57 protein-coding genes and 1 pseudogene (1 of these 58 running past the window's edge) are annotated in these 57,671 nt (G+C 41.4%); 45 read left to right on the top strand and 13 right to left on the bottom strand.

Features of this window, described 5'->3' with window-relative positions:
- Positions 1–907, top strand: partial view of a substrate-binding domain-containing protein gene (locus LI162_RS01850; protein ID WP_227155586.1) — the 3' portion only. The gene continues 425 nt to the left of window position 1, outside the view; 907 of the gene's 1,332 nt are visible here — the last part of the coding sequence; its start codon lies off the left edge, out of view; the stop codon is at positions 905–907.
- Between the two features lie 269 nt (positions 908–1,176).
- On the opposite strand, the gene LI162_RS01845 is transcribed toward LI162_RS01850, so the two are convergent.
- From LI162_RS01845 to LI162_RS01835, 3 genes are all read right to left on the bottom strand, one after another.
- Positions 1,177–2,580 carry a sensor histidine kinase gene (locus LI162_RS01845; RefSeq protein ID WP_020437008.1) on the bottom strand — a complete coding sequence of 468 codons (1,404 nt, stop codon included), beginning with the start codon at positions 2,578–2,580 and terminating at the stop codon, positions 1,177–1,179.
- A gap of 67 nt (positions 2,581–2,647) precedes the next feature.
- Positions 2,648–3,349, bottom strand: a complete 702-nt coding sequence (locus LI162_RS01840; RefSeq protein WP_015527527.1) for a response regulator transcription factor — start codon at positions 3,347–3,349, stop codon at positions 2,648–2,650.
- Positions 3,350–3,400: 51 nt separating this feature from the next.
- Positions 3,401–5,776, bottom strand: coding sequence for an endonuclease MutS2 (locus tag LI162_RS01835; protein ID WP_055163241.1), 2,376 nt, complete (start codon positions 5,774–5,776; stop codon positions 3,401–3,403).
- A gap of 238 nt (positions 5,777–6,014) precedes the next feature.
- Here LI162_RS01835 and LI162_RS01830 point away from each other — a divergent pair, with 238 nt between their 5' ends.
- From LI162_RS01830 to LI162_RS01795, 8 genes are all read left to right on the top strand, one after another.
- Positions 6,015–7,325, top strand: a complete 1,311-nt coding sequence (locus LI162_RS01830; protein ID WP_020437006.1) for a S1C family serine protease — start codon at positions 6,015–6,017, stop codon at positions 7,323–7,325.
- A 19-nt stretch (positions 7,326–7,344) separates the two neighbouring features.
- Positions 7,345–8,289: a 3'-5' exoribonuclease YhaM family protein gene (locus LI162_RS01825; RefSeq protein WP_015527530.1), complete on the top strand. Its 945-nt coding sequence runs from the start codon at positions 7,345–7,347 to the stop codon at positions 8,287–8,289.
- 295 nt (positions 8,290–8,584) lie between these two features.
- Positions 8,585–10,249, top strand: coding sequence for a 23S rRNA (uracil(1939)-C(5))-methyltransferase RlmD (rlmD, locus tag LI162_RS01820; protein ID WP_226875747.1), 1,665 nt, complete (start codon positions 8,585–8,587; stop codon positions 10,247–10,249).
- Positions 10,250–10,280: 31 nt separating this feature from the next.
- The gene (locus LI162_RS01815; protein WP_055180168.1) at positions 10,281–10,652 is read left to right on the top strand and encodes a TnpV protein; all 372 of its coding nucleotides are present in this window, start codon (positions 10,281–10,283) and stop codon (positions 10,650–10,652) included.
- Positions 10,653–10,863: 211 nt separating this feature from the next.
- Complete coding sequence (locus tag LI162_RS01810) at positions 10,864–11,016, top strand: hypothetical protein (protein WP_015560106.1); 153 nt, start codon at positions 10,864–10,866, stop codon at positions 11,014–11,016.
- Between the two features lie 24 nt (positions 11,017–11,040).
- Positions 11,041–11,895 (top strand): hypothetical protein, encoded by an 855-nt coding sequence (locus LI162_RS01805; RefSeq protein ID WP_015560107.1) that lies wholly within the window; start codon positions 11,041–11,043, stop codon positions 11,893–11,895.
- Between the two features lie 273 nt (positions 11,896–12,168).
- Entirely contained in the window at positions 12,169–12,585 is a 417-nt protein-coding gene (locus LI162_RS01800) for a YjdF family protein (protein WP_015560108.1), read from the top strand.
- A 60-nt stretch (positions 12,586–12,645) separates the two neighbouring features.
- Positions 12,646–13,026, top strand: coding sequence for a DUF4825 domain-containing protein (locus LI162_RS01795; RefSeq protein ID WP_015560109.1), 381 nt, complete (start codon positions 12,646–12,648; stop codon positions 13,024–13,026).
- Between the two features lie 142 nt (positions 13,027–13,168).
- Here the strand turns inward: LI162_RS01795 and mobQ (LI162_RS01790) are convergent, their stop codons facing one another.
- The 6 genes from mobQ (LI162_RS01790) to LI162_RS01765 all read right to left on the bottom strand — a co-directional run bounded on the left by mobQ (LI162_RS01790) (position 13,169) and on the right by LI162_RS01765 (position 18,301).
- A complete protein-coding gene (gene mobQ / locus LI162_RS01790; RefSeq protein ID WP_055157114.1) occupies positions 13,169–14,878 on the bottom strand; it encodes a MobQ family relaxase in 1,710 nt (569 codons plus the stop codon).
- A 137-nt stretch (positions 14,879–15,015) separates the two neighbouring features.
- The gene (locus tag LI162_RS01785) at positions 15,016–15,237 is read right to left on the bottom strand and encodes a DUF3847 domain-containing protein (RefSeq protein ID WP_005362330.1); all 222 of its coding nucleotides are present in this window, start codon (positions 15,235–15,237) and stop codon (positions 15,016–15,018) included.
- A 170-nt stretch (positions 15,238–15,407) separates the two neighbouring features.
- On the bottom strand, positions 15,408–16,265 hold the full coding sequence (locus tag LI162_RS01780) for an ATP-binding protein (RefSeq protein ID WP_015560110.1): 858 nt from the start codon (positions 16,263–16,265) through the stop codon (positions 15,408–15,410).
- Positions 16,262–16,978 carry a replication initiator protein A gene (locus tag LI162_RS01775; protein WP_227155584.1) on the bottom strand — a complete coding sequence of 239 codons (717 nt, stop codon included), beginning with the start codon at positions 16,976–16,978 and terminating at the stop codon, positions 16,262–16,264. The genes LI162_RS01780 and LI162_RS01775 overlap by 4 nt, the downstream gene beginning before the upstream one ends.
- A gap of 18 nt (positions 16,979–16,996) precedes the next feature.
- Positions 16,997–17,380, bottom strand: coding sequence for a hypothetical protein (locus LI162_RS01770; protein WP_015560111.1), 384 nt, complete (start codon positions 17,378–17,380; stop codon positions 16,997–16,999).
- 3 nt (positions 17,381–17,383) lie between these two features.
- On the bottom strand, positions 17,384–18,301 hold the full coding sequence (locus LI162_RS01765) for a ParM/StbA family protein (RefSeq protein ID WP_015560112.1): 918 nt from the start codon (positions 18,299–18,301) through the stop codon (positions 17,384–17,386).
- Positions 18,302–18,521: 220 nt separating this feature from the next.
- Between LI162_RS01765 and LI162_RS01760 the strand changes: the two genes are divergently transcribed.
- From LI162_RS01760 to LI162_RS01740, 5 genes are all read left to right on the top strand, one after another.
- Entirely contained in the window at positions 18,522–19,196 is a 675-nt protein-coding gene (locus LI162_RS01760; RefSeq protein ID WP_014080778.1) for a response regulator transcription factor, read from the top strand.
- Complete coding sequence (locus tag LI162_RS01755) at positions 19,184–20,362, top strand: HAMP domain-containing sensor histidine kinase (RefSeq protein WP_055157108.1); 1,179 nt, start codon at positions 19,184–19,186, stop codon at positions 20,360–20,362. Before LI162_RS01760 ends, LI162_RS01755 begins: the two co-directional genes overlap by 13 nt.
- Before the next feature lie 116 nt (positions 20,363–20,478).
- Positions 20,479–21,549 (top strand): ABC transporter permease subunit, encoded by a 1,071-nt coding sequence (locus tag LI162_RS01750; protein WP_015560115.1) that lies wholly within the window; start codon positions 20,479–20,481, stop codon positions 21,547–21,549.
- Positions 21,546–22,202 (top strand): hypothetical protein, encoded by a 657-nt coding sequence (locus tag LI162_RS01745; protein WP_008705633.1) that lies wholly within the window; start codon positions 21,546–21,548, stop codon positions 22,200–22,202. The genes LI162_RS01750 and LI162_RS01745 overlap by 4 nt, the downstream gene beginning before the upstream one ends.
- A gap of 3 nt (positions 22,203–22,205) precedes the next feature.
- Positions 22,206–23,078, top strand: coding sequence for an ATP-binding cassette domain-containing protein (locus LI162_RS01740; RefSeq protein ID WP_005348496.1), 873 nt, complete (start codon positions 22,206–22,208; stop codon positions 23,076–23,078).
- Between the two features lie 37 nt (positions 23,079–23,115).
- On the opposite strand, the gene LI162_RS01735 is transcribed toward LI162_RS01740, so the two are convergent.
- Entirely contained in the window at positions 23,116–25,362 is a 2,247-nt protein-coding gene (locus LI162_RS01735) for a tetratricopeptide repeat protein (RefSeq protein WP_055180172.1), read from the bottom strand.
- Between the two features lie 250 nt (positions 25,363–25,612).
- Here LI162_RS01735 and LI162_RS15530 point away from each other — a divergent pair, with 250 nt between their 5' ends.
- Positions 25,613–25,747, top strand: coding sequence for a hypothetical protein (locus LI162_RS15530; protein ID WP_005348500.1), 135 nt, complete (start codon positions 25,613–25,615; stop codon positions 25,745–25,747).
- A gap of 47 nt (positions 25,748–25,794) precedes the next feature.
- Here LI162_RS15530 and LI162_RS01730 read toward each other — a convergent pair whose 3' ends face one another.
- Together LI162_RS01730 and LI162_RS01725 are read right to left on the bottom strand one after the other, a co-directional pair.
- Entirely contained in the window at positions 25,795–26,403 is a 609-nt protein-coding gene (locus LI162_RS01730) for a hypothetical protein (RefSeq protein WP_005348504.1), read from the bottom strand.
- Complete coding sequence (locus LI162_RS01725) at positions 26,396–26,581, bottom strand: hypothetical protein (RefSeq protein WP_014080774.1); 186 nt, start codon at positions 26,579–26,581, stop codon at positions 26,396–26,398. Before LI162_RS01725 ends, LI162_RS01730 begins: the two co-directional genes overlap by 8 nt.
- Before the next feature lie 337 nt (positions 26,582–26,918).
- Between LI162_RS01725 and LI162_RS01720 the strand changes: the two genes are divergently transcribed.
- The 17 genes and pseudogenes from LI162_RS01720 (at position 26,919) to LI162_RS01635 (ending at position 45,072) form a co-directional block, all read left to right on the top strand.
- Positions 26,919–28,607, top strand: coding sequence for a recombinase family protein (locus LI162_RS01720; protein WP_227155582.1), 1,689 nt, complete (start codon positions 26,919–26,921; stop codon positions 28,605–28,607).
- Positions 28,567–28,962, top strand: a complete 396-nt coding sequence (locus LI162_RS01715; protein ID WP_194205068.1) for a hypothetical protein — start codon at positions 28,567–28,569, stop codon at positions 28,960–28,962. Before LI162_RS01720 ends, LI162_RS01715 begins: the two co-directional genes overlap by 41 nt.
- 20 nt (positions 28,963–28,982) lie before the next feature.
- Entirely contained in the window at positions 28,983–29,672 is a 690-nt protein-coding gene (locus LI162_RS01710) for a response regulator transcription factor (protein ID WP_055157103.1), read from the top strand.
- On the top strand, positions 29,648–30,913 hold the full coding sequence (locus LI162_RS15525) for a sensor histidine kinase (protein WP_055157100.1): 1,266 nt from the start codon (positions 29,648–29,650) through the stop codon (positions 30,911–30,913). Before LI162_RS01710 ends, LI162_RS15525 begins: the two co-directional genes overlap by 25 nt.
- A gap of 177 nt (positions 30,914–31,090) precedes the next feature.
- Entirely contained in the window at positions 31,091–31,765 is a 675-nt protein-coding gene (locus LI162_RS01690; RefSeq protein ID WP_055157098.1) for an ABC transporter ATP-binding protein, read from the top strand.
- Positions 31,762–34,206 carry an ABC transporter permease gene (locus LI162_RS01685; protein WP_055157096.1) on the top strand — a complete coding sequence of 815 codons (2,445 nt, stop codon included), beginning with the start codon at positions 31,762–31,764 and terminating at the stop codon, positions 34,204–34,206. The genes LI162_RS01690 and LI162_RS01685 overlap by 4 nt, the downstream gene beginning before the upstream one ends.
- Positions 34,207–34,410: 204 nt before the next feature.
- Positions 34,411–35,094: a response regulator transcription factor gene (locus tag LI162_RS01680; protein ID WP_055157629.1), complete on the top strand. Its 684-nt coding sequence runs from the start codon at positions 34,411–34,413 to the stop codon at positions 35,092–35,094.
- Positions 35,091–35,999: a sensor histidine kinase gene (locus tag LI162_RS01675; RefSeq protein ID WP_155203578.1), complete on the top strand. Its 909-nt coding sequence runs from the start codon at positions 35,091–35,093 to the stop codon at positions 35,997–35,999. Before LI162_RS01680 ends, LI162_RS01675 begins: the two co-directional genes overlap by 4 nt.
- Before the next feature lie 98 nt (positions 36,000–36,097).
- Positions 36,098–36,778, top strand: coding sequence for an ABC transporter ATP-binding protein (locus LI162_RS01670; RefSeq protein ID WP_155203580.1), 681 nt, complete (start codon positions 36,098–36,100; stop codon positions 36,776–36,778).
- A gap of 13 nt (positions 36,779–36,791) precedes the next feature.
- Positions 36,792–39,341 (top strand): ABC transporter permease, encoded by a 2,550-nt coding sequence (locus LI162_RS01665; RefSeq protein ID WP_155203582.1) that lies wholly within the window; start codon positions 36,792–36,794, stop codon positions 39,339–39,341.
- Between the two features lie 90 nt (positions 39,342–39,431).
- Complete coding sequence (locus LI162_RS16035; RefSeq protein WP_416389057.1) at positions 39,432–39,572, top strand: hypothetical protein; 141 nt, start codon at positions 39,432–39,434, stop codon at positions 39,570–39,572.
- A pseudogene (locus LI162_RS15860) lies at positions 39,515–39,661 on the top strand (ORF6N domain-containing protein); the annotation flags it as partial. The gene LI162_RS16035 and the pseudogene LI162_RS15860, both read left to right, overlap by 58 nt.
- Positions 39,662–39,681: 20 nt before the next feature.
- A complete protein-coding gene (locus LI162_RS16020) occupies positions 39,682–39,783 on the top strand; it encodes a helix-turn-helix domain-containing protein (protein WP_173021094.1) in 102 nt (33 codons plus the stop codon).
- 211 nt (positions 39,784–39,994) lie between these two features.
- Entirely contained in the window at positions 39,995–40,687 is a 693-nt protein-coding gene (locus LI162_RS01650; RefSeq protein ID WP_007890426.1) for a response regulator transcription factor, read from the top strand.
- Entirely contained in the window at positions 40,684–41,715 is a 1,032-nt protein-coding gene (locus tag LI162_RS01645) for a sensor histidine kinase (RefSeq protein ID WP_055192238.1), read from the top strand. Before LI162_RS01650 ends, LI162_RS01645 begins: the two co-directional genes overlap by 4 nt.
- Before the next feature lie 182 nt (positions 41,716–41,897).
- Positions 41,898–42,563: an ABC transporter ATP-binding protein gene (locus LI162_RS01640; protein ID WP_015536575.1), complete on the top strand. Its 666-nt coding sequence runs from the start codon at positions 41,898–41,900 to the stop codon at positions 42,561–42,563.
- A gap of 16 nt (positions 42,564–42,579) precedes the next feature.
- Entirely contained in the window at positions 42,580–45,072 is a 2,493-nt protein-coding gene (locus LI162_RS01635; protein WP_138373914.1) for an ABC transporter permease, read from the top strand.
- A 256-nt stretch (positions 45,073–45,328) separates the two neighbouring features.
- On the opposite strand, the gene LI162_RS01630 is transcribed toward LI162_RS01635, so the two are convergent.
- Positions 45,329–46,369, bottom strand: coding sequence for a DUF6076 domain-containing protein (locus tag LI162_RS01630; protein WP_110104246.1), 1,041 nt, complete (start codon positions 46,367–46,369; stop codon positions 45,329–45,331).
- A gap of 302 nt (positions 46,370–46,671) precedes the next feature.
- Between LI162_RS01630 and LI162_RS01625 the strand changes: the two genes are divergently transcribed.
- The 13 genes from LI162_RS01625 to LI162_RS01570 all read left to right on the top strand — a co-directional run bounded on the left by LI162_RS01625 (position 46,672) and on the right by LI162_RS01570 (position 57,540).
- Positions 46,672–46,896, top strand: a complete 225-nt coding sequence (locus LI162_RS01625; protein ID WP_110104245.1) for a helix-turn-helix domain-containing protein — start codon at positions 46,672–46,674, stop codon at positions 46,894–46,896.
- 145 nt (positions 46,897–47,041) lie between these two features.
- The gene (locus LI162_RS01620; protein WP_004614949.1) at positions 47,042–47,245 is read left to right on the top strand and encodes a hypothetical protein; all 204 of its coding nucleotides are present in this window, start codon (positions 47,042–47,044) and stop codon (positions 47,243–47,245) included.
- 286 nt (positions 47,246–47,531) lie between these two features.
- Positions 47,532–47,849 carry a DUF3847 domain-containing protein gene (locus tag LI162_RS01615; RefSeq protein WP_008816380.1) on the top strand — a complete coding sequence of 106 codons (318 nt, stop codon included), beginning with the start codon at positions 47,532–47,534 and terminating at the stop codon, positions 47,847–47,849.
- 2 nt (positions 47,850–47,851) lie between these two features.
- Positions 47,852–49,324, top strand: a complete 1,473-nt coding sequence (gene mobQ, locus LI162_RS01610; protein ID WP_074104019.1) for a MobQ family relaxase — start codon at positions 47,852–47,854, stop codon at positions 49,322–49,324.
- Positions 49,325–49,371: 47 nt separating this feature from the next.
- The gene (locus LI162_RS01605; RefSeq protein ID WP_115714956.1) at positions 49,372–50,112 is read left to right on the top strand and encodes a CHC2 zinc finger domain-containing protein; all 741 of its coding nucleotides are present in this window, start codon (positions 49,372–49,374) and stop codon (positions 50,110–50,112) included.
- Positions 49,997–51,337, top strand: a complete 1,341-nt coding sequence (locus LI162_RS01600) for a virulence-associated E family protein (RefSeq protein ID WP_115714955.1) — start codon at positions 49,997–49,999, stop codon at positions 51,335–51,337. The genes LI162_RS01605 and LI162_RS01600 overlap by 116 nt, the downstream gene beginning before the upstream one ends.
- A 270-nt stretch (positions 51,338–51,607) precedes the next feature.
- On the top strand, positions 51,608–51,793 hold the full coding sequence (locus LI162_RS01595) for a hypothetical protein (protein WP_004849804.1): 186 nt from the start codon (positions 51,608–51,610) through the stop codon (positions 51,791–51,793).
- Between the two features lie 107 nt (positions 51,794–51,900).
- Positions 51,901–53,523: a recombinase family protein gene (locus LI162_RS01590; RefSeq protein WP_008791695.1), complete on the top strand. Its 1,623-nt coding sequence runs from the start codon at positions 51,901–51,903 to the stop codon at positions 53,521–53,523.
- A 223-nt stretch (positions 53,524–53,746) separates the two neighbouring features.
- Positions 53,747–55,069: an MATE family efflux transporter gene (locus LI162_RS01585; protein ID WP_155204809.1), complete on the top strand. Its 1,323-nt coding sequence runs from the start codon at positions 53,747–53,749 to the stop codon at positions 55,067–55,069.
- A gap of 8 nt (positions 55,070–55,077) precedes the next feature.
- A complete protein-coding gene (locus tag LI162_RS01580; protein WP_055147048.1) occupies positions 55,078–55,929 on the top strand; it encodes an AraC family transcriptional regulator in 852 nt (283 codons plus the stop codon).
- A gap of 350 nt (positions 55,930–56,279) precedes the next feature.
- Entirely contained in the window at positions 56,280–56,402 is a 123-nt protein-coding gene (locus LI162_RS15520) for a hypothetical protein (protein WP_255615881.1), read from the top strand.
- On the top strand, positions 56,402–56,668 hold the full coding sequence (locus tag LI162_RS01575; RefSeq protein WP_172675352.1) for a hypothetical protein: 267 nt from the start codon (positions 56,402–56,404) through the stop codon (positions 56,666–56,668). The genes LI162_RS15520 and LI162_RS01575 overlap by 1 nt, the downstream gene beginning before the upstream one ends.
- Positions 56,669–56,682: 14 nt before the next feature.
- On the top strand, positions 56,683–57,540 hold the full coding sequence (locus LI162_RS01570) for a TrmH family RNA methyltransferase (protein ID WP_155204811.1): 858 nt from the start codon (positions 56,683–56,685) through the stop codon (positions 57,538–57,540).
- The last annotated feature ends 131 nt before the right edge of the window (positions 57,541–57,671 follow it).

Genomic DNA, 57,671 nt, shown 5'->3' with positions numbered 1-57,671 from the left:
AGATGCAAGCGCATGCTCCGTCCAGTTTGATCTTGCGATTGAGAATGGAATTCCGATCGTAGCATTTGATTCAGGAAACAGCTATCAGAATATCCAAAGTACTTGCAAAACGAATAATATAGAAGCGGCAACAACAGGAACAAAGAATTTCTGTGAGAAGATCGGTGACAGTGGGGAGATTCTGTTGCTTGTGCATGATACAGTATCAGATACGGCGAAAGAGCGTGAGGCAGGAATCAAAAATGAACTTGCAGCAAATCATCCGAATGTGACTGTTACAGAGACAATTTATCTGGATCAGCTGGAAATGTTGAAGAAACAGATTGTAGCTGAACAGGTCGGGGTAACACCAGAAGAACTGGCAGCCGCAGAAGCAGGAGAAAAGAAGGAAGAGACAACAGGAACAGGTGATGCTTCCGAGACAATTGCAGATGCAGCATCGAATGCGGATTCTTCATCAGCAGACGAAAGTGCGAATGAGACAGCACAGGAAGTGGACAATGAATTGTCTGAGAAGATGCAGCAGGTCAACGATGGCGCGGCAAAGATGAGTGATGAAGATGCAATTCAATATTACATGGAGAAACATCCTGATTTAAAAGGATGTATTGCTACGAACGAGACAGTAACCCAGCTTGCAATTAAGACGATGGATCAGCTTGATGCAGAAAAACATATTACATTAGTGGGGTTTGATGCTGGAAAAGAGCAGGTCAAGGCATTGAAAGATGGAAAGGTGGATGGACTTATTGTGCAGAATCCTTTTGGAATGGGATATGCGACAGTAGTTGCAGCGGCACGTACAGTTCTTGAGATTGGAAATGAAGCTGAGGTCAACACAGGATATGTGTGGGTGACAGCAGACAATATGAATGACGATACGATAACACCGTTCCTTTACGAATAAGTTGAAAATAAGTCGAACAATTTCATAAAAGAAAAGAGCTTGTCAGGTAAAATAAAAACATCAGGTTTTATACTTCATTCTGAAATTCAGAAATATAGAAGTAATAAAATCCTGATGTTTTTTATTTTATATTAGGAAAGTCCTTTCCTAATAAAAAAAAACGCTCCGCTCAGGATGCGCACTGCGGCGTACAAGGTAGGTGTCGCAAGCGACCGCCGCAGGCGCAGGAATGTGCCAAGGCACATTCTTTGTTCTGTTCACGTTGTCCTTTAAGCTTTGCTTAAAGAAAAAATAAATTCGGTGCCAACCCCTTCTGTACTGATCACATTGATATGTTCATCGTGAGCCTGTATGATTTCTTTTACGATCGAAAGTCCAAGTCCGGTTCCTTTCTTATCCTTTCCACGGGAAAGATCTGATTTGTAGAAACGCTCCCAAATCTTATTGATTTCCTTTCTTGAGATTCCGATTCCATGATCTTTTACGGAAACAAAGATTTTATCATTTTTCGTTGTTACTTCTACTGTAATAGAAGAGTCATTCTCACTGAATTTAATCGCATTATCCAGAAGATTATAAAGAACCTGTTGGATTTTGCGTCGGTCCGCCATTACATTGATCTGTTCAGACAGTAGAAAGAGCTTAATGGATATATGCTTCTGAGTACAGACACCCTCGAAAGACTGGGCAGTATGTTTGATCATCTCCTGAATATCAAAGGAAGTCTTATTGAGCAGGAGCTCTTTTGTATCAAATTCGTTCAAAGTAAGAAGATCCGTTGTCAGGTCAGTCAGTCGTTCCGTTTCGAAGAGAATGATATTTAGGTATTTCTCATGAAGCTCTGGTGGGATTGTTCCGTCTGCCATTGCTTCTACATACCCCCTAATTGAAGTCAACGGGGAACGGAAATCGTGGGATACATTTGCTACGATCTTTTTCTGATAATCATCAGAGTCCTTCAGTTGTGTAGCCATATAATTCAGTGATGCGGATAAATATCCGATCTCATCATGCCTGTTTACCGGAATCTCGTAATCCAGATTGCCCATGGCATATTGCTTCGCAGCTTCTGTGATCAGCAACAATGGTCGATGGACGAAGAAATGGAACCCAAGCAGGAAGATGAAGGACAACAGGAAAATAACTCCAAGAGAAATATAAACCGGAACCATCAGCGTGCGGCATCTTTCGTTGATCAGAGAGACCGGGCTGTGAATGATCAGATATCCCTTTGTATAAAATCCCTGTGTGACAGGAGCCATTACAGTAATCATATCTTCCTGAAAATAATTATGGTAGGTTCCGATCATGTACTGGTTGCTCCCGATTTCGGCCGGATCAAAATTATTGACGGATTGTGGCGCAGTAGTATCCTTCAGGTTGGCAGAGGTGATCATTGTACCATCTTTTTCAACAAACCACAGAGAAGAATTAAGATACGTCTTCATAGCAGATAACTGAGAATGAACAGCCCAGCTGGAAGATTCGTTTGAAAAATAGGAAGGCAGATAATTATCCGCAATCATGGTTGCTTCTCTGTATAATGTCTGCGAAGTATCTTTTTCCAGACGTTCGGTGATCAGTTCTGTGGTTAATGTTGCTGTTGTGAAAACACATAAAAACCCGAAAATAATATAAAGTACAATAAATTTTAAATGCAGAACTGCTTTCATAATTTCTCCCTAAGTACTCATCGGCCACCAGATGCTGTTTACAGTATCCAGGACCGATGATTTAAATCTATTTTGTCTCAAATTTGTAACCAATTCCCCATACAGTACTGATATTCCAGTGAGGGTGGTCTTTAATCTTTTCGCGCAGACGTTTAATATGAACATCAACGGTACGAGTGTCTCCGATATATTCATAGCCCCAGATACGGTCTAAGAGCTGCTCTCTTGTGAATACCTGATTCGGTGATGCAGCAAGACAATAAAGGAGTTCTAATTCTTTTGGCGGCATATCAACAGGATGTCCGTCACACACAACAGAGTAGTTTGTAAGATTGATCGTCAATCCGTCAAACTCTGCACATTTTGTTTTTTCAACAGAAGTATCATTCTGTTGTCCAACCTGATATCTTCTCAGGACAGCTCTTACGCGGGCAACCATTTCCTTAGGGTCAAATGGCTTCATGATATAATCATCCGCTCCGAGTTCCAGTCCGAGAACTTTGTCAAATACTTCACTTTTTGCAGAAAGCATGATGATCGGTGTGGCAGCTTTGGAACGAATCTCACGACAAACCTGATACCCGTCAATTCCCGGAAGCATCAGATCAAGAAGAATCAGATTTGGTTGATAGCTGTCAAAAGCTGCAAGCGCATCTTCTCCATCATATACTAATTTTGTATCAAAACATTCTTTTGTGAGATAAAGAGAAATCAGTTCAGCGATATTCTCATCATCATCTACGATTAGGATTTTCTGTTTTCCAAACATTCTTTTTCCCCCATTAACCATGATAAGGTAGTTGGTAACTGTTTAAAATAATTAGCCAAGTTCTACAATTGTTACACCTGCGTCACCTTCACCAAATTCGGCAAGGTGATAGGATTTTACATGTTTCTGACGACGCAGATATTCATGAATTCCCTTTCTGAGTGCTCCGGTTCCCTTTCCGTGAACTACACGGACAGTATTCAGGTGAGCGAGGATTGCGTCATCCAGGTATTTATCCAGCTCAGCAACGGCTTCATCAACAGTACGTCCGAGCAGATTGATCTCAGGCCGGACAGAAAGAGATTTTCCCATTTTGATTTTGCCTTTTGAAGTACGGTTCATTTTCTTCGGTGCATATGGAGAGACTTCCTCGATAATTTCCAGATCGGAAATGTTGACCTGGGAACTGAGGATTCCCATACGTACGGTAAGATTCCCTTTGGCATCAGGTAGAGAGCTTACGATTCCTGTCAGGTTCATGCTGAGAACTTTGACAGATTCTCCGAGCTTGAAGTCAGATGCTTTATGCTCTTTCTTTGGTTTCTGTGCTTTCATTGCAGACGCAGATGCTGTATCTTTGATCTTCTTGCGCAGCTTCTCGCGTTCCTTTTCCATCTCGGCAGCAGAAATGTTTTCCTTGCCGAATTTACGGAAATCCTTGATCGTCTTGTCTGCAATTTCTTTTGCTTCACGCAGAATGGCGTTTGCTTTTTCATTTGCCTCGCGTAAAATGCGGTCGCGCTGATCATCTAATTTCTCCTGGCGCTGTTTCGCCTGGGCTTTCAGGTCTTCCGCTTCTTTCTTCAATCGTGCGATTTCTTCCTGTTCCTTTTCAATCGTCCGTTTGCTTGTCTCAAGATCAGTAAGAAGATCTTCAAAGGAAACGTCCTGTTCACTGAGCCGTTTCTTTGCATCTTCAATAATATAATCCGGCAGACCTAATTTCCCGGAGATTGCAAATGCATTACTTTTACCAGGAATACCGATCAGCAGACGGTAAGTCGGACGAAGACTTTCTACATCGAATTCACAACAGGCATTCTCCACACCCGGAGTGGAAAGTGCATAGACTTTTAACTCGCTGTAGTGTGTGGTAGCCATTGTACGGATTCCTCTCTGGTGAAGATAGGACAGAATAGAAATTGCAAGTGCGGCACCTTCCGTCGGATCTGTACCGGCTCCAAGTTCATCAAAGAGAACCAGCGAACGTTCATCTACTTTCTTAAGGAAAGAGACAATATTGGTCATATGAGAAGAGAATGTACTAAGGCTCTGCTCAATACTCTGTTCATCTCCGATATCTGCATAAATCTGATGAAATACAGCCAGTTCACTGCGGTCTCCGGCAGGAATGTGAAGTCCGGACTGTCCCATCAGACAGAACAAGCCGACCGTTTTCAAAGAAACAGTTTTACCGCCGGTATTTGGTCCGGTGATGATCAGCAGTGTGAAGTCCTCCCCAAGTGTCACGGTGATCGGAACAACTTTTTTCGGATCGAGCAGTGGGTGACGTCCCTCACGGATACGGATGCGTCCCTCTTCATTCAGAAGCGGCCGGCTGGCGCGCATGGACATTGCCAGAGCACCTCGTGCAAAAATGAAGTCAAGATCCGTCAGAGAACGGTAATCCACACGGATTTCCTCGATATATTGTGCGGCTTCTTCACTTAGATTCGCAAGAATTACCTGAATCTCTTCCTGTTCCTTTGCATAAAGTTCTTTTAAGTCATTGTTCAGTTTTACGATTGCCATAGGTTCAATAAAAAGAGTAGAACCTGTTGAAGACTGATCATGAATGAGTCCCTGTACCTGTCCACGATATTCCGCTTTAACAGGTACACAATAGCGGTCTCCACGCATGGTAATGATTGCATCCTGCAGATAAGTGCGAAGGGAACCGTTGACCAGTGTAGTTAAAGTGGCGTGTACTTTGTCATTGATGTTATTAATGCTTCGACGAATTTGCTTCAGTGTGGAACTGGCATCATCACTGTATTCATCTTCGCCGATAATACAGCGGTCGATTTCATTTGAAAGTGGTGTCAGTGGTTCAAGCAGGTTAAAATATTCATCCAGGCAGTCGCAAGCGTCCTCTTGTGTATCATGTCTTCCGTAGGCCTTTACCCTGGCTGCATTTACAAGCAGGCGGGAAATACGGAGAAGTTCTGTGCTGCTGAGTGAGCCACCAATCTCCAGACGCTTCATGGACTCTTCAACCGGTGCAGCGTCACCAAACGAGATACGTCCTTTTTGCACGATTCGTGTATAAGCGGCAGCAGTCTGTTCCTGATAAGTGTTGATCTTATGAAGGTCGGTCATTGGCTTCAAACGACGGCAGAGCTGTCCTCCACGGAAAGATGTCGCTTCTTTTTCAAGAAGAGCAATGATCTTATCATATTCCAGTTTAAATAATGTTTTTTGATTCATTTATTTTCCTCTGTCATTTCAACTTAATACTAATTTTTTAATCATGTAGCTGTTCACAATACATGTGAACAATAACTATTTCCGAGTCTTATTGTACCTTATTATTTCATTAAATAAAAGGCTTTTATAGATATTGAACAATCTATATGAATCAGTTATACTAAGTAATGGAAATGTCCGTGTCGGTTGATTTTGTAGTTGACACGGAAGTGAACAGTCACGAATGAGGTTCATGCCAATGTCAGAAAAGAAAAGTAATGGTCAGGTTCCGGAAGAGGGTCCTGATGGGAAAAATTTAGAACAGTCAGAGAAAAAGGAATCTTTTGCATTTCTCGAAGAGACGATAAAACCAAAGAAGATCAGCAAACAGCAAGGAATGAAACAGCTCATCCGGATTGCAATATGCGGACTGGTTTTAGGAGGCTCTGCATGCCTGGGATTCTTTGCATTGCGCCCGCTTGCACAGCATTTATTTCCTGAAAAGACACAAGTTGTGACAATCCAGGAGGACAATCAATCAGAGGAAGATTTAGCAGAAGGTGGCGACACGACAGAGCAGAATGACGTGCAGAATCAGCAGGAGATCAGTTATGTACAGATGATGTCCAAAGCATATGAGAAAGCACTGACAGCGAAGAAGAGTGTGGTATCTGTTACGAAAGGAGCAGAACAGGAGAACTGGAATGCAGAAGCGACCGGAATTGATGAGAGCGTATCTGGTGTGATCGTTGCGGATAACGGACCGGAGATACTGATTTTGTCCTATGCTTCGATCTGCGAAGATGCAAAAGAGTGGTGCGTTACATTTTCAGATAAATCAGAATATAAGGCAAGCCTGAAAAAAAAGGATAAAAATAGTGGATTTGCAATATTTGCGGTAGATAAAAAAAGCCTTTCAGATGCCACATGGAGTGCTTCAAGTGTAGCATCACTTGGTAATTCGAATCTGACAGAACAGGGTGATGTTATATTCGCACTGGGAAATATTTTCGGTTATGCCGGAGGAAGCGGTTACGGAATTGTCAGTTCGTCAAACTATAAAGAAATCGGACGCGACGGAGAGTATAGTGTGATTGCGACCGATATGAGCAGTGCATCCGAAGGAACAGGTATTTTATTCAATCTGGATGGAGAAGTGATCGGAATGATTTCTTCTGATATCTGGAAAGAACGTGGAATACGTACTGCGAATGCTTATGCGATCTCAGATCTGAAGTTGGTTATCCAGCTGTTAGCGAACGGTGCAAGTGTACCTTATATCGGTGTGTCAGGAACAGCAGTGACAAGTGGAATTCAGAAAGAAGAGGGCATGCCGTCAGGAGTCTATGTGATTGACGTGGCAGCAGATTCACCTGCAATGGCAGCGGGCATACAGAGTGGAGATGTGATCTGTTCTGTGAATGGAGAGAAAATTGTAAGCATGAGTGCTTACCGTAAACTGATGCTGACATGGAAAGTAGGAGATCAGATCAAAGTAGAAGGGAAACGCCGAGGATCTGAAGGATATGTAGATATTAAATTTGATGTTACGATTGAAAGTAAAGAATAACAAGTGAAAGAGGCAGAAAATGAGATTTATAGATGGATTATGCGAGGGAGAAACAATCAGGAATGTATATCTTTGTAAAGGAAAACGTTCCGCAGAGACAAGAAATGGAAAGCCGTATGATAATCTGATTCTTCAGGATAAAACAGGAACATTAGATGGAAAAGTATGGGATCCGAACTCCCAGGGAATCGCAGATTATGATGAGAAGGACTTTATCGAAGTTTTTGGAGATGTGATCAATTATAATGGAAATCTTCAGTTGAACATCCGTCAGATCAGAAAGGCGGAAGAGGGAGAATACAATCCGGCAGATTATATGCCGACAACAGATAAGAGTGTAGACGGAATGTACGAGGAACTGACAGCTTATATTCGTCAGATCTCTAACAAATATTTAAGACAGGTGTTGGAATTCTACTATATAAAAGATGAAGCATTTATCAAAAAATTCAAGGCACATTCCGCAGCGAAGACAGTACATCACGGATTTTCCGGAGGATTGCTTGAGCATACACTCAGTGTAACTCGTATGTGTGATTATTTTGCAACAAGCTACTCTATTTTGAATAGAGATCTGCTCCTTAGCTCTGCAATCCTTCATGATATCGGAAAAGTGAAAGAACTTTCTGATTTTCCGGACAATGATTATACAGATGAGGGACAGCTGATCGGACATATCGTGATCGGTGTCGAGATGATCGATGATGCGATCCGTTCTATCCCGGACTTTCCGGTGAAGCTTGCTCATGAACTCAAGCATTGTATCGTGGCACATCACGGTGAACTGGAATACGGTTCTCCAAAGAAACCGGCACTGGCAGAGGCAGTGGCACTGAATATGGCAGATTCAACAGATGCAAAGCTTCAGACATTGACAGAACTGTTCAAAGGAAAAACAGGAACAGAATGGCTTGGATATAACCGTTTGTTTGAGTCTAATTTAAGAAGAGCATCCGAGGATTAAATCTAACAATGAGAACAACAAGTGTCACTGTTTGCAGAATCTATGTGAGCAGTGGCTATTTGTATGATACAAGGGTCAAAAGGTCATGCGTTTCTTGCTTGCATGAAAAAGCATGACTTATTGACCCGCAAAACACCGAAAAGTAGCCATTTTTCGTAGAAAAATGAGCGGATTTGAGGTGTTTTAGGATTGCGAGAGCATGAAATGCGAAGCAATCCGTGTATCATAGGGGTCAAAATACCTTTTGACCCCAACATCTTTGTATAATTAAGAGTAAAATAGAAGAGAGAAAAGAATGAACAAGAATGATATTGTAACAGTTGAAATAACAGATATCGGAGTGAGCGGGGAAGGAATTGGCCATGTGGATGGCTACACGCTCTTTATCAAAGACGCAGTGATCGGTGATGTGGTTGAAGCGAAAGTCATGAAGGCAAAGAAGAATTATGGCTATGCCAGATTGATGAAAGTCATCACACCGTCAGAATATCGCGTAGAACCAAAGTGTGCATTTGCCAGAAGATGCGGAGGCTGCCAGATCCAGGAAATGTCTTATGATCGTCAGCTTGTGTTTAAAGACCAGAAGATTCGTGGCAATCTGGAACGAATCGGTGGGTTCACAAAAGACCAGATCGATACAGTGATGCAGCCGGTTGTTGGAATGGAGCATCCGTTTGGTTATCGTAATAAAGCACAGTTCCCGTTCGGAACGGACAAAGAAGGCAATCCGATCACGGGATTCTATGCCGGAAGAACACATGATATCATTGCAAACACAGATTGCGCTCTTGGCGTAGAGCAGAACAAAGAGATTCTCGAGATCATTTTACAATATATGCGTGAAAACAAGATCAAATCGTATGACGAGAAGACTGGAAAAGGTCTGATCCGGCATGCATTGATCCGCTATGGATTCAAGACAAAAGAAATTATGGTCTGTCTTGTGATCAACGGAAAGAAACTTCCGAAAGCAGAGCGTCTGATTGAAAAGCTTATTCAGATTGAGGGCATGACAAGTATCACGATCAGTCCGAATACACGAAGAGATAATGTGATTATGGGAGATTCCTATGAAATTCTCTGGGGACAGGGATATATTACAGATTATATCGGAAATGTAAAATATCAGATTTCCCCATTATCATTCTATCAGGTAAATCCGGTACAAACAGAGAAACTATACGGACTTGCACTTGAGTATGCAGACCTCAAAGGTGATGAAACCGTGTGGGATCTGTACTGCGGAATCGGAACGATTTCCCTCTTCCTTGCCCAGAAGGCAAAACAGGTTTACGGAGTTGAGATTGTGCCGCAGGCAATCGATGATGCCAAAGAAAATGCAAAGATCAATGCGATTGATAACGCAGAATTTTTCGTCGGGAAGGCAGAAGAAGTTCTGCCGGAATATTATGCAGAGTATGAGCGAGAGCATAATGGCGAGACAGCTCATGCAGACGTGATCGTTGTGGATCCACCGAGAAAGGGCTGTGACGAGACACTGCTGGAGACAATCGTGAAGATGCAGCCGGAGAAGGTTGTGTATGTAAGCTGTGACAGTGCGACATTGGCGAGAGACCTGAAGTATCTGTGTGCGAATGGATACGAGATCAAGATGTGTAGAGGTGTGGATCAGTTCCCGCAGAGTGTGCATGTGGAGACAGTTGTTCTTTTGTCCCAACAGAAGCCGGATGACACGATAGAGATCGACTTAGACCTGGACGAGCTGGATGCTACCAGTGCCGAGTTGAAAGCAACCTATCAGGAAATCAAAGATTATGTGCTGAAAGAATTTGGCTTGAAGGTTTCAAGTTTATATATTTCTCAGGTAAAACGCAAATGTGGAATTGAAGTGGGAGAAAACTATAATCTTCCAAAATCAGAAAATGCAAGAGTTCCACAATGCCCGAAAGAGAAGGAAGAAGCTATCAAGGCTGCCCTGAAATATTTTGCGATGATCTAAGGACATCGCTGATTTCAAGGAGGAATAACACATGAAAAGCACATTTGAAAAAATGGGTGGAACCTACACACTTGGCGCAGACGGAATTTACTATCCGAATCTTGTCAGTACAGATGAAGAACCGCATTATGGGAAATATGGAATGATGCGGAAAACATATCTGAAAGAGCATCGTCCGGCAATGTATTCACTGTATATGTTGGAAGACAGACTGGTGGAACATCTGAATCTTGTGGACGATGAAGCACAGGAGAGAATGGATATTCTGGTACGTCAGATGATGGAGCAGCAGGGCATTACGGAAGAATTGAAAGCTCGTGATCAGATGGAATGGGTCAGAGCGGTAAACAATATCCGGAATGCTGCAGAAGAGATTGTGTTAAAAGAATTAGTGTATATTTAAAGCGTGGAAAGCTCCTTCGGGAGCTTTTTACCGTTTCTACAAACAATTTTTTCTCGTGCCGGAAAGCAATCTATTTACATGGAACAGATGCAGAGAGAAAAAATATTGGAAGGTTATGATTCTTGATCAGCTTTTTTGCTATTGCTCTTTTGAAGATGGTAAAAAAACAAGTGATATGGTAAAATAATACTATTAGATTGAACGGACAGAAATGAGGAAAGTTGATGAATTAAGAAATGTAATTGCAAATCAATTTGCCTGCGAATATAAGGCTTATGACTTTGGGGAAATCTGTAATGCATTCATTGATGATTTGATTAGATTAATGGAAAATAGTATTAAAAATGAACAAGGCAATTTTTAGTTGACATAAGGAGAACAGAAAAATATGAAAAAATATTACGCAGAAAGACATGGTTTACTTACAAAGCAACTACAGATAGATTTTGATGAGTTATTACAGTATTTCGGACAGGTATATAAATATTTTTGTGATAAAGAGTATTTTGAAGTGGCTACAAGAGGAGTGTGGAGGCAAATTCCTTATACGCAGGATTCGGAGCAGATTTTACCACCAAGTTTGTTGCCATCACCGGAAGTGTATTTTGCAACATGCTTACAGGATAAAGAGGTTTGGCCAATTTGGCAATATCTTGAAGAATATGATGAGCAGACATTGTTTTCAGTGATTGAGATTTTATACGACCATATTGGTGTTTATAACTATGAAACAGATCAGTTTGAAAATGAAGCACAAAAGGAAGAATTTGCTGAACAAATTAATAATATCTTACGTGCATATAAAGAGGGATATTATCTTGAACCGACAAATGGATTTATAATGCAAATACCTAACGGTGCGTTGCGTGAACAGTTAGAATATGACGGTTCTGATTTACCCGATTCAGTATATGAGCAATTAGCAACAGCCACAGAAATGTATTATCGTTTTGATGCCAATTTAGAACAGAAAAAGAAAGCTATTAATATTCTTGCCGATATTTTGGAAAGTGAACGTGAAGAAGTAAAAGATACTTTAAATGCTGAGTATGAAGTTCCTAAAAATGAACATGATAAGTTGATTTTTGGTATAGTTAATGGTTATAATATTCGCCATAATCGTGCAGATCAAAAGAACGATTATAGCAAAGAAATATGGTATGATTGGATGATGCAATATTATACAAGCGTAATAATAGCATTTTACAAGTTGAAAAATAAGTATACCGATATTGATTTTTAAATGGTGAGTTAAATGATATCTCCCTAAGTGGAGTATAAATTTTTTCTCAAAAGGTGATGGTTTCGCTATTTAGCATAAAAAGTAACTTAGAAGTTTCAGAATTAAGTTAATCGTGCCACATGGCTTGATTATAAAAGCAAAGATAAAAACGCAACGTACATCTTTGATGTACCAGAGCCGGTAGGTAGCCCGGCCGTCCTATATAAATAGGGTAAGTAACCTGCCCCTCCGGGTTGTCCATTCTTTGTTCAATCATTTTTAGGAGGGATTTTTATGGACAAAGTAAATGGAAAGCTGACAGTATTTTTTGAAGAGCCGTTTTGGGTGGGAATCTTTGAACGCATCGAAGATGGTAAACTATCTGTGGCAAAGGTAACATTTGGTGCAGAGCCAAAAGATTATGAAGTACAGGAATATATTCAAAAGTGCTATTTCAGTTTGAAATTCAGTCCGGTTGTTGAAACTGTTGTAAAGGATATCAAAAGAAATTCGAAACGGATGCAGCGGGAAACAAAGAAGCAGATGCTGGAAATAGGCATTGGTACAAAATCGCAACAGGCGTTGAAATTACAACAGGAACAGAACAAGCAGGAACGTAAAGAGAAAAGCCGCAAGAGAAAAGAGGCAGAAGAGCAGCGAATGTTTGAACTGAAACAGCGAAAGAAAAGAGAAAAGCATAAGGGACATTAAAGTTCCTTGGGCTTTTACTCAAATCGTAAATTTTTGAATAAAGCTTTCGGGGGTGTTTCTATGAAGAAAAAAGTACTTGCAATTATGTTGGTTGCCGTATCAATAATGCTGATTTCGGCGTGCGGAAAAAAAGAAAAACTATACGAAATTCCTGACCTATCGAAGTATAAGACAGATTATGTAGGAGATTCTTCGAATGTTATAAATATTGTAAGCGGTCAAGAGTATCCGGAGGGATACTCATATGATAGTATAGAGATACAATCTGAAACAGAGCCTTATGGATTAACAGTTTTTCTAAAAGATGAGCCGTCTGCAGTCAAGCTTGAAGATGAATTGCAGGTTAATGCAGATATGACATTTGATTTGATTGGTAATTTGGGAACAATTGATTATAAAACAGCAGATAGCAAAGAAATTATTGTATCATATGAACGGTGATATATTTTTAGTCAACTTTTAGACAATTTGAAGAGCAGAATATAAAAAGGCGTATGGAAGTTTTGATTTCCATACGCCTTTTTGAAAGGAGTTTATTTTTGAACAAGAGATTTGTAAGAGCATGTTATCTACTCGAAGATGATTACAATTCCATATCATAGGACTTTTTCTTAGCTCTTGCAGGCTGATTTCGCCGCATTTCCTGTTCTCGCTGATATTTAAGTTCCCATGCACGATGGGAGAAAACATCAGGATCCTCCACATTGAGATAATCCACCTCATCGGCTGCAATATCACGACGGTGATAGTCATAATATTTACCGAAAGTCCCCTTGAACTGTTCAATCAGCTTATCCCGGAAATCAGGACGTATCTGGATTCTGGTATCCAGTAACTCGGTATATTGTTCTGGTTCAGGACGAAATTTTTCTTCCCGGAAAGCGGCGGCGTCTTTTTCAAGCTGTTTTTGGAGCGAGATGTCCTGAGAATCCAGGATATCAAGATTGTTATTCATCTGGTCATATTTCTTGGATAGATTTGTCATAGCTTTATCGGTAGAGCATTGTGCCTGGAAGATTAGCTGCTCTTTCCTTGATTTCAGTTCTTCAATTTCTTCGGTAACAGTGGTAAGTTGCTGATTCAATTTTATATGCTGAATGGGATTCAAAATACTGGTTTTCTCTTTTTTTACATTCAGCTCTTTCCGTTCTGTAACTTTAGCTTTGAGTTTCTTTTTAACGGTGTTGTATTTATTCAGTATTGGATTAAAATGATTCATCCAGTCATGGATCACTTCTTTTTGCATCTCATTGTGGAGCAAATGATACTGTGTAAAAATCATATGATTGCGGATCGCTTCTAACGTTTCAGCTATTATTGGAATAGACTTTTCTACAGCTTCAGCCAGTTTTGCTACCTTTGCTTTTAATTCTCGGAGCATTTTGTTATCCGCACGAATCTGACGGTTGATTTCACAGCGGTCTGCTATCATGCCTTTCTTTTCCATATTCTGGGCAATGTAGCCTTCATGGATGGTTGGCTGTTCGGTGATTCCCTGATCTGCAAAGCTGCGGTGATCAATGGTAGCATTTATCTGATTACGTGCAAGCATTTTATTTACGGCATCTGCCCAGTTTGCCCGCCAGATACAAAGTTGTTCATCACTGTTCCATTGTTGGGAAATAGGATTCTGTCTGCCATATCGGCTGCTCTTGGGGTGTTTATCAATCCGTTCATATCCTTTTTCCTGTGCAACAGAGGAAGTCAGATATTCTTTCTTTTTTCCAACTTTATAGCGATATTGCTTTTCCCATCCCTGTTTCTGAGCAGTTTTAAATTCAGAAGCAGTAACCCCTTTTTCTTCCCCATCTTTGATACAGAGATATTCTTTTTCTGTTTTATACTGCCATGTTCCATTTTCATTTAATGGTCGGACAGTAAGAAGAATGTGTGCATGGGGATTGTGACCATCTGTATCGTGAATGGCAAAATCAGCACACATCCCCATATCTACAAAATTCTTTTTAATAAAATCTTGAAGAAGAGAAATATTGCTGTCTTTATCCAACTCAACGGGGAGTGCGACAACAAATTCTCTTGCAAGTCGGCTGTCTTTGGTCTTTTCGGTTTCTTCCACAGCATTCCAGAGTTGTTCCCGGTCATTCCATTCCAATGGAGCCATTGGAGGAAGCATCACCTCCTGATAGATCAGCCCCTGCTTTCTGGTATAGTCATGCTGGATGCCGTCATAATCATTGTACATGCGGCTACAGCTCATATAAGCAGAAGCAGCAACGGCAGACCGACCGGAACCACGGCTGACGACTTTGGCTTGCATATGATAAATTGCCATATCTGGCACCTCCTTTCGATGTTGCCTGCAACAGCGGATAAAGCCCTCGGCAGAGCGCACGAGCCCCGAAGGGGATACCACTGCCTGATTTATCAGGTGGTGAGTAAGTGCGCCCTTCGGGAGTAGAACTTGTGCGTTTACATTCCCCGTAGTCGGATCATCAGCTCCCGTTTCAGGGAATCTAAATCCATTTCTTTAATATGGGGAACAATACTTTCCAGAATGGCTCCTTCCTGGACTAATCGGTGTGTTCTGGCATCACGTTCTTTTTTGCGATTTCTTGCTTCGGCTTCTTCCTGGCGGTGTCTTGCCTGTAAAAGTGCTTTTTCTTCCGGTGTCATGATTCTTTTATCTGCCATACCTGGCACCTCCTTTTTATGCCCGTATCCGGGCAGTTTTGGTTTTAAAATCTTTTGGTTTGGTACTATGGTTTTAGATAACTGACAGTGGCATGTTCTTGGTGAAAAATAAGGAAAGATAGTAGTACCACTGTCAGTGAAAAATAATCATTGCGTTATACTTCTTTGAGTCAATTCTGGTTCGGAGCATGATTGTTCAACAGGATTTTTTTCGCCCGTTTTAAATTATCTGTTGCATTGTCCTGACGGATATTCCGGTTATTGATACGGACAGGAATACATCTCTCCAGAATACGGTCATAAATTCGTTTGTGTGCGATATCAGCGGCATTATTCAGCTCTGATAAAGTGAGATTGGTCGTTATGATCAGGGGCTTTTTACTGCGGTAACGACTGTCGATCACATTGAATACCTGTTCCAGTGCAAAGTCAGAGTTTCGCTCAATTCCGAGATCATCAATAATCAGAAGACTGTAGCGGTTTAAGCTGTTGATGAACTGGTTTCTGTCTTCAAAATGCATTCCGGTAAGGGTATTCAGAATCTGGGAAAAGTTGGTCATCAGTACAGGAACGCCTTTTTCCAGCAGGGCATTGGCAATGCAGCCTGCAAAAAAAGATTTTCCAGTACCGACATCACCCCAGATGAGAAGTCCGGAGGCGTTTGCTTTCATCTCTTCCCAGTTGCTTACATAATTGTGTGCCAGTTTTATTTCCGGATTGATGCCGTTATCCTTGGAAAAAGTGTAGTCATAGAGTGCTTTGTCCTGTAAGCCGCTGGTTTTAAGATGCTCTATTTCCATTTGTTTTTCATGAAGTTTTCTCTGGGTTTCTTCCTGCTCAAAGATTTCCTGCTGGCATTTACAGCGAATGGAAGGAATAAGCACCTTTCCCTGTAATTCATGCCGGCATTGTCTTGGCGTATTGCATTTGGAACAGTAGATCAGGTGGTCTGTTTCGTTAAAATATTCATCAGGCTGAAGCTCTCTGTTTGGTGTTATAGCGGTTGCTTTTCCTGTAAATCTTGTCATAGTGTTTCGTATTCCTCACTTTCGTAATTTCTTTGCCGGGAAGCAGGATGATCCTGTCTTGCCCAACTGATGATGGTAGCTGCATGGTTCTGATATTGTTTTCCGGTAGAAGCCATATAACCGGATAAGCGTTCAATATAATCCTTCCAGTCAGGGATTGTCTGCCGGATATCTTCAAGCTCTTTTTCTGACAGAAAAACATTTTGAAATTTTCCATAGGGTGAGAGTGGCTCCTTACTCCCTCTTATTGCTAAATTGTTCTTTTTTATCTCTTTCTTATTACCAGACAGTTTTCTGTCTGTATCAGGGAAAGAATCCTGTCTGTCAATAGGACAGTTTTCTGTCTGTCTTAGGGAAAGAAATCTGTCTGTATAGTGGATGGTTTCTTTTGGGAGTTTTACATAAATTCGATTGGGCTGTCCGGGTCCCTGCCGTTTTCGGAAGATAAGCTCCTGTTTTTCCAGTACTGCCAGAGCAGTTTTAATCGTCATCTGGCTTTTGTGGAGAACTTCTGCCAGTGCTTCAATTGTAAAGTAAATGAACACATGACCATCGATATCTGACCAGCCCTCATGTTTCTGGGAAAGCCTTGCCCGGTCGAGCAGGATAATATAAAGCATTTTGGCAGTTTCGTTTATTTCCATGTCCAGAAGGAAACGGGGAAACATCATATAAGATGGCAGGTTGGTGTCTGCTGTCAGAAAGTCCGTCATGTGTTCACCTCCAATCAGTTATTCTCCAAGAAAATCCCAGTCTACATCATTATCCGGCTGTGAATTTTCAGGTGTTGGAAAGGACGCCCTGATTTGGGGCTCCCTTTGCGCCATGCCTACAGTCAGTCCGGAAAGAAAAAGTGGCAATTCCTGTTTCAGACTGTTTTCCACTGCATCTACAATCTGTTTCACAAAAAGTTCTTCCCGTTCTCTTGTTTCCAGATAAGGATCAGCCTGTGTGCGGTAGTAGCGGTCAAAATAATCTACCAGTGCAAGAGAGATTACCTGACTGTAAGATTTAAAATCCTGCCTGTCCATCGTCTGTAAATATTCCCAGGCTCTCCGCTGTTGTTCTTTGTCCAGATTAAAGCGCAGGTTTGTGTTGCGGATATTGTTCTGCATGGTTTATCCCCTCCTTTTCAGGCTCATATAAGCCAGAGATTCGTAACCTTTGGCAGTGGCGCAGATGTCATCAATGATTGTGACTCGTGATTTGTCATACGTTCCGAAGTTACGGATCAGGCATCCACCGCCGCCAACCACATACAGGCGCATCAGGTCAGGATTATATTCATATTTGCGGAGCGTGGAAAAAAGTTCTGCCACATACTGTCTGGCAATAGAACTGATACAATCCAGATATGGTGCTGAAATGTCAGCTGTTCCAAACCGCAGAATCTGTTCTACTGTGGATTCTTCAATTTTCACTCCGAATTTGTCCAGAACAGCGTTCTTTGCGGCAATCATGCACTGGTTTACACCAAGTTTTTCTGTCCAGCATCGGCTCTCCTGAGCTTTCTTATTGTTAATATACAGAATGTTCATGGTTCCGTTTCCGATATCTGCAAGGAGATTAGTTCCCTTGAAATTTCCAAGGTGGTTTACAATAGCCGGATATCCCTGTGGGTAAAGGCTACATCCCGCAAAGTGGAGATGATATTCTTTGCCGTTGAAACGGTAATGGACTTCTGGATTCTGGAGCAGATAGGAACGAAAAGCTTCTCTTTGATTTCTGATCCATGTCAGAGGAAGTCCGGCAGCCAGATGAACATCTGCTTCACGGATGGAAAAGACATTCAGTTCCCTTGCAATAGCCATTAGCGTCAGAAGATAATATTCTTCGTCCATAGCTTTATCCGGGATAAATTCTTTGTGTCCTTCGCCAATCCGGTAGTAAATGCCGTTATATTCCAGAATATTCCCGGTGAAGATTGGTTCGGTTTCATAGGCTTTGATTCCGGTTGGTGTGACGGTGTTTGCTGTTTTCATATTGCCATAGCCATGATCTACAGCGATGATTTTTGTGTTTTTGAGTTCTCGCATAAAAAATACCTCCGTTTTCGTATTGATTGATTCAGCAGGTCATACCGGTGTGGTACTGCTTTGCTGTGAGATAAGCATACGAAAATCGGAGGTAAAAGACATTGAGTGGAAATTGAGCTGGAATTGAGAAAAAAGATATATTGTGCGTACATTCTTCATGTACTCTTGTTGTGATTTCATTGTTTTTTATCGTATAATATGGATACTGGAGGTGGTTTGGATGAAATACAAGATTTTAGTTGTCGATGATGATAAAGAATTGGTGAAAATGCTTTGTAGTTATTTTAATATGAAACAATATGAAACCATTACGGCTACAGACGGAATGGAAGCATTAAATAAAATAAAAATGAAACCGGATATTATTTTGTTGGATATCAATATGCCACGCATGGATGGGATTGAAGTATGTCGTCTGATACGCAGTAAAGTGTTATGCCCGATTTTGTTTCTAACAGCAAGAGTTGATGAAGATGATAAAATTAACGGGTTGCTTTCGGGTGGGGATGACTATATTACGAAACCATTTAGTCTTCGGGAGTTGGAAGCAAGGATTGTCACAAACATAAAGAGAGAAGAAAGGCATCAACAAAAAACGGAATACCGTTTCATGGATGAAATGCTGATTGATTATTCTGAAAAAATAGTAGCTATAGCCGGACACAGGATGGAGTTCACAAAAATTGAATATCAGATTATTGAATTCTTATCCATGCATCCAGGGCAGGTGTTTGATAAAGAACGTATATATGCACAAGTCTGTGGATATGATGCGGAAGGGGACAGTAGAACGATAACGGAATTAGTACGGCGTATAAGGAAAAAAATAGCGGATTATTCAGAAAAAGAATACATAGAAACTGTATGGGGGATTGGATACCGATGGAAAAAATAAGAAACTTGTCACTGAAAAAAACAATTCTGCTTTATTTTGTGATCAGCTTAACGGCAGCATTTCTGTTATCTGGATTTACAGTTCATTTTGCAGGAAATATGCAGAATAAAATATGGGAAAAATATATTGATTATGCAGATTATACGGACGTGTTTCAGCAATATGGAAAGAAATACGAGATTGAGATATCAAGACCTAATCAATCGCAGATGAATCGTTTGGACTATCATCTTTCGGAAATGTGTGACTTTATGGAAACATATTCGGTACTGATTTTTTCGATTGTTGGGAGTGTTGTTGCGGTATTCTTTTTTTATAAAAATAAGTTAAAGACACCTCTACAGGAACTAAAAGATGCCTCACAAATGATTGCAGATAATGAACTGGATTTTCATGTGTCCTATGAAAATAAAGATGAGATGGGAACTTTGTGTAAAGAATTTGAAATGATGCGAAGTGATTTAGCAGATAACAACAGAAAGATGTGGCGAATGATTGATGACGAGAAGGCTTTGCGGAATGCAATTGCACATGATATACGTTCTCCACTTTCCATATTGCGTGGGTATCAGGAAATGCTCTTAGAGTTTGTTTCTGCCGAGAGTATAAAAACAGAGGATGTTATTGATATCTTACAAACAGGCATGTATCAGATTGACCGTATAGAGCATTTCACGGAAAACATGAGAAAAATGTCCCATTTAGAACAGAGGGAACTGCAATGCTCAGAGATAGAGTTATCGGAACTGGCAAAAAAGATTGAGGCAGAAGCTGCCATGCTGTCCAAGAAGGAAAGTAAATTATGTAAGGTAAAAAGAGTGCAGGAACAAAACATTGTGAAAGTGGATGAGGAACTTGTCATGGAAGTGACAGACAACTTACTGGAAAATGCGGTTCGATATGCACAAAAAAGTATTGCTTTGCAGATAAAGAAAAAGGATGGTTTTCTTATAATTTCTGTTGAAGATGATGGAATAGGATTTGTGGATACTGAGGAAAAAGTAACAGAGCCATTTTATCATAAGAATCCACAAGATGATTTAAAGCATTTTGGCCTTGGTATGTATATTTCTCGTATTTTCTGTGAAAAGCATGGAGGAAATTTGAAAATATATAATGCCAGACAAGGCGGTGCTCATGTAGAAGCTCTTTTCAAAGCTGAATAAAAATACTTTATAAGGCTGAAATCACAAATAAAGTGGTTTTAGTCTTTTTTGTTGTGAATTTATTGAGAATTGATTTGTATGATGTTGTTAAAGAAATAAAGAAAGGAAGAGATACAATGAAAACAATCATAAAAAGAAGTATACTTGATTATTTAAAGAACCCTGTTTTGTGGATTGGCTTGATTATTATAGTTGCCAGTATGTATCAATGTCTGTCATCGTATTTGCAAATTCATTATATCAAACAGAATGAACAGATCACACAAAATGACGTAGCATTGGAAGATGCTGATGTCATGGATGGGTACATTCCCACATCTGATGATAAAGAAAGAAGAAGGGAGTGGGAAGATACGATCAAAGGGACGTTAATGGACACCTCCAAAAATGGTTTTGGATTTAGCAGGCAGGAAGCAGATCATGTAATGAAAGAAATTCAGAATATGGATGTAAAGACTGCTTCTGAGTTTTTGGAATCCCAATATGGCTATTATAATGCAATATATGCTTATGAGGACCTTGAAATTCATAAGGGGACAGCAGAAGAAATCAATCATTATATCGAGCGGAAATTATCCGAACATTCTTTTTCCTGGTACTTTGCCAAAAAATTTACGGATTTTGCAGGATTGCATATGGCCTTTTTTGCAACAGTCTTGCTATCATTTTTATTTATTCAGGATACACGAAAAAGTACCTATGAATTATTACATACAAAGCCTGTTACGGCAATCCAATATATATGTGGGAAAGTAATAAGCGGATTCATTAGTATGCTGGGAGTATTAGTGATTTTGAATGTTATATTCTTTATGCTGTGTTTGAAAACGTCTTTAGAATCGGGCTTTCCAGTAACACCAATTGATTTTTGCGTGAATTCTCTGATCTATATTGTTCCGAATCTTTTGATGATATGTTGTGTCTATACAATTACAGCATTAATATTTAAAAATCCGCTTCCGGCAGCACCAATCTTGTTTTTACACATTATATATTCAAATATGCTGACCATGAAGAATGATATTTATTATATGAGACCGTTCTCTATTATGGTGCGATTCCCTGGCAGATTTTTTGAAACACATGTAGCCAAAATGTCAAACATAAATCAGATTATTCTTGTAATTTCATCAGTTATATTAGTATGTATTTCTGTTACAATCTGGAAAAGGAGGAGGGTTCATTGAAAACGGAACTAAAAAACTGCCTGTCGTTATATAAGATTTTTTATTCATGTGCATTTATACTGATATTGTGTGCTATTCATCCGATTATATACTATGAAGAAATCGGTTCAGCGATTCAGTCGCCAATAGCATTTTTAACAATTATTTTTTGTAGTGACACATATTTGATGGAAGTAAAAAGTAAGCGTGCCGATGTATTTCATTTGTATGATCAAAAAAAGCAGTTAAAAGTAATATCGCAGAGAGTGGGCGTTCAAATATTATATTTATTAATACTTTCCTGTGTTGGATATGTTTTGTTTTTCTGGCAAAAACCGGGCAGTGTAAACGAAGGCATTTCGGGTATTCAGATATTTCTTTTATATTTCATTGCAATGTTTGGAACTATCTGGCTTTGGAGTATATGCTCTGTGATTTTGTGTACATTGCTTCGAAATATGTGGGCAGGTATTGGATGTTTATTTGGAATTGTCATTGGACTTATATCAAAAGCGGGAAGTTCATTTTTCGGAAATCTGGGATTGTTTTCTTTCAGCTTTTGTGAACCTACTCAATTAATGTCCGAGAGTTGGATTTATGGAACGCTTGTGTCTTTTATAGCGGGGCTGTTTTTATTTGCAGTATTACCAATGACTTTAAAGAAAAGAGGATAGATTATGAGTATTAGAATAAATGATTTAACAGTTAGATTTAAAAATGGTGTAGTTGCAGTAAATAAGGCATCTCTTGAAATACCTAAGGGAATTTACGGACTTTTGGGTGAGAATGGTGCCGGAAAAACCACTTTGATGAGGGTTCTTACAACTGTTTTAAAACAAACGGAAGGAATGGTTTCCCTTGATGGAATTCTGTATAACGAGGGAAATTATGAGAAAATACAGAAAAAGATTGGTTATCTTCCACAGGAAATCGACTTATATCCGAATCTTACGGTGAAAGAATGTCTTGTATATATGGGGGGACTGTCAGGAGTAGCCAGAAATGACCTCGAACAAAGAATTACCTATTATCTGGAAAAGACTTCTCTTACAGAGCATCAGAATAAAAAAATGCGGCAATTATCTGGTGGTATGAAGAGACGTGTCGGACTCATACAGGCACTTCTTAATAATCCGGATTTTTTGATTATTGATGAACCTACCACCGGGTTAGATCCGGAAGAAAGAATCAGGATCCGCAATCTTTTGGTTGATTTTTCAAAGGATAGAACTGTGCTGTTTTCCACTCATGTAGTAGAAGATTTAGCAGCAACCTGTACACAGCTTGCCATTATGAAAAAGGGAAGTTTTTTATATTCTGGAAGCGTGAGTGGGTTGCTGGAAAATGCAAAGGGCTGTGTTTGGAATTGTACGGTACAAAACGCAGAAGAAGCCCGTTTGTTAGAAGCCAATTATTCTATTTCATCTAAGCAGTATGTAGAAAATGGAATTCATATGAAAGTATTAAGCAAAGGAAAGCCAAATGAGAATTGTGTCCTGGATAATGATATCACTTTGGAAGATGCATATATTTATTTGACGAATAGTTGAATATAACGGCGGGCAAGTTGCCCGCCGTAAATTGTACTTATTTTGTTAAAAGACCGGATAGATTTTTTCCAATGCAAAATCCAATCTGTGGATATAACTCCTGAATTTCCTGATATTTTGCTTCAATCATTTCTGGTTCATCAGCCCAGATCTTTTCATATATTTTGAAAGCTCTTTTAAAATGTGTTTTGGCTTGCGGAAGATTGGCAGTCATCAGATAAATGGTTCCAAGGGTTTCCTGTACTTTGGCATAATCCAGACAGTCATCGGAATGGTATTCCTTGATGATGCCGGATAATTTTTGCAATTCAGAGATGCCTCTTTCGGGTTCCTGCTGTTCTGTCAGGAACATTGCATAATTGGCAATCTGAGGTATGCTGTCATTTATATGAAGCAGGTTAAATTGGTCAAGCAGTGAGATACTTTTTTCCATGTGTTCTCTTGCAAGATCGGGATGACCGTTCATGCGGTAAAGTCCACCGAGATTGGCATGAAGGTTGGAAACAAGGCGAGCATTGTCAGCAGTGATATTTTCTATCTGGGCAAGTGCATCCTTTTCCAGTTTTATTGCTTTTTCTGGCTTGATTTCAAGAGTAGCCTGAAAATCCAGTAACAATGCCCGGTCAGAGTCGGTTCCAATGTTTTTTTTCTTTAACAGCCCCGTTAGTTCCTGAATGATTCCATTCATACCTTTGTGGTAGTTATAGTTATCCATGTATGGAAATGCATTTTCCAGAAAAAGCAGATACTTTGGTATATCATCCTTTTCAATCAATTCTATGATATTTCCGATTGTTTGAAATAGCTTTTTGTAATAAGCTACTTCCATTCCATGCATTAAACATATTTTCTGTAAAGAATCCAGTAATATGTGACAGCTACTTACAGATGGTTTTGTCTCTGAAAGGGCAATTTCCTTAATCATAGGATGCAGGGAGATTGTGTGACGTGTAGTTGTCTGCACAAAACCAGTTTCAATCAAGTCGTTAATTTCATTTAAGGTAGGCAGTTCCAGCCATTTGGCGAATATGCGGGCAGAAATACCAGTGTAAGGAAGAAAACACAAATTGCACATGATATCCTGCTGTTTTCGGGATAAAGCATATAGTGAAAATAGAGTATGGATATGACTATAATAAGTGGCTTTACTGCTTTGACCATCCTTGATTATCTTAATTTTATCTTCATTATCGAGAGATGCTCTTTCTTCCTGAAGTTTTGCTAATAACTGACCTGGAGTTGAAATTCCATTTTCCAAAAGTTTTGCAGCCAGTTCTACAGCAAAAGTATGATAGTGTACGGTCTCTATGATTTTTTCGACGGTCGAACGATACTTGTCTGCTTCTGAATAAAATGCAGATGTCAGTTGGAAAAGAATGTTTATATCCTTTATTTCTTTTAATTGAAAAGTACAGTATTCATTCAGATTACTTCTGGTCGTAAATAAAATCTGACAGCGGTATTTTAATACTACTGACAGAAAACTGTCCTGTGTAGCTGTGACATTAAAATTATCTATGATAAGCAGAGTATCGGATTTCAGGGAACGCAGAAAACGGTTATGTCTTTGAAACCGTTCCTGTTCGCTGATTTCTGGTGGATCATCAATAAAATCCATGTCAGTAATGTCCTGATGAAGATCACCTGTATATTCTACATATAGAATGTTAGTGTAATGCTTTTTGTAATGTTTTGCGTAGGCTTTGGCAAGTTCGCTTTTACCAATACCGGCAATTCCGCAAAGAAAAACATGACGGTTTTCCTCAAGCATGGTATATAATTCTTCTAGTTCTTTATCTCTTCCGATAAAATGACGGCATGGTTTCGGAACCTCACTGTCCATAATATAATCCAGCACAATGGGTGACAGGGCACCTCCGGCAATTAATTTTTGATTTTTAGTATCACGTTTGATAAATTGTCGCTCCATGCCAAAAGAAATCAGCTTTGCAAGAAAAAGCAGACGTGAGCTGGCTGGTTTGTACAGAGAAGCCAGATTTTTCTTTTTGGCATCGGAGATGGTGTCATCTTGTATAAATAATGTGTATATATCCTGCATAGCCATATTGCAGTCAGACATCAATGGAAGCAGATTCTGGTGAATGGTTTCTGCCAGTTTTTTCTGATTACTGGGTTTGGAATAGTAGGCAGATATTTTGGGACTGATCTTTGCTTGACCGGTCAGCCAACGACAAACCAGACCATTATCCATAGAAAAATCCTGATTTGCCGGATCATCCATAAAATCTTCAAATAATTCGTATAAAAAATCAGGCTGACTCATTTGATTACTTTCGCTGATATGATTTTTTAAGCAAGTGCTAATAGAAGAAAAATCGCATCGATTCAATAGAAATTCCCCTTTCGTAGTTAAGATTAAGTATATCTATCATAACACGAACATATATTCGATTCAAGAAAATGCGGATATTTTTAAATTGATTGTGTCAATTTACAATCAATTTCTATTCAATGTGGTTTTCCGGCAGGTTCTGTAAAATAAGCTCAGATCAAAACAATAACGGGAGGAGCTTATGCAACAGAATATTGAATTTGAGCGGTGCATTGATTTTCTGGTACGGATGATTGATAAGTACGGCGCTGAAGTCCTCCGGGAGTTGGAGGAAGAAAAACAGAATAAGGAAGAAAAAGAAGCGGCAGTTTCCTGAAATACAAAATGTAAATCAGACTGTCGCTTTTTTCATGCATTTTTAAATCAAATAAATTTTAAAAGCTGATGCAGAGTGTGTGGCTCATTATTCTGAGAAGCGGTAATACGCGTATCAAATGGCTTGAAATGATTCTGCGTATAAAAGCTCAGAAGAAATTCATTATCTTCGCATTCAAGAAACTCCATAACGCCACCTACGGAATATTTGAGACTGGATATGGTTTCCAGTGCAAATCCCAGTAGAATATTTCCAGGAATTCGTTTTTCCTTTGGAAGAGAATAGTTCTTTCCCAACTGGGCGATCAGGTAAGCTGCGGTAGTATAAGATTGTGTTTCTTCATCCAAAATACTGACACGGGACAGTTTTTTTGCCATTGTCTTGCTGATATTTGAAGCACGGACAGAGATTGGTTTTATTGTAAGTGAAAAATAACCAACCAGTGAAGCATCTTCAGCATCAAATACCAGATAAGTGATAGATTGATCTTTTTTGGTAAACTCAATCGCATTATGTAATAAAAAGTATTCCACATCGGGATTTTTGGGACAAGAAAAATCGGAGAGTAAGTCGTAAAGACTTTCCTCTCCGATATATGTCGGTTCGTCTTTATCCAAATATGCCCGAATATTAACGGTAAAATATTTATCAGACATGTTTTTTCTTCCTTTTTGACATTAAAGCTAAGATTTCCTGTGGGTTCGTTAACTGACGTCCGGGAAGTGTCTGCTTTGGTGTGCGGTCACGGTCGGCTTCGTCAATTGCTGCGACAAAACGCTTTACGCTATTTGGATTGGATACGACAAAATTATGAGTAATACTTGAAGTAGCCATACTAACACCTCCTCTTTTTTGGCTTTTTTGTGTATTTATAGTATATGCAATGTGTGATAAAAACACAATATCAAAAACAGAAATTATTTCTAAATAATTTTCAAGCCGGACATTTATTAGACGCTTCCGGTAAGCGAACAATATTTTCGAGCCAATCATTTATAAGTCGCCAATGGTGGGCGGGCAATATTTTGATAACAGAAATGCTCTGTATCTAACTTAATTATACGATTGGCGAAGAAATGCGTCAATACGGAAAATAAGTATTGAAAATAGTTGGAACAAGTACTAAAATAAGGTTGGGACAATAAAACAGAGTTATACTGCGAGGAAGATTATGAAGAATAAAAAGATTAAATGCGATATATATACCAGAGTATCCACAACCATGCAGGTAGATGGCTACAGTCTGGATGCTCAGAAAGAAAAACTCAAGAGATATGCGGAATTTCAGAATATGGAAATTGTAAATGAGTATTCCGATGAAGGTAAGTCTGGAAAGAGCGTAGAGGGCAGACCGGAATTTCAGAGAATGTTGGATAATATTGAGAATGGAACAGATGAGGTACAGTTTGTATTGGTGTTCAAGCTTTCCAGATTCGGTCGTAATGCGGCAGATGTATTAAATTCTTTGCAGAGGATGCAGGATTTTGGAGTGAATCTGATTTGTGTAGAAGATGGAATTGACAGCTCAAAAGATAGTGGAAAGCTGATGATTTCTGTTCTGTCTGCGGTGGCAGAGATTGAACGAGAGAATATCCTTGTTCAGACAATGGAAGGACGTAAGCAGAAAGCCAGGGAAGGAAAATGGAATGGTGGATTTGCTCCGTATGGTTATGAATTAGTAAATGGAGAATTGCAGATTGCAGAGGACGAAGCAGAGATTATTCGTCTGATCTATGACAAATTTATTCATACCAATATGGGAATCTCTGCGATTGCTGCATGGCTGAACCAGCATGGATACAAAAAGAAAAAACGACAGAATAATACACTGGACGCATTTGCCGCTTCATTTATAAAGGGCGTTCTGGATAATCCGGTATACTGTGGAAAGCTGGCTTATGGACGAAGGAAAAACGAGAAAGTTTCTGGTACAAGAAATGAATACCGCATTGTAAAGCAGGAAAATTATATGCTGCACGATGGTATCCATGAAGGGATTGTTTCAGAAACAGACTGGGAGCTGGCACATCAAAAACGGGAAAAAACAGGTGTGAAATATGAAAAGACACATAGTTTCGATCATGAGCATATTTTATCCGGAATATTGAGATGCCCATTATGTGGAAGTGGTATGTATGGAAACGTGAACCGAAAGAAAAAGAAAGACGGAACCTTATATAAGGATTATTTCTATTATGCCTGCAAACATCGTCGCCTGGTAGATGGTCATAAATGTGGATATCGTAAACAATGGAGCGAGGAGAAGATTAACAATGCAGTGGAAGAAGTTATTCGGAAGCTGGTGAAGAATCCGAAATTTGAAGAAGCAATTCTGAATAAAATCGGTTCAAGAATAGATACAGAAGAAATAGAAAAAGAGATTGAAAGACTGGAAAAACAGCACAGGCAACTGACCGGAGCAAAAGCAAGACTTGGACAGCAGATGGATAGTCTGGATATCATGGATAAATTTTATGAAAAGAAATATCAGGATATGGAGACACGCTTATATCGTCTATATGATGAAATTGAAGGCGTGGAGAATAGTATAGAAGAAGTTAAGAATCGCCTGCTGAATATCCGGCAACAGAAAATATCAGAAGAAAACGTCTATCAATTTCTTTTATATTTTGATAAACTATATGATAAGTTCACCGACCTGGAGAAAAAAGAATTTCTTAATAGCTTTGTAGAACAGGTGGACATTTACGAGCAGGAGCAGCCAGATGGCAGATTCCTGAAGCACATAAAGTTCCGTTTTCCGGTGTATTTTGGAGACAGGGAAATACAGGAACTTTGTTGGGACAACGAAAGTACCGTTGAGACGGTTGTTCTTTTGTCCCAACAAAAAACCAGATGATTATATTAATGTCACGATTGAACTTGATGATGTGGATGTAACATCTGCAGAGACTAAGTCAACATATGATGAGATAAAGAAGTATGTGGCTGAACATAATGCTGGCATGAAGGTCTCCAATCTGTATATTTCACAGGTAAAGAAAAAATGCGGAATTGAAGTTGGAAAGAATTTGCGCGTTGTAACGAGGAGAATGGACTGCTTGCAGGGCAATTCGACGACTGCCGCGACAGACTTGGAACTTGTTCCAAGTCCTAATTTACCTAAAAATGAAGATAGCAGGCAGCCACAGTGCCCAGAAGATAAAGAAAGTGCAATTGTGGAGGCATTGAAGCATTTTAAGATGAATAGTTAATAAAGAGAGGTGCATATGTTATGCCAGGTATACTCGTGGTTGAAGATGATGAAAATTTAAATCGTGGAATTACATTCTCACTGAAAAAATCCGGATATGAGGTTTTTTCAGCAGAATCAGTGAAAAAAGCGAAAAGAATTGCAAGTGATAATAATGTGGATGTTACCATTTGTGATGTGAATCTTCCGGATGGGAATGGACTGGAATTTGTAAGGTGGATGAGATGCAATTATAATACATACATTATTTGTCTTACAGCACTAGATCAGGAGATGGATCAGGTCATGGGATATGAAGCAGGGGCAGATGATTATATTACAAAGCCGTTTAGTCTTTCGGTACTTCTTTTGAAAATAGAAGCACATTTCCGCCGCAGACAGGAGAAAACGGAAGCCGGAAAGATGATTTCGGGAGATATCGTATTTATCGCAGGAGAAATGAAAGTCCTGATAAAGAGTCGTGAAATCAGTCTGACAAAAACGGAGTTGAAAATGCTGACTTTTTTTCTTCAGAATCCGAAAATGATTCTTTCAAAAACACAAATATTGGAAAATGTGTTTGATCTGGAAGGGGATTTTGTGGATGAAAATACAATCGCTGTCAATATCAGAAGACTCCGTGAGAAAATCGAAGACAATCCGGCTGCACCGGTCTATATAAAGAATATCAGAGGTCTTGGGTATATATGGAATCAGGAGGTAAGGCAGTGACAAAGAGATATCGCAAGAAGATCACAGTAGCGCTCTCCTTGGTTTTGCCTGTCATAGTATTGTTTGCAATATTAAATTGCTTTACCACGTATGTGTTTTATGAAGATTATAAATATAAAATGAATCTTATGACAGAGATTGCTGCAAAGGAAGAATTTTCCGGGCTGGATGCTGTTTCGGAATTGCTTAAGGATAAGGATATTGAAACCAACGAACAGGGAAGGCGATTATTGGAGCAATATGGATACTGGGGAAATAAAGGGAATGCATTTTATATGCAATTCCGGCATCAGGTTATGGTGACCGGTGCTGTAAGCACTGTGATATGCGTGCTTCTTTTGACTTTTTTACTTTATTGGAAGAAAAAAGAAGATGCGTGTCATCAGAAAATTTTAGACCAGTTGGAAGAAATTCTGATCAGATTCCGTGAAAATAAATTTGATGCTTTACTGAAAACGGAAAATCCAGCAGAACTGGAAAAATTGAATGACCAGCTTGAAGCAATCGGACATCATATTCAGTTGCTAAAGGAAGAAGCAAGGGAAGAAAAAGAGAGCACGAAAGAAATGGTTTCTGATATCTCTCACCAGTTAAAGACACCGGTTGCAGCTTTGGATACATGTTTTAGTGTGCTGATGCAGAATGACTTAAGTGCCACAGAACAGGAGGAGTTTCGTATCCGTTGTCGGAGTGCTCTGGATGGACTGGAGACATTATTGCAGTCGCTTCTTGAAATATCCAAGATGGAAACTGGACTGATTCAGATTAATAAGAAAAAACTTCCGCTTATGGATACTGTCATATCTGCTGTGAACTGTACTTATCCAAAAGCGGATGAGAAAGAAATTGAATTCGTTTTTGACTATGAAAAAGAGCTGGAAACATGCACGATTATGCAGGATAAAAGGTGGCTTGGTGAAGCTGTGATCAACGTTCTGGATAATGCAATCAAGTACAGCCCGGATGGTTCAAAAATATTTATCCGGTTACAAAAAAGAAACGATCTTGTAAGAATGGAAATTGAGGATCAGGGAATTGGTATTCCGCAGAATGAGTATCACAAAATTTTTCAACGATTTTACAGAGGAAGTTCCAGGAAGGTCATGGAAAAGAGTGGTACAGGAATCGGACTTTTTCTATCGAGAGAAATTATCGAAAAACACGGAGGTACAATCATGGTAACCTCCGGCAAAAAGAAAAAAGGAAGCACGTTTGTGATTCAATTACCATATGTTGGTTAAATTTTAAGTGGGCAGAAATCTTACAATTCTGTAAGATTTCTGCTCGTTTTTTGAAAGTGAAATGAAAGATTATCCTGATACAATTTGGATGTAGGTTGAAAAATGACCAAATATATAAACAGGCAAAGAAAGCGTGCTGAAAAGGTACGCTTTACAGAATTGAAAAGGAGGCAACACATGAGTGTGATATTAGAAACCAAGCAGCTTTGTAAGTTTTATGGCGCAGGTGAGAATCAGGTCAAAGCGGTCAATCAGGTGGACATTCAGATTGAGCAGGGAGAATTTGTCGCAATTGTTGGAAAGTCAGGTTCCGGTAAAAGTACATTACTTCATATGCTTGGAGGGCTAGACACCCCGACAAAAGGCAGTGTTACTTTAGCAGGGAAAGATTTATACAGGATGAAGGAAGATGCCCTTGCTGTTTTCCGCAGAAGAAAAATCGGATTTATTTTTCAGGCATTTAATCTGGTTTCATCTGTTAATGTCTGGGAAAATATTGTACTGCCACTGGGGCTGGATGGAAGAAAAGTGGATGAAGCGTATGTAAATGATATTATTGCAACTCTGGGGATTGAAAAGAGGATTTACAATTTGCCAAATCAGTTATCCGGAGGACAGCAGCAGAGAGTAGCAATTGCAAGAGCACTGGTGAATCGTCCGGAAATTATATTTGCAGATGAGCCGACAGGCAATCTTGATTCTAAGACCAGTGATGAGGTGATCGCCCTGCTTAAGATGACAGCAAAAAAATATGGACAGACAATTGTAATGATTACCCATGATGACGAAATTGCACAGGTCGCTGACCGTATTCTGGTGATTGAGGACGGACAGGTGGTGGATTTCAGATGAAGACAATAAGCAGGATTGCATATAGCAATGACAAAAAGAACAAGACAAGAAGTATACTGATTATGATGTCCATATGTCTGACTACGATGCTGCTTGTGATTATCAGTACTGTGGGAAATGGAATGATACGTTTGCAGAAAAGTCAGGCGGCAGGCTCATATGGAAGCAATTATGGTCTGTTTGTCGCAGCAGATGCCTCGCAGTTAAAGGAAGTAAGCCGCCGTGCAGAAATAGATGCAATAGGAATTATGTGTACAGAAGGCATCATAAAAGGCAATGAAAAAGGCGGGTTTGTCTGCATGGATGAGACTGCAAGAAAAATGCTTCCTTATAATAAAGAATATGAGTTAAAGGAAGGAAAGTATCCGGAAAAAATGCAGGAAATTGCCGCCGGAAGAGCTTTTTTTCGTGCAATGGGATATGATGATGTAAAGGTCGGAGATACGGTTACACTGGATTACCGTGCAGGGATGCGGTCAGAATATAAGCCGGAAGAGTTTGTTGTCAGCGGAATCCTATATGACCGGAATGAGTATACCATCGAGGCATCTTATGTTGCTTTCGGGTCACAGGAGTTTTATGATGAGCACGTCGCAGAGAATGACAGACAGTATAATATCTATTTTACGTTAAACGATTCTGAAAATGTATCTATGAATAATATTGAACCGGTTATAAAGCAGATTGCAGCATCTTGTGGAATCGAAGAAAAAAACGTTATAGTCAATGATCTCTATTTGCAATGGGTCTTGCAGCCGAGTTATGAAACGATTGCGGTATGTGGAATTCTGATTCTTGCAATTGTACTTTTCTCTGTTGTGGTCATTTATAATATTTTTCAGGTCGGTATTGTCAACAAGATACAGGAGTATGGAAAAATCAAGGCTCTGGGAGCGACAAAAAAGCAGATGAAACAACTGATCTTCAGAGAGGGCATTTTTTTGACAATTTTTTCAATACCGGTTGGATTGCTTCTTGGTTTTCTGATTGCAAAATGCGGTTTTAACTGGCTGGTAGAACAGGGAAATCTTGTATCAACCGGAACGGGCTCTATGGGAGTCCAAAATCAGCAGGTGCCACTGTTTTCCCTGCCTGTTATACTTCTATGTATTTTCGTATCATTTCTTACCGTTGCTTTGGCACTGCGCAAACCAATGAAAATTGTTTCACGGATTTCACCTATCGAAGCAACACGGTATTTAGAAAATGCAGAAACACACAAAAAAGGAAAACGAAATGGCAGAAAAAATGTCACCGTGTTTTCTATGGCAATGGCAAATATAACGGGTAATCCAAAAAGAACCATTGGTACCATCCTCACACTGGGGCTTTCCTGCGCATTGTTTGTGATTATCTCTAATTATGTAGGAAATATTGATACGGAGCATGAAGCACGTCTTTCCGTTAATCATGGACAATTTGAACTGCAGCTTGACTATTCTGCTGAGTACGATGAAAGATATCCGGAGAATAATCTGGATACGATTCTGACGGATAATCCATTGAATGATTCAATGATTGAAGAAATCAAAAGCATTCCGGGAGTGACAGATGTCATGACGAGAGAGATTGTCTCTGTAAATCTGAACGGAACAAGATTTCCGGCTACTATTGTGAGTAAAAAGGATTTTGATTTTATGCGCCAGGACGGGGATATTGGCTCTATGGACTATGATCAGGCGGTAAAGAATGGTGAAATTTTCTTTGGCTGGTCGATGTGGATGGAACAAGATGGATATGCTCCGGGTGAATCCATTGCATTTGACTTTGAGAATGGAAGTGGAACCTATACCTATCAGGGAAAGATTGCGGGATCCTTTGTAAGCGCGGACACTTATCTTGTCATTCCGGAAGGTGTATACCGTTCCATGAATCCGAGGGGAACAGCCTATGGATATCTGTGGGTGGACTGTGATAAAAAAGATATGGCATCTGTAGAACAAAGTCTGAATACTTTGATTTCTAATACTTCGCATATAAAAATGGATACTTATCATGCGCAGTTACAATCTGCCGAATTTGCAAGCAGTATGATGAAGCTCGGCTGTTATCTGTTTATGGCGGTTGTGGGACTCATCGGTTTTATGAATATGGCAAACACCATGATCATGAATATTACGACAAAAAAGCAGGAATATGGTGTATTACAGGCTGTGGGTATGACAAATAAACAATTAAATTTATGTCTGCAGTTACAGGGACTGATTTTTACGGTTGGCACCATATGCGTAGCTTTGATCATTGGTCTGCCGCTCGGCTATACACTTTTTTCCTATGCAAAACATAATGGAATATTTGGAATGAATATCTACCATGTTCCAATCGTACCAATTTCTATTATGATTCTTTTGGTCGGTCTGTTGCAGATTGTACTTTCCTGCGTTTTAAGCAGTAATCTGAAAAAGGAAACGCTGGTAGAAAGAATAAGGTATCAGGGATAGCAAGTAATATGTAATGAACTAGGTCTTAACGAAGAGGAGAAATAGATAACTTCCATTTTGTATGTATGATAAATCTAAACTGTATTTTGCAACAGTCTCTTGCTGTTTATAAGATAAATTCTGCCGGAGATTTTGATTTAATGATTTGATTTATAAAACTGGCAATGATACAATTAGCGTAATTTGAAAGAAAGCAGAGAAAATATGAGTGAAAAGTTACTGATTGTTGAAGATGACAAAAAATTAAATGATGGAATCCGTCTGGCTTTAAAGAATGATGCTTATTTCTTTTATCAGTGCAGAACTTTGCAGGAGGCTAGAGAGATCTTGAAAAAGGAAGATATCACATTGGTTTTGTTAGATGTGAACTTGCCGGATGGGAATGGGATTGATTTTGTAAGAGAAATAAGGAAAAACAGTCAGGTGCCGATTATTCTGCTTACAGTAAATAACATGGAAGTAGATATTGTAACAGGATTGGAAGCTGGGGCAAATGATTATATTACGAAACCGTTTAGCTTGATGGTTTTGCGTGCAAGAGTGTCTGTGCAGCTTAGAAATAAAGAGGCAGCAGCTAAAAATTCTATGGAGCTTGATGGATTTGAGTTCTATTTCGATAAAATGGAATTTTTCAAAGATGGAGAACCTATTGAACTTAGTAAGACAGAACAAAAGCTTCTTAGAGTGCTGTGTGAAAACAGAGGAAAAGTATTGAAACGGGAATATCTGATTGACGAGGTATGGCAGGGGGATACAGAGTTTGTGGATGCTCATGCTCTGACTGTTGCAGTCAAACGCCTCAGAGACAAATTAGAAGATGATACGCAGAAGCCTGAATATGTCAAGACGGTTTATGGAATTGGTTATACATGGGCGGTGAATGGATGATAGAAACAATTATGTTGATTGTAGTTATATTTGTCCTGAGCGGAGTTTTTTGGTACAGCTTTTTTTATCAGAAAGAAAAAAAGCTTTTGAACCGGCTGCAGCGAATGCTGGATTGTGCAATAGATGGAGAACTGGAACGGACAGACATATCAGAAGAAAAGTATTCTGCTCTTGAAAACAGCATGAAACAATATATAGACAGTAGTTTTCTGGCAAAAAAAAATCAACAGGAACAGAAAGAAGTGATACAAAAACTTATTTCAGATATTGCGCATCAGACACTGACTCCCATTTCAAATCTGAAAGTCTATGGAGAAATACTCTCTGAAGTGAGTAATGAAAATCAAGAGGAGATAGCTACCATTTTGGAGCAGACGGAGAAATTGGATTTTCTGATACAATCACTGGTCAAATTATCACGAATGGAGAGCGGAATTATAGCAGTACATCCGGAGGATACTGCTATTGCACAGATGTTTGCATCCGTACAGCAGCAGTTTAATGTAAAAGCAATGGAGAAGGATATTTCCCTGAGTCTATTTGACACGGATTTACATGCTATGTGTGATGCAAAATGGACCGTGGAGGCACTCGGAAATATTGTAGACAATGCGATTAAATACACAGCATGTGGGGGAAATGTTCAGATAAAAGTCGAGCAGTATTCTTTTTTTGTAAAGATTGATATCATTGATGATGGCATTGGAATAGAAAAAGAAGAAATACCAAAGATATTTGGAAGATTTTATCGGAGTCTGTCAGTGGCAGACCAGCCAGGAGTAGGAATTGGCTTATTCCTTGCAAGAGAGATCATTCAGGCACAAAAGGGGTATATAAAAGTGACATCAAAGAGAGGAAAGGGTTCTACATTTTCTGTGTTTCTTCCGATAGCAAAGAAGGAATAGTATCAAAACTGTGACATTTCAGAAACCAGATGGAGACATTGTTATGATAAAGTCTGTATTGTAAAGATCAATACAGACTTTTTTGATGGGAGGATGGCATGAATATATTAAAAGCAGTGAATTTAAGAAAAATATATGGACAGGGAGAAACAGAAGTCAAAGCCCTTGATGGTGTAAATTTAGAAGTGGAAAAGGGGGAGTTTGTAGCGATTGTTGGAACCTCTGGAAGTGGAAAGTCTACATTGCTTCATATCATTGGTGGTTTGGATAATCCAACATCCGGTCAGGTCATTGTTGACGGACAGAATTTAAGCCATATGACAGATGAAGAGCTTACTATTTTTAGGCGTAGAAATATTGGATTTGTATTTCAACAGTATAATCTGGTTCCGATGCTGAATGTATGGGAAAATATTGTTCTTCCTGTAAAACTGGATGGAAAAAAGATTGAAAAAGGTTATGTAAATGAAATCATAGATACACTGGGTATTCGGACAAAACTGGAAAATCTTCCAAGTGCACTGTCAGGGGGTCAGCAGCAAAGAGTGGCAATCGCAAGAGCATTAGCAGCAAAACCTGCTATTTTGCTGGCAGATGAACCGACAGGCAATCTGGACTCAAAAACGAGTCAGGATGTATTGGGACTTTTAAAAGTCACCAGTAAGCGTTTTCATCAAACGATTGTAATGATTACTCACAATGAGGAGATTGCCCAGATGGCTGACAGGATTTTACAGATTGAAGACGGAAAAATTGTTTCAGACAGTGGTTTGGTATAGTGAGGGCGATTATATGGTAAAAGTAGAGAATAAAGAAACGTTACGATTATTGACGAAACGTTTTATGAAAATGAACCGAGCAAGAAATATTATTGCTGTTATTGCAATCATGTTGACATCACTGTTATTTACAAGCCTCTTTGTGGGGAGTGTATCCATGATACTTTCCAAAAGAGCAACGGAAATTAAGCAATTTATGGATTCATCCCATGCTATTGCGCAGAATTTGTCAGAAGAAGATGCGGAGAGATTGCAAAAAACAATAGAACAGGATGAAGATGTGGAACGATATGGTTCCGGTATTTTTCTGGGAGCTGGAATGGACGAACGGTTTGGATTTTCCGTAGAGGTCCGATATGCAGATGAAAATATGGCAGAAAGTTTTAATTGTCTGCCAACTACAGGAAGACTGCCGGAGAAAGAAAATGAAGTAGCACTTAGCAGCACGATATTGGAATCTCTGGGTGTTACACCAAAGATTGGGGAAGAAGTCACGCTGACCTGGGAAGTAAATCCTATGCTGAAACAATATAAGACAGATACGTTTCAGATATGTGGATTCTGGCAGGGGGATAAAGCTGTTTTAGGTCAGATGGTCTGGGTATCCGAAGCCTATGCAAAGGAGAATCGTTATCCCGTTACGCAGGAAGAATTAGAAAATGGTATCTATAATGGGGGAAAGGAGTATTCTGTCTGGTACAAGAATCTTTGGAATCTGGAAAAGAAAACAGAAAATATATCTAAGACAGCAGGATTTACGAAAGCAGGGACAGGATTGGAGATCAATCCGGCATATAATCTTTTTGAAGAGGATTCATTTTCATTCACTTCCCTTATTGTAATGGTACTGTTTGTGATATTGGCTGGTTACTTAATTATTTATAATATTTTTAATATATCCGTGAAAACGGATATTAGAGCCTACGGATTATTGAAGAACGTGGGAACAACAGGAAAACAATTGAAAAAAATTGTACGTATGCAGGCGTGGAGATTATCAGCTATTGGCATTCCAATCGGATTGCTTTGTGGTTATCTTGCAGGTCTTTGTATGGCTCCGTCCTTGACTGCAGATGCTGAAATTAGTGCACAGGCAGGAAAAACGGCTCAGACAGTAGTATCAGCAAATCCTTTGATTTTCCTTGCAGCGATACTTTTAACGCTTTTAACGGTGTATCTCTCCAGTCTGCAGGCTTGTAGAATGGTGGAAAGAGTTTCGCCTGTGGAAGCTCTGCGTTTGGCAGAAGGAGAGCAGTCACATAGGAAAATAAAAAAGAATACTTCTGTAACCTGGTGGGGGATGGCAGTTCAAAATGTGTTACGAAATTGGAAAAAGGGATTGATTGTTATGCTTTCTATCGCTCTTTCTATGGTGGTTGTCAACTGTATCGTGATGTTGGTGCAGGGATATGATTTTGATTCTTACCGAAAAGTGTTTTTAGCTTCCGATTTTCAACTGGATCAGATGACGGGAAGTTTGTCAAATACGAATTTCAACGGTATTACACCTGAAATCAAAGAGATTTTGGACGAATGTCCCGATAGTGCTAAGACAGGATATGTGTATTATTCTGAAGAAACCCACAAGATGGAGCCGGAACTTCTGAAAACATGGGAAGCATTCGCAGATAAATATGAAAAAAACTGGACCGATTATGAAGAACAGGTTTGGGAAGATGCAAAGGCTTCCAATACAGTAAGTGTTCATTTTCTCGGAATCAGTGAGTCGGTGTTTGACAAATTAGAATGGAGAGGGGAAAAATGCTCTTGGGATACATTTAAAAGCGGAAATTATGTGGTTGTAGATTATGGTGATAAATATGCAGAGCATCCGGTTTCTTATTATCAGACTGGGGATGTTTTTCAGATGGAGTACAAAAATGGAAACCAAAAAGATTACGAAGTCATTGGAGAAGCACTGATGCCATATGCATTGGATTATCCGTATGCAGACTTTATCTATATTACGGTATTAGTTCCAGAAGATGAGTATATTACCCAGACGGAAAATGAATCAGCCATGTATGCTGCCATCGATGCAAAGAAGGGCAAGGACAAGCAGATAAAAGAATACATTGATGAAAATATTTTGAAAGAAAATGATATGATCAATGTGTTTTCTGTATTGGACATGAAAGAGAGTTTTCAACAGTTTGTCAGCAAATATTATATGATCGGTGGTTTTCTTGTCGTTATTTTAGCATTTATCGGTATTATGAATTTCTTTAATACAACAGCAACCTCTGTAATCAGCAGGAAAAAGGAACTGGCGCTTTTGGAAGTTGTTGGAATGACGAAAAAGCAGATATCGAAAATGTTGGTGGCTGAGGGATTCCTATATTTGGGAGGTGCATTTGTGATTGCAGTATTATTAGTTGTGTTTGGGGCAGAGAAGATTTTAGCAAATACACTCGGTACGGCATTTTTCTTCCGGCTGCATCTTACGATAATGCCATGTGTGCTTATGATTCCGATTTTGGTTGGGATTGCGTATGTGATACCAAAGTATCAGTTTGAAAAGATGAGTCGGGAAAGCATTGTTGAAAGGATTCGGAAAGAATAATAACAATGTGTAAATTAGGCGTATGGATCCAATCCATGCGCCTTTTTTAGAAAATTACAATTCTATATCATATGATTTTTTCGAGAAGAGTTGCGGACGATTTTTTTGACCGCAAACCTTAACAGTAAGAGCAGATATAATCCTCATGTATTTACAGAGCAAGGATTATATATGCTGATGAAAGGGTTTTCTTATGTGGTGCTTCATCAAAGGATGCTGGCGCTAGAATAACCAGTATTGTTGAAGATTATGGAATATCTAAATATGCCCCTGTGATTGCCACGCTGTTAAAAAATTCGACGTTAATTTTACCACAATAGAGGGGAGCGAATGATTAAACATTCGTAAAGACAATCTATTAACACAAGAGGAGTTTGGCAAATTATTTCATGTTACCAGGCAAACTGTTTCAAATTGGGAAAACGGAGTTTCCCATAGTTAAAGATACCACACCAAATATGATGAACCCACGCTTATACACTACCAGCTATAATAAACCGCAAGGACAGCAATTTGATGATACTGCTGTCCTTTCTTTTATAAAATTGCAGTACACATAAAAAAGCTGTAAAATGATAAATATATTTGTCCTTGTAACATTTCACGGACATTTGCCTGTTATACTATCTGCAAAAAGCAAAGGAAGTGAGGATATGAAGCAGATTTTAATTGTCGAGGACGACAGTTTTTTGAATAAGATGTTGGCCTATAACCTGACAGCAGACGGCTACGGCGTGACTTCTGCCCTAAATGCCAGAACCGCAGCCGAAGCCATCCGCCAGCGGGAATTTAATTTAGTGCTGCTGGACATCAACCTGCCGGACGGGAACGGTTTTGAACTGTGCAAGCTGATAAAGCCCCAGCACCCGGATACCATCGTGATTTTCCTGACCGCCAACGATCAGGAAAGCGACCAGATACGGGGCTATGAGGTGGGCGCGGTGGACTACATCACAAAGCCCTTTGTGATCGGGGCCTTGCAGCGGAAAATCAAAGCCATGTTCGCCATGCTGGAACACCACAAACCGGCCAAGGACATTTACGACGACGGGCGGCTGTTTCTGGACTTCTCGGAACAGACGGCTTCCTTAAATGGCAAGCCCCTGACCCTATCCCCGATGGAGTACAAAATGCTGAACCTGTTCCGCAAAAATCCCCGGCAAGTGCTGACCCGTGGGCAGCTTTTGGAAAAGCTGTGGGATATAGACGAAAGGTTTGTAGACGAACACACCCTGACAACTTCTATCAGCCGGATTCGCAGCAAGATTGAATCCGACGGCGGCGCGCCCTACATCAAGACCGTTTACGGCATGGGCTATCAATGGACGGGAGGCGAGGCAAAATGAAGTTTCAAAACCTCTCGGTAAAGCGGCTGTTTGGCCGGGTGGCAATAGGGTTTGCCCTCTCCATGTCCGGGATCACCATAGCCCTTTTTCTTGTGACAAAACAGACGGCGGTGCTGCTGACGGGCGGGGCGCTGCTGTTGTGCGCCCTTGTAGGGATTTTTGTACTGACGCAGGCGTTTGGAAAACGGTTATCACAGTTTACCGCTGACCTGTGCCAGACCTTAGACCACATGATTGCCGGAAATGAAGCGCCCCAGCGGCCAGAGGACAGCGAAACCCAGCTTGCCAGAATCGGACACCGGCTGGCAAGGCTTTACCAGATCATGCAGGAGAACCGCCGCCGGGTGGACGAGGAACGGCAGGAGTTACAGACCCTTGTATCGGATATTTCCCATCAGGTGAAAACGCCGGTAAGCAATCTGAAAATGGCGACGGACACCCTGCTGGAAAAGCCTATGGCCGAGGCAGAGCGCACCGACTTTATCCGGGGAATCCGCAGCCAGACGGATAAGCTGGACTTTCTCTTTCAGGCCCTTGTGAAAACCTCCCGTCTGGAAACAGGCGTGATCCAGTTGGACAAGAAACCGGGCCGCCTCTTTGATACCGTGGCACAGGCCATGAGTGGGATCGTGTATGCAGCGGAGAAAAAGGAAATCGCCGTGTCCGTGGACTGCCCGGAGGATTTGACCGTTTCCCATGACAGCAAGTGGACATCGGAAGCCCTCTTTAACCTGCTGGACAATGCGGTGAAGTACACCCCGGCAGGCGGGAAAATCGCTGTGTCTGTGGTGCTGTGGGAAATGTATGTGGAAATCAAAGTGACCGACACTGGCAAGGGCATTTCCGAAAGCAATCAGGCCGCTATCTTCCAGCGCTTCTATCGTGAGGAAGAAGTACACGAACAGCAGGGTGTGGGCATTGGCCTGTATCTGGCCCGCGAGATCGTAACGCGGCAGGGTGGCTATATCAAAGTGGTTTCGGAGCCGGGCAAGGGTTCGGAATTTTCCATTATGCTTCCCTTGCGTTGAGAGAAACTTTCTGCTTCGGGTCAAGTTGGCCCGAAGTGCAGAGATAAAATGAAATGTCCGAGCGTTGTAACATTTCACCTCAATTTTCAATGAATTTTTTTAGCCGCTGTAACATTTCGCGGACATTTGGGTTTTACAATACACTCATCAACAGGTAGGAAACCTTGAAAGGAGTTTTGAATATGAGCGTTTTACAGACGATTGACCTGAAAAAGTATTACGGTACAGAACCGAACATTACCCGCGCCCTTGACGGCGTAAATTTCTCCGTGGAGGACGGCGAGTTTGTGGCTGTTGTGGGAACCTCTGGTAGCGGCAAGTCCACCCTGCTTCACATGATGGGCGGGTTGGACACTCCCACCAGCGGAACCGTGATTGTCCGAGGCGAAGAACTGGCAAAGAAGAACGACGAGCAGCTTACCATCTTTCGCCGCCGCAACATCGGCTTTATCTTCCAGAACTATAACCTTGTTCCCATCCTGAATGTGTATGAGAACATTGTCCTGCCGGTGGAGTTGGACGGGGACACGGTGGATCAGAAGTTTTTGGACGAAATTGTTCACCTACTGGGGCTGGAAGATAAACTGAAAAATATGCCGAACAATCTATCCGGCGGACAGCAGCAGCGTGTGGCTATCGCCCGCGCCTTGATTACCAAACCGGCTATCGTGCTGGCGGACGAACCGACCGGCAATCTTGACAGCAAGACCAGCACTGAGGTGCTGGGGCTTATCAAGCGCACCAGTGCGGAGTTCCGGCAAACCGTTGTGATGATTACCCACAACAACGATATTGCCCGTCTTGCAGATCGGATTGTCCGCATTGAGGACGGCAAAATTGTGGAATAAGTAGGGGTGGCAGACTATGACATGGCCTTTTGAAAATGATACCAGTAACATTGAAAAGAAACTGGCAAAGCGCAGTTTGCACCATGAACGGCAGCGTAATTTATTTGCAATCATTGCTCTTGTGCTAACTGCATTTATGATAACTGCGACATTCAGTATTGGTTTTAGTTACTTTGAAACCTACCAAATGCAACAAATTCGGTTAATGGGAACTACCGCTGATGTCGGAATCACAAATGTAACAGAAAATCAGTTGGTTGACATTTCAAAATCAAACCTTGTCCTTGACGTAGGTATACAGCAGCGTTTAGGCAGTGTTGATACAGAGCAACTGCAAAATGCGAGATTAGGTATAGTTTGGATAGATGATACCGAGTGGGAACACCACCGTCTTCCTACTATATCAGGTGTTGTAGGAAATTACCCATCAAGTAAAAACGAAATTATGCTACCTACATGGGTGCTTGAACAGATGGGCATTTCTGATCCGCAAATAGGGATGGAGATTGTGTTGTCGTACCAAATTGGCGATAGCTATAATTATGTCTCAGACACCTTTTTGCTGTCGGGCTACTATACGGACTACATTCCAATGCGCACAAATAATCGTGGTTATGTTTATGTTTCATCCGCTTTTAAGGATAGCTTAAATGTATCACTGGATAATAGTGTTACGGCAATGATCCGTTTTCAAGGCAATGATAATGCTGACAAAAACTGTGAAAGATTGCGGCGTGAGATTGACTTTACAGAAGGGCAAACATTTGAAATTGCACCATTAGAACAGGCAAATGGTGGAACTATTATTTTAGCTGTAATAATTTTAGCAGTTTTTATATCCTTTAGCGGCTATCTGCTGATTTATAATATTCTTTATGTCTCTGTCGTAAAAGATGTGCAATTCTATGGCCGTCTTAAAACGATTGGAACGACCCAAAGGCAGATAAAAAGAATTATCTATAAGCAGGCAATCAGAATCTCTTGTATTGGTATTCCGATTGGTCTGTTACTTGGTGCGGTTGTTTCCTTTGGCATTGTTCCTTACTTCCTGAATATGATGTATTCAACAAATTCTGATGTGGGAACAAAAGTATCTTTTTCGCCGTTTATTTTCATAGGATCGGCCATATTTACGTTCATTACCGTTATGATTGCAAGCATGAAGCCCGCCAAAATTGCCGGAAGTGTTTCACCAATAGCAGCACTCCAATATACAGCAGCCAGCACAAAGAGCAGCGCCAGAAATTGTAGCAAAATGAAGTTGTCCAGAATGGCATGGAACAATGTCTTTCGTAATGCTAAGAGTACAACCCTTGTTTTTGCATCGCTTTTTTTCGGCCTTTCCTTGTTCCTTGTCGTCACAGGGCTATTACATGGTTTAAGCCCGGAGAATTATGTGAGCCAATGGGGAGTAAGCGATTTTGCACTCACATATAGTATCCACGAAAGAGAAGATTTAATTTCCAGCGAAATGGTTTCAGAGATTGGTCAGCTTGACGGCATTGAGAATTTGAGGTTGACCTATGCACCTTATCCTCAAGTAGCAGCAGATGTTGTATATGACGATGCTGTATTTCACGAGTTTCTTGCGTCATTAGACGGAGTAAACGGCATTGATTTTTCTGATCCGGCAAAATTAGAAAATTATCAGCAAAACTTTTTTAGCGGGGTTTTTGGAATTGACAGTGCATATTTGGAAGAAATCAATAAAACCTTAAACTTGCCTATTGACACGTCTGCCTTTGAACAAGGAAAGGTTGTGCTGCTGTCCAAAACAGTAGAAGGCCTTATTCAGCCGGGGCAGGAAATAACAATCCAGACGCAGAACGGACAGCATTCCTTTATTGTAGCGAACGGTTATTTGAATGAAGGGTTTCGAGCAGGAGGAGACAATGAGAGAGGGACGGCTCCTGATTTGTATATTAGTCAAACAGCTTTGAAAGAACTCTTTCCGCAATATAGAGTGTTCCGCGTGGCCTTTGATACGGATGGTCAACATGACGAAAGTATACTGCAAGAATTAAAGCAAATCACCGCATCACAAGCTAACATTGATATTATATCCCGATATGAACGGCGAGAAGAAATGCAGGAATATCTCATTACAGCAAAGGTTTTAGGAACAGGGTTGTCCGTGATCCTGCTGCTTGTTGGTGTCATGAACTTTGTCAATACAATGGTTGTCAATGTAAATACTCGGCGCTATGAATTAGCTGTTCTTGAAAGCATTGGAATGACAAAGCGACAAATCAAACGAATGCTATTTATGGAAGGTTTCTATTATTGGGGCGTTTCCCTTTCCCTTGCAGTCACCATTGGAACAGCAATCTTCATCTTGCTATATATGGTTTTTAGTAAAGTGGCCTATTATGCTGTTTTCTCCTATCCATTTATCCCACTGGTGCTGGTGTCTGGACTGGTGTTGCTAATCTGCCTTATTGTGCCTATATGGGTCTACAAAACTGACGTTAACCTTCCAGTTGTGGAACGATTGCGGTTGACAGAGTGAGTTTTATCAAATAGCAAAACATCCTTAGATCAATCATATCGAAGCGGAGCAGATTTTAGCTGCTCCGCTTCTTTAGTATTTTTCAAAAAATTCTTTTGAAATGTCCGAGCTTTGTAACAATTCAGCCTGTTTTTCTGTCGAAATCAAAGGCACCTCGGACATTTATAGTTCTTCCAAAAGTTTGATGATAATATTACCATTCATGGAAGAAGCAATCTGTTATTGCAATAATGCGAAATTGACGATAGAAAGTTTTTCATATCTCGGTCAGCTCAACAATTACATTACTCTGCTGATACAGCCAGTCCGCAAATTCTTTCGGGCTGGCCATTCCTGTTTTTACAGCTTTTTTTCTCTGTAAGGCTTCTTTCTTAAAGTCAGCAAAGGCAGCCTGTATTTTTTCCAGACGGTCAGCCGGAAAGCCTGCGGTATTTTTTACCCGGTTTATTTTGTTGCGCCAGTTCTGGCATTCATTTTTATAAAGCAGGTCATAGTTATTTTCTCTTGCCCTCTCGTCAAATTCCCGCTTGTTTTGAAGCGCCTGTGCTTTTCGGCATTTGTCACTGCACAGCTCATATCGCTGGCTCTTTGCCAGAAAATATTTCCCGCAGACCTTGCACTGCCGGAAACAAAGCCCCCAGTCATTCAGCCTGTTCAGATAATAGGTAATCAACGGGTAGAGGGACGCATAGGCAGACACACATTCTTCTGTGCGCCGGTTGTCCGGGAACCAGAGGTCAAGCCGGGTATCTTCTGACGGTGCGCCTTTGAAATAAAGGCTGCCAGCTTGAAAATGTTTCGGTTTTCCTGTCTCCCTGTCAAAGCTCATGGTTTCGTTTTGGAATACCCCGGTCAGTCTGCTCATTTTATCCATGAAGCGGTCACAGGCAGCGTTACGGTCACGGGGTTCTCTGGCAAGCAGATAGCTGTTCCAGATACGGAACGCCACATACATTTTCAGAGGGTCATTGCTAAGATATTTTCCCCAGAGAAATTCGCTTGCCGTCTGCTCCAGCTCCGGCTGTTTCCATCGGTTGGAGCGGAGGGCTTGCCGCAGCGGAGAAAGCCCGTATAAGTTCCAATCTCTGTCCGTGTCACGCTCAAAGTTTATCAAAAAAGTCCCCAGCGGGCGTTTCATATCACAAAGCACCTCGGCGTTTTGGCTCCCGTTCAGCTGGAAGCGGATCTGCTGTTCTTCCCCAATCAAAATCCGCTCTTTCATTTTCTTCCTGTCCAGCGTCAGGACAAACAAAATCCTCTCAAAACATGGCTCATGCCGTATAAACTGATTCTCCATCCCTATCCCCTGCCTTTGTCTATGGTAATTATATAATTTAGTTATATCCGTTACACTCATGGTAACGCAGAAGCATTGTTTTGTCAATGATGGTCCGCTATGATGATTGTAGTTGGTAATTTCGTACCACACAGTACCTTGACAAGTGAATGACCGTCCAAAAGGGATATGACCGGCAGGAGAAGTGACGCATCCGGCGCACCAATGCAGGGAAACACCGCAGGAATGGGGCAGGAAAACGGCTTTGGGGGAGAACGGCAACAGGAAGCATTTTAACCTATTTGATTTATGGGAGGAACAGAATGAACGATAAAAAGAGATTGAACAGCTACGAGGATTTACCTCTGGTTCTGGATGTGGCGGACATCCAGCGGATTATGGGAATTTCAAGAGCGAGCGCCTATGAGCTGGTACACACCCCCAGCTTTCCGGCGTTCCGCAGGGGCAGGCTTATCAAGGTCAGCAAAATTGCTTTCTTTGAATGGATGGCAAAAGGCTCTGAAACCGTACCGGGAAGCGACAAATAAGCGTGAGGTATTATCCCCTGACTGCAATACCGCCGCACTTTCCAAAGGGGCATACAGAGGGAAAAACCTTAAAAATGATACCGAAACGCTACGCCAAAACAGCCTATCTGCGTACATCAGATAGAAACGGAGGAAGGAGCCGGTTATGGCAAGAATGAGCAACAAGCGGCGGCTGGAATGGTCTTTCTTCTTAAATGACCGCAGCCGTATCACTTACAACGAACTGTGCCGGAAATGCCAGCACGAATGTAAACAGAGCTTCCGGGCGGTTGTGGTTGACTGCCCGAAGTATCTTTCCAAGCGTTCCAAGAAAAAGGACAAGACTGCCGGAAACGGCAAAATCCCTTAGGAACTAAGGGCGCACTTCTATACATAGTCTAAAGACCATGTATCGTGCGTCCTGCGGAGCTTACCTCTGCCGCTGATAAAATCAGCAATCCGAGGTCTGCGTTCGCTTCGCTCCGACAAGGTGGCTACACCCCCTTGCGCCGCTAAAGCGGCTATCCCCTGTGTACCCGCCGCAAAGAGAAATCCGCTCTGCGGTTTTCCCTTTTCATCGGGTTTTATAGAAGCACTGACACACGGACTGTCTGCGGATGGTCTTTCTTTATCTTATCAGCAAAGGATGTGAGAACATGGAAAAATCTTTGGAACAGTTGAAGCAGGAATATGAAAAAACCACTGTCCTGCTGGAACAGGAAAAACGGAAAATGCAGCGTTTGAAAAACCGGCAGGCGTATCTGGAAAGCGGTTCCCGGAAACAGAGGACGCACCGGCTGATTACCCGTGGGGCAGCTATTGAGAGCATTGCACCACAGACAAAGGAGCTATCCGAAGCGGAATTTTATTCCCTCATGGAAAGCATTTTGAATCTGCCGCAGGCGGAGCATTTCATCCGGTCTGCCACAGAGAACCACGCCCGTATTTCCGGGCAGGAGAAAGGCGGTGACTAAGGATAGCACTTTATCATTTTTCAATCGCACAGATCAAGCGCAGCGCCGGTCAGAGCGCCATTGCCAGCGCAGCCTATCGAGCCGGGGAGCGTCTTTACAGCAGCTACTATGGAGAAGTCAGCGACTACACCAAAAAGGGCGGCGTGATCGCTTCGGAAATCATGCTGCCGCCCCATGCGCCGGAAATATATCTTGACCGGGCGACCCTCTGGAATGCTGTGGAGAACTGCGAGAAACATCCAAAAGCACAGCTTGCCTATTCCTTTGATATTGCCATGCAGAATGAATTGACGCTGGAAGAAAACATGGAGCTGGCGAGGAAGTTCGTACAGGAGCAGTTTGTGACAAAAGGCATGATTGCCGACCTTGCTTTTCACAGCCCGGAGAAAGAGGACGGCGGCATCCCTAACCCGCATTTTCATGTGATGACAACCATGCGCCCTTTGAACCCGGATGGCACATGGGGACAAAAACAGCGTCGGGAATATCTTCTTGATGAAGATGGAAACCGAATCCGGGATAAAAACGGCGATTATATGTTTAACGCTGTCCATACAACAGACTGGCATGAGCCGGAAACGCTGGAACACTGGCGGGAGCAGTGGGCGGCTGCCGTTAATACAAAATTTGAGGAAAAAGGGCTGGATGTGCGTATCGACCACCGTTCCTATGTGCGGCAGGGGCTTGACCTGATACCTACTGTCCACGAGGGAGCTAATGTCCGGCAGATGGAAGCAAAGGGCATCCGCACCGAGAAAGGGGAACTGAACCGCTGGATTAAAGCCACCAACCGGCTCATGCAGGATGTGAGGAAGAAGATCAAAGCCCTGTTTGTCTGGATGGCAGAGGTAAAAGAAGAACTTTCCAAACCGCAGACACCGAGCCTTGCCGACCTGTTGATCGCTTATTACAACCAGCGCAACGCAGGGGCATGGAGCAATAAAGCCAGAACCGGAAACTTAAAGCAGTTTGCCGAAGCCGTCAATTATCTGACGGAAAACAAGCTGCTCACATTAGAGGATTTGCAGGAGCGTCTTTCCTCTGTCAACGAAGAATTTGAAGCGTTAAGCGACTCCATGAAAAAGAAATCTGCCCGGATAAAGGAATTGCAGGAATTGATACGGGAGGGCGAGAATTACCAGCGGCTAAAACCTGTTCATACGGAATTGAACAATATCAAGTTTAAGAAACAGAGGGAGAAATTTGAAACATCCCACGATGCGGAGTTACGGCTGTTTTATGCCGCCCGCCGTATTTTGAAAGAAAAACTGGACGGAAAACCCATTGCCCTGAAAGCATGGAAACAGGAATACGCACAGTTAAAAACAGAGTATGCCGAACTGTCTCCGCAGCACAAGCCACTCCGGGAGGAAGTCATACGGCTACGGCAGGTGCAGAACGCCGTAGATACCGCACTGCGCCGGAGGGAGCAGCCACAGGCAGTACAGAGAAAGAAACATGAGATGGAGCTATGATATAACCGGCAGCTTTACCGCTACCAGTATTTTTATGGAGGGAGCATTTGAATGTATTTGAAGCGGTGAAACAGTCTGTTACCACCCGGCAGGCTGCTTCATTCTATGGAATCCGGGTGGGGAGAAACGGCATGGTCTGCTGTCCATTCCACAATGACCGCACGCCCAGCATGAAAGTGGACAGCCGCTTTTACTGCTTCGGCTGCGGGGCTTCCGGGGATGTGATCGACTTTGCCGCTTTGCTGCATGGATTGGGGAAACGGGAAGCTGCGGTCAGGCTTGCGGAGAACTTCGGCGTTTCCTATGAGAAATCCGGCAATGCGCCGCCAGATAGGAAGCGTCACAACAGGTCACAGCCCCGACAAAAATCAGCGGAGCAGAGATTTCAGGAAACGGAACGGTATTGTTTCCGGGTGCTATGCGATTATCTGCGCCTGCTGGAGCATTGGAAAACAGCACACGCCCCACAGCCGCAGGATGCCATCTGGCATCCTCTTTTTGTGGAAGCGTTGCAGAGGATAAGCTACACAGAATACCTTTTGGATATTTTGTTATACGGAGAAATAGAAGAAAAAGCGGCATTGATCGCCGCACAGGGAAAGGAGGTGTTGCGGCTTGAACAGCGAATTTCAGAGCTTGCCGCCGGAAACGCAGGAAGCGGTCAAAAGGACGATGGACACAATGGAACCGGCGCAGACACCGGCAGAAATCCGGGAAACATTAGAGGGGACGCAGAAAGGCGGCGTGAAGAACAGCATCCGAAACTGCCTGACGGTGTTCCAGCGTGACCCTCTGTTTCGCGGGGCGCTGCGCCTGAACCTTTTGACGGAGCAGATTGACATTGTGAAGCCGCTGGGCTGGGAGCGCACCAGTACCACGCTGACCGACATGGACATGAACTACCTGCTTTTGTATCTGGAAGAAAATTACGGGCTTACCAGCGAGAAAAAGGTGCAGAGCGCCATCAAGATTGTTGCCAATGAAAACCGCTACCATCCAGTCAGGGATTACCTGAACAGCCTGCAATGGGACGGCACAGAGCGCATCCGTTACGCCCTGCATCACTTTCTGGGAGCCGATACGGACGAATACACCTATGAAGCCTTGAAACTGTTCCTGATGGGAGCCATCCGGCGGGTATTCAGACCGGGGAGCAAGTTTGAGGTCATGCTCTGTCTGGTTGGTGGTCAGGGAGCCGGGAAATCTACCTTTTTCCGGCTGCTGGCAGGCAGGGACGAATGGTTTTCAGACGATTTGAAAAAGCTGGACGATGAAAATGTGTACCGCAAGCTGCAAGGGCATTGGATTATCGAGATGTCGGAGATGATTGCCACAGCCAACGCCAAGAGTATTGAGGAAATCAAGTCATTCTTAAGCCGCCAGAAAGAAACCTACAAAGTGCCGTATGAGACACATCCGGCAGACCGGCTGCGGCAATGTGTATTTGGAGGGACGACCAACCGGCAGGACTTTTTGCCCCGTGACCGCACCGGCAACCGGCGCTTTCTCCCCGTGACGGTGTACCCGGAACGGGCGGAGGTTCACATACTGGACGATGAAGCGGCGGCGAGGGCGTATATCGAACAGATGTGGGCGGAAGCCATGACGGTTTATCGCAGTGGGAAGTATAAGCTGTCATTCAGCATAGAAATGAACCGATACCTGAACGCCCACCAGCAGGACTTTATGCAGGAAGACACACAGGCCGGCATGATCTACGCCTATTTGGAGGACTACACCGGCGACAGGGTATGTTCCAAGCAGCTTTATGAGGAAGCGCTGGGGAACTTAAATTCCCCGGCAGACTGGGAGACACGGGCAATCTGCGAGATTATGAATACCGGCATTGCGGGCGGCATCATACAGGGCTGGGTAGCCTACAAAAGCCCGAAGCGGTATAAGAAATACGGTTCTCAAAAAGGCTGGGAGCGTGTCAACCAAGCTCCGCCGGAGGGGGACGGTTTTCAGGAAATCACGGAAGAAGAAGCCCGGCAAATGGAACTTCCATTCTGAAAAGCCACCGGTTGACAGTTTGGTTGACGCTTTGGTTGACAGCCGGTTGACGGGGAAAAGCCTGATATTTGGGGCATTTCTCTCCTTTGTCAACCATGTCAACCAAGAAATCAAAGAAAAAGTAAAAAGTAATAATAGAGCGCCTATGGATTGTTTTCAAAGTCTTTTCTGCCGGTTGACACGGTTTGGTTGACACGGAGACAGTCTGCGGCTGTACACCTGTCTGACATTCCCTTGTCGGGCATATTTCATTTATGGAGGTAACTGCCTATGGCAAAAAGCAAAAACGAGAGCAATAACAAAAACAGCGGCACCCTGCTTACCGAAAAAGACGGCACCCAGTATTTTGTCATGGGGAAAGTCCGTATCAAGGTATCGGAGCATTTCGCACAGGATGGGAAGCCGCTTGACAGCCTGCTGGAAGATGTGATCCAGCACGCTGCCGCCGCTTCCTGAAAAAATACGGAATAACGACTGTCAATCAGCCCACGCTTATGATATACTTGTACCAGCGAGTATTGTATAAGCGTGGGTTGTTTCTTTTAGAAGGAGGATTTTTAACCGTGAAACAACCATACAATACAACGATTTATAACACTGCACTATATTTGAGATTGAGCCGTGACGATGAATTACAGGGGGAAAGCGGCAGTATCCAGACCCAGCGCATGATGCTTAGACAGTATGCCGCAGAGCATGGGCTGACCGTTGTAGACGAGTACATTGACGACGGATGGAGTGGGACAAATTTCGAGCGTCCAAGTTTCCAAAGGATGATTGATGACATCGAAGACGGGAAAATCAACTGCGTTGTCACAAAGGACTTATCCCGTCTGGGAAGAAACTATATCCTGACCGGTCAGTACACGGAAATCTATTTCCCCAGCAAGGGAGTACGCTACATTGCCATCAATGACAATGTGGACACCATCAACGGAGAAAGCGAGCTTGCACCGTTCTTAAACATCCTGAATGAAATGCACGCCCGACAGACCAGCAAAAAGGTCAAGGCTGCCATGCACACAAGATTTGCCAATGGCGCACACTATGGAGCCTATGCACCGCTGGGCTATGTAAAAGACCCGGACAAAAAAGGTCATCTTCTGATCGACCCGGAAACACGCTGGATTGTAGAGAAGATTTTTGACCTTGCTGTACACGGGCGTGGAGCCGCCAGCATTACACGGATTCTGGTGGAGGAAAAAGTACCTACCCCCGGCTGGCTGAACTATGAAAGATACGGGACTTTCGCCAATATCTACGCCGGTGCGCCCGCAGAAAAAGCCTATGCGTGGACGATAGCACAGGTCAAGAGCATTTTGAAAGAGGAAACCTACATCGGTCACAGCATTCACAACAAGCAGAGCAACATTTCATTCAAGAACAAGAAAAAGGTGCGGAAGCCGCAGGAAGAATGGTATCGTGTGGAAAATACCCACGAAGCCATCATTTCTGAAGAAGTGTTCCAAAAAGTTCAGGAGCTGATTGCAAGCAGACGCAGGAAACGCAGAAACGGTACGACACAGATTTTCGCAGGATTGATAAAATGTGCAGACTGCGGATGGTCTTTAGCCTATGGGGAAAACAAGCAGAATAAGAACCCATACGGGTACTACCATTGCAGCAAGAACGGGCAGGGATTACGCCAGTGTTCCATGCACTATATCCGCTATGATGTACTGTATGCCTATGTGCTTGCAAGACTGCAATACTGGTCTATGCTGGCACAGAAAGACGAGGACAAGCTGCTGAAACGCCTGCTCAATGCCAGCGACAGGGAAAGAAACTCTGCGAAGAAAAAGCAGGCTGCGGAGCTGAAAAAGGCAGAGAAGCGTAAAGCCGAGGTTGACGGGCTGTTTGCTAAAATGTATGAGGACTGGTCTGCCGGACGCATAACCGAGTATAACTTCAATATGCTGTCCGAGAAGTACCAGAACGAGCAAAAGGAGCTTGAAACAAAAATAAGACAGCTTCACGAAACGATGGAAGCCGCCGTACAGACCGCAGCGGATGCTGAAAAGTGGATTGCCCTGATGAAACAGTATGTCAACCCTGTGGAGCTGACCGCCGAACTTCTGAACACTCTAATTGAAAAAATAACCGTCCACGAAGCTGTCAAGGGCGAGGACGGAAGCCGTGAGCAGGAAGTAGAAATCTACTACCGCTTCATCGGCAAAATCGACTGACCTTTCTTTTTTACCCAACAATATCTTTAATTAAGGGAGACGGGAAAAAGTTATCCTGATTTGCAAATCCTTGTAAGCATGAGTAATCAATTTAGCTCGAACCCAGTGCTCTTTAAGATAAAGTGGAAATAGTGCAATTTTCACATGATATTATACAAGAATTACATAGAAATATATCGTATTATTGATATAGTATTCTTGAATTGTATGTGAGGAGAAAACTATGGCAGCGGAAAGAAAAACATTAACACAGCTATCTGTGCCAATATGCTTAGAAACTTTATTTTATATGCTTTCAGGTATGGTCGATACGCTTATGCTATCATCTGTAAGTGACCAGGCTGTAGGGGCAGTGGGAACAGCAAATACATATATAAGTGTTTTTATTATCATGTTCGGCGTAATATCATCGGGTATGATAGCCGTTATGTCACAAAATATCGGAGCCGGAAGACCGGGGATAGCGTATCAGGCAAGGCAACTTGGACTTATATTCAACGCATTGATAGGTATCGTAATGTCTGTCGTTCTTGCTACTTTTTCTGGTGGGATACTTAGAAGCGTAAGTATTGCTCCAGCTTTGCTTGAGCCGGCTGAAATATATCTTAGAATTGTTGGCGGCACATGTTTTTTAAATGCACTGATTCCTATTTTCTCCAGTTATTTGAGAGTGTTTGGATATACAAAACATTCTTTGATAGGAACTGTTGTTGGAAATGTTCTCAATATAATACTTAATTCAGTATTTTTATTTGCATTCAACTGGGGTGTGATGGGAGTTGCTGTTGCCACGGTTATTTCAAGAGTTGTAAATCTTATTATTGTAGCAGGTATGGGGGCTGTGCTTATAAAAGCAAAACAGAGTCCTGAGCGAATTGCATCAAGAAAGATATTTGCGCAGATTGTTAAGATTGGTTTTCCTTCTGCGCTTGAAACAGCACTTTACAACATCGCAATGACCTTTATTGTGCGTTTTATGAATCAGATGGATGTGGATGGAATGAATGTTACAGCGCGTTCATATGCGATACAGATTGCAAATTTCTCGTATTGCGTGGGAGCTGCCCTTGCTCAGGCAAATGCAATTATGACCGGCTGGAGAATTGGAGCAAAAGAGTTTGAGGAATGTAACAGGGGGACGAGAAAAGCTGCGATATATGGTATCATCACAGCGACATGTTTTTCCGTGACCTTTGCATTTGCCGGACATTTTATCGTGCATATATTTACGGATGATATACAGATGATAAATCTTGTGGTAAAGTTGTTAATAGTAGATATATTTCTTGAACTTGGAAGGGTAACAAACCTTGTATATGGGCAGGCGTTAAAAACGAGCGGAGACGCATTTTTTCCGGTTATATTAGGTGCGATATTTATGTATTTGTTTGCAGTTGGCGGAACCTATTTTCTCGGAATACACATGGGACTTCTGGCTGTAGGAGCATATATTGCTATGGCAGGTGACGAATGTGCGAGAGCAGTGGGAATGGTACTTAGATGGAAGAGTGGAAAATGGAAGAGTAAAGGTCTTGTAGAAGTATAGGAGAGAGTATGTACTTTGAATTAAAGGAAAATAAACCACATGGTACAAAGGATGATCCGTTTAGTACATATCATATAAAAAATGAAGGACGATCATTTCAGATACCGGTTCATTGGCATGATGAACTGGAAATTATATATGTAAAAAGCGGTTTTTTGACTGTTAGTATATCAGGAGAAAATTATATTGGAACCCCCGGGGATGCTTTTGTAGTGTCGCCGGGTAATCTGCATTTTATGGGTTCACAGACTGATACAGTGGATTATTTTACTTTCCTTTTTCCGTTAAAATACATATCTTTTTGCATAAATGACATGTTGGATGATAAATTATTGGAGCCGTTAAAAAATGGTCATCTGATGATAAGTCCAAGAGTAAAAGATACAGCAAAAGAACTATGTGAGCAGTTGGTTGAAATATATGTGGCAAAAAATAAGAAAACTGAGTCCATAATAACTGCTCAGATAAAGACAAAAATAATTCTTTTACAGTTTATTCTTGAAATGTGGGAGAAGGGCTTTGTAATTGAAAATGATAAAAGCGGGAGAAATACGATAGAAAAAGAAATGATTTCATATATACAGCAGAATTTTATGGAAAAGATATCATTAAAAGAATTTAGTGAGCAGTTTCATCTTTCGGAAAAATATATATCGCGATATTTTAAGGAACATTTTCATATTACCCTTTCGCAATATATAACACATTTAAGGTTAGAGCATGCAAAACAGCTGTTACAAGATACTGATATTCCTGTTACAGAGATTGCAATGCAGAGTGGATATCAGAATGTAAGCTATTTTATCAGAAGCTTCAAAAAAACATATGGAGTTTCTCCGTTAAAATATAGAAAAAAATAAGCCAGGTATATGGTTAGAAAGGAGAGGATATGCATATCTTACCAGTATTATGGATCTATATTTCAGAAAAATCATTTCCTGGGTACTAAGTGAGACGTTGGAGGCATCTCATGTAGTAAAATGTTCGGTTTTTACAACAGTCTGTTTCGTGTGTAGTTTATCATCGTGATCACAATGAAGGCGTGCCGGGATGTTTCTTTTCGAAAGAAGCAGAAGCAACTTATGATCGCAGTATTAAAGCATTGGCGAAGGATCACGGTATCATTTAATATGTGTTTTAATCTTTATTCCCCCCTGTGTGTATGATAAAATAGTAACAGGAATTTTATCGACAGACAGGGGGAAAAATTATGTCAAAAATTGTGAATGAACCAAAGATCAAAAACAAGTTTGTAGTCAAAATCAGAGAGCTTTTAGAGCACCGTGCGTTCTGGCTTTATCTCTTGGTGGACGAGGCAGAAAGCCGGATGTAGTGACGAAGAGATTGCAAGATTATGTGATATTGCAATGTGTGGAGATCATGGAATCGGAAAATGCTTTGGCATTCGACTATTTCAATGAGAATCAGATCAGTTTTGAGTGGATCGTGGATGAAGGCGGTGCCGTGATTCGATTCGCTCCAATCGATATAGATAAACAGCAATACGCATCTGTGCACGGAGAAAATGAAAATATATCTGTGGAAGAGATTCATCTGATGGTGGATTTTTATAGAAAATTGATTGGAAAATATAAGTAATAAGTGGAGAGAAAATGTTAAATATTATAGAAATCAACAACTTTAACGCACCGGAACTGGACGTCTACGCACGTTATACGGAAGCACAGCTTCTGAATAAAGACCGTCCGGAAGATGGACTTTTTATTGCAGAAAGTCCGAAAGTGATTGGACGGGCGTTGGATGCCGGATATATTCCAATATCTGTTCTGGTTGAAAAGAAACAGATGGAAGAAAATGAAGAGACGCAAGAAGTTCTTGCAAGATTTGAGAATACAGGCACTTCTATTTTTACAGCAGAGTTTGCTGTCCTTACGCAATTGACAGGATTCAAGCTGACGAGGGGAATGCTTTGTGCATTGAAACGCCGACCACTGGAAGATTTCAGGAAACTTTGCGAGGGAAAGAACAGGATTGCCATTCTGGAAGACGTGATGAATCCAACGAATGTCGGAGCAATCTTTCGATCGGCAGCAGCGATGCATATGGATGCGGTATTACTGACTTCAGGATGCAGCAATCCATTGTATCGAAGAGCATCCAGAGTAAGTATGGGAACGGTGTTCCAGATTCCATGGACATTTATTCAAGACGATAAAGAACGCAGATGCGACAGGAAAGAGATCTGGCCGGTCCAGGCAATCGAAAGCCTGAAAGCACTTGGGTATAAGACAGCAGCACTTGCATTAACCGATGATTCCTTAAGTATTGATGATCCGCAGCTTATGAGTGAAGAAAAACTGGCAGTGATTCTTGGAACAGAGGGGGACGGACTTATGCAGGAGACAATTAAAGCTTGCGATTATACTGTGAAGATTCCGATGTCACATGGTGTAGATTCTCTGAATGTGGCAGCAGCAAGTGCAGTGGCGTTCTGGCAGTTGAGAAAATAAAGATTTATCGTAGGGATTCTTTTTCAAGTTCGGACGAAATCAGATAGCGCTTATAAAGTTTCTTCTAACAGACAGACATTGAGGGATTGATGCAGGCTCCGGGTTCTGTATACAGGAAAGACTAAGAAAAA

Source organism: Mediterraneibacter sp. 210702-DFI.3.120 (assembly GCF_020561005.1).
Lineage (GTDB): Bacteria > Bacillota > Clostridia > Lachnospirales > Lachnospiraceae > Mediterraneibacter > Mediterraneibacter faecis.
The sequence above is the reverse complement of the archived record's forward strand: the minus strand, read 5'-3'. Positions and strand labels throughout refer to the sequence as shown.

Coding starts and splice junctions, on each gene's coding strand:
- LI162_RS01845 (WP_020437008.1), bottom strand. CDS start 2,580: ATGAAAGCAGTTCTGCATTTAAAATTTATTGTACTTTATATTATTTTC.
- LI162_RS01840 (WP_015527527.1), bottom strand. CDS start 3,349: ATGTTTGGAAAACAGAAAATCCTAATCGTAGATGATGATGAGAATATC.
- LI162_RS01835 (WP_055163241.1), bottom strand. CDS start 5,776: ATGAATCAAAAAACATTATTTAAACTGGAATATGATAAGATCATTGCT.
- LI162_RS01830 (WP_020437006.1), top strand. CDS start 6,015: ATGTCAGAAAAGAAAAGTAATGGTCAGGTTCCGGAAGAGGGTCCTGAT.
- LI162_RS01825 (WP_015527530.1), top strand. CDS start 7,345: ATGAGATTTATAGATGGATTATGCGAGGGAGAAACAATCAGGAATGTA.
- rlmD (WP_226875747.1), top strand. CDS start 8,585: ATGAACAAGAATGATATTGTAACAGTTGAAATAACAGATATCGGAGTG.
- LI162_RS01815 (WP_055180168.1), top strand. CDS start 10,281: ATGAAAAGCACATTTGAAAAAATGGGTGGAACCTACACACTTGGCGCA.
- LI162_RS01810 (WP_015560106.1), top strand. CDS start 10,864: ATGAGGAAAGTTGATGAATTAAGAAATGTAATTGCAAATCAATTTGCC.
- LI162_RS01805 (WP_015560107.1), top strand. CDS start 11,041: ATGAAAAAATATTACGCAGAAAGACATGGTTTACTTACAAAGCAACTA.
- LI162_RS01800 (WP_015560108.1), top strand. CDS start 12,169: ATGGACAAAGTAAATGGAAAGCTGACAGTATTTTTTGAAGAGCCGTTT.
- LI162_RS01795 (WP_015560109.1), top strand. CDS start 12,646: ATGAAGAAAAAAGTACTTGCAATTATGTTGGTTGCCGTATCAATAATG.
- mobQ (WP_055157114.1), bottom strand. CDS start 14,878: ATGGCAATTTATCATATGCAAGCCAAAGTCGTCAGCCGTGGTTCCGGT.
- LI162_RS01785 (WP_005362330.1), bottom strand. CDS start 15,237: ATGGCAGATAAAAGAATCATGACACCGGAAGAAAAAGCACTTTTACAG.
- LI162_RS01780 (WP_015560110.1), bottom strand. CDS start 16,265: ATGACAAGATTTACAGGAAAAGCAACCGCTATAACACCAAACAGAGAG.
- LI162_RS01775 (WP_227155584.1), bottom strand. CDS start 16,978: ATGACGGACTTTCTGACAGCAGACACCAACCTGCCATCTTATATGATG.
- LI162_RS01770 (WP_015560111.1), bottom strand. CDS start 17,380: ATGCAGAACAATATCCGCAACACAAACCTGCGCTTTAATCTGGACAAA.
- LI162_RS01765 (WP_015560112.1), bottom strand. CDS start 18,301: ATGCGAGAACTCAAAAACACAAAAATCATCGCTGTAGATCATGGCTAT.
- LI162_RS01760 (WP_014080778.1), top strand. CDS start 18,522: ATGAAATACAAGATTTTAGTTGTCGATGATGATAAAGAATTGGTGAAA.
- LI162_RS01755 (WP_055157108.1), top strand. CDS start 19,184: ATGGAAAAAATAAGAAACTTGTCACTGAAAAAAACAATTCTGCTTTAT.
- LI162_RS01750 (WP_015560115.1), top strand. CDS start 20,479: ATGAAAACAATCATAAAAAGAAGTATACTTGATTATTTAAAGAACCCT.
- LI162_RS01740 (WP_005348496.1), top strand. CDS start 22,206: ATGAGTATTAGAATAAATGATTTAACAGTTAGATTTAAAAATGGTGTA.
- LI162_RS01735 (WP_055180172.1), bottom strand. CDS start 25,362: ATGAGTCAGCCTGATTTTTTATACGAATTATTTGAAGATTTTATGGAT.
- LI162_RS15530 (WP_005348500.1), top strand. CDS start 25,613: ATGCAACAGAATATTGAATTTGAGCGGTGCATTGATTTTCTGGTACGG.
- LI162_RS01730 (WP_005348504.1), bottom strand. CDS start 26,403: ATGTCTGATAAATATTTTACCGTTAATATTCGGGCATATTTGGATAAA.
- LI162_RS01725 (WP_014080774.1), bottom strand. CDS start 26,581: ATGGCTACTTCAAGTATTACTCATAATTTTGTCGTATCCAATCCAAAT.
- LI162_RS01720 (WP_227155582.1), top strand. CDS start 26,919: ATGAAGAATAAAAAGATTAAATGCGATATATATACCAGAGTATCCACA.
- LI162_RS01710 (WP_055157103.1), top strand. CDS start 28,983: ATGCCAGGTATACTCGTGGTTGAAGATGATGAAAATTTAAATCGTGGA.
- LI162_RS15525 (WP_055157100.1), top strand. CDS start 29,648: ATGGAATCAGGAGGTAAGGCAGTGACAAAGAGATATCGCAAGAAGATC.
- LI162_RS01690 (WP_055157098.1), top strand. CDS start 31,091: ATGAGTGTGATATTAGAAACCAAGCAGCTTTGTAAGTTTTATGGCGCA.
- LI162_RS01685 (WP_055157096.1), top strand. CDS start 31,762: ATGAAGACAATAAGCAGGATTGCATATAGCAATGACAAAAAGAACAAG.
- LI162_RS01680 (WP_055157629.1), top strand. CDS start 34,411: ATGAGTGAAAAGTTACTGATTGTTGAAGATGACAAAAAATTAAATGAT.
- LI162_RS01675 (WP_155203578.1), top strand. CDS start 35,091: ATGATAGAAACAATTATGTTGATTGTAGTTATATTTGTCCTGAGCGGA.
- LI162_RS01670 (WP_155203580.1), top strand. CDS start 36,098: ATGAATATATTAAAAGCAGTGAATTTAAGAAAAATATATGGACAGGGA.
- LI162_RS01665 (WP_155203582.1), top strand. CDS start 36,792: ATGGTAAAAGTAGAGAATAAAGAAACGTTACGATTATTGACGAAACGT.
- LI162_RS01650 (WP_007890426.1), top strand. CDS start 39,995: ATGAAGCAGATTTTAATTGTCGAGGACGACAGTTTTTTGAATAAGATG.
- LI162_RS01645 (WP_055192238.1), top strand. CDS start 40,684: ATGAAGTTTCAAAACCTCTCGGTAAAGCGGCTGTTTGGCCGGGTGGCA.
- LI162_RS01640 (WP_015536575.1), top strand. CDS start 41,898: ATGAGCGTTTTACAGACGATTGACCTGAAAAAGTATTACGGTACAGAA.
- LI162_RS01635 (WP_138373914.1), top strand. CDS start 42,580: ATGACATGGCCTTTTGAAAATGATACCAGTAACATTGAAAAGAAACTG.
- LI162_RS01630 (WP_110104246.1), bottom strand. CDS start 46,369: ATGGAGAATCAGTTTATACGGCATGAGCCATGTTTTGAGAGGATTTTG.
- LI162_RS01625 (WP_110104245.1), top strand. CDS start 46,672: ATGAACGATAAAAAGAGATTGAACAGCTACGAGGATTTACCTCTGGTT.
- LI162_RS01620 (WP_004614949.1), top strand. CDS start 47,042: ATGGCAAGAATGAGCAACAAGCGGCGGCTGGAATGGTCTTTCTTCTTA.
- LI162_RS01615 (WP_008816380.1), top strand. CDS start 47,532: ATGGAAAAATCTTTGGAACAGTTGAAGCAGGAATATGAAAAAACCACT.
- LI162_RS01600 (WP_115714955.1), top strand. CDS start 49,997: ATGGACACAATGGAACCGGCGCAGACACCGGCAGAAATCCGGGAAACA.
- LI162_RS01595 (WP_004849804.1), top strand. CDS start 51,608: ATGGCAAAAAGCAAAAACGAGAGCAATAACAAAAACAGCGGCACCCTG.
- LI162_RS01585 (WP_155204809.1), top strand. CDS start 53,747: ATGGCAGCGGAAAGAAAAACATTAACACAGCTATCTGTGCCAATATGC.
- LI162_RS01580 (WP_055147048.1), top strand. CDS start 55,078: ATGTACTTTGAATTAAAGGAAAATAAACCACATGGTACAAAGGATGAT.
- LI162_RS15520 (WP_255615881.1), top strand. CDS start 56,280: ATGTCAAAAATTGTGAATGAACCAAAGATCAAAAACAAGTTTGTAGTC.
- LI162_RS01570 (WP_155204811.1), top strand. CDS start 56,683: ATGTTAAATATTATAGAAATCAACAACTTTAACGCACCGGAACTGGAC.